General features: G+C 74.1%; 58 protein-coding genes, 1 tRNA gene and 2 pseudogenes (1 of these 61 only partly in view). 25 read left to right on the top strand and 36 right to left on the bottom strand.

The window, feature by feature from the left end:
- The 3 genes and pseudogenes from ACYVJ4_RS09290 to ACYVJ4_RS09300 all read left to right on the top strand — a co-directional run.
- Positions 1-330: pseudogene (locus ACYVJ4_RS09290) on the top strand (hypothetical protein); the annotation flags it as partial.
- A gap of 53 nt (positions 331-383) precedes the next feature.
- The gene (gene recR, locus ACYVJ4_RS09295) at positions 384-983 is read left to right on the top strand and encodes a recombination mediator RecR (RefSeq protein WP_460459844.1); all 600 of its coding nucleotides are present in this window, start codon (positions 384-386) and stop codon (positions 981-983) included.
- Positions 976-1569: a DUF5063 domain-containing protein gene (locus ACYVJ4_RS09300; RefSeq protein WP_460459845.1), complete on the top strand. Its 594-nt coding sequence runs from the start codon at positions 976-978 to the stop codon at positions 1567-1569. The genes recR and ACYVJ4_RS09300 overlap by 8 nt, the downstream gene beginning before the upstream one ends.
- Here the strand turns inward: ACYVJ4_RS09300 and ACYVJ4_RS09305 are convergent.
- From ACYVJ4_RS09305 to ACYVJ4_RS09315, 3 genes are read right to left on the bottom strand one after another with little or no spacing between them, the layout of a single operon-like run.
- Positions 1566-2003 (bottom strand): maltokinase N-terminal cap-like domain-containing protein, encoded by a 438-nt coding sequence (locus ACYVJ4_RS09305; protein ID WP_460459846.1) that lies wholly within the window; start codon positions 2001-2003, stop codon positions 1566-1568. The two genes, ACYVJ4_RS09300 and ACYVJ4_RS09305, sit on opposite strands and share 4 nt — an antisense overlap.
- Positions 1973-2200, bottom strand: coding sequence for a maltokinase N-terminal cap-like domain-containing protein (locus tag ACYVJ4_RS09310; RefSeq protein WP_460459847.1), 228 nt, complete (start codon positions 2198-2200; stop codon positions 1973-1975). Before ACYVJ4_RS09310 ends, ACYVJ4_RS09305 begins: the two co-directional genes overlap by 31 nt.
- 26 nt (positions 2201-2226) lie before the next feature.
- Positions 2227-2643, bottom strand: a complete 417-nt coding sequence (locus tag ACYVJ4_RS09315; protein ID WP_460459848.1) for a VOC family protein — start codon at positions 2641-2643, stop codon at positions 2227-2229.
- Between the two features lie 130 nt (positions 2644-2773).
- Between ACYVJ4_RS09315 and ACYVJ4_RS09320 the strand changes: the two genes are divergently transcribed.
- The 5 genes from ACYVJ4_RS09320 (at position 2774) to ACYVJ4_RS09340 (ending at position 6162) form a co-directional block, all read left to right on the top strand.
- Positions 2774-4060 carry an aspartate kinase gene (locus ACYVJ4_RS09320; RefSeq protein WP_460459907.1) on the top strand — a complete coding sequence of 429 codons (1287 nt, stop codon included), beginning with the start codon at positions 2774-2776 and terminating at the stop codon, positions 4058-4060.
- Between the two features lie 139 nt (positions 4061-4199).
- Positions 4200-4595, top strand: coding sequence for a hypothetical protein (locus tag ACYVJ4_RS09325; protein ID WP_460459849.1), 396 nt, complete (start codon positions 4200-4202; stop codon positions 4593-4595).
- A 13-nt stretch (positions 4596-4608) separates the two neighbouring features.
- Entirely contained in the window at positions 4609-5046 is a 438-nt protein-coding gene (locus tag ACYVJ4_RS09330) for a hypothetical protein (protein ID WP_460459850.1), read from the top strand.
- A gap of 2 nt (positions 5047-5048) precedes the next feature.
- On the top strand, positions 5049-5486 hold the full coding sequence (locus ACYVJ4_RS09335) for a DCC1-like thiol-disulfide oxidoreductase family protein (protein WP_460459851.1): 438 nt from the start codon (positions 5049-5051) through the stop codon (positions 5484-5486).
- Positions 5476-6162: a TetR family transcriptional regulator gene (locus ACYVJ4_RS09340; RefSeq protein ID WP_460459852.1), complete on the top strand. Its 687-nt coding sequence runs from the start codon at positions 5476-5478 to the stop codon at positions 6160-6162. Before ACYVJ4_RS09335 ends, ACYVJ4_RS09340 begins: the two co-directional genes overlap by 11 nt.
- 86 nt (positions 6163-6248) lie before the next feature.
- Here ACYVJ4_RS09340 and ACYVJ4_RS09345 read toward each other — a convergent pair whose 3' ends face one another.
- The 4 genes from ACYVJ4_RS09345 to ACYVJ4_RS09360 form a co-directional block, all read right to left on the bottom strand.
- Positions 6249-8057 (bottom strand): S9 family peptidase, encoded by a 1809-nt coding sequence (locus ACYVJ4_RS09345; RefSeq protein ID WP_460459853.1) that lies wholly within the window; start codon positions 8055-8057, stop codon positions 6249-6251.
- 42 nt (positions 8058-8099) lie between these two features.
- Positions 8100-8462: a UBP-type zinc finger domain-containing protein gene (locus ACYVJ4_RS09350; RefSeq protein WP_460459854.1), complete on the bottom strand. Its 363-nt coding sequence runs from the start codon at positions 8460-8462 to the stop codon at positions 8100-8102.
- Positions 8463-8536: 74 nt separating this feature from the next.
- A tRNA-Pro gene (locus ACYVJ4_RS09355) sits at positions 8537-8610 on the bottom strand.
- Between the two features lie 145 nt (positions 8611-8755).
- Positions 8756-9691: a metallophosphoesterase gene (locus ACYVJ4_RS09360; RefSeq protein ID WP_460459855.1), complete on the bottom strand. Its 936-nt coding sequence runs from the start codon at positions 9689-9691 to the stop codon at positions 8756-8758.
- A gap of 37 nt (positions 9692-9728) precedes the next feature.
- Here ACYVJ4_RS09360 and ACYVJ4_RS09365 point away from each other — a divergent pair, with 37 nt between their 5' ends.
- Positions 9729-10184, top strand: a complete 456-nt coding sequence (locus tag ACYVJ4_RS09365) for a GatB/YqeY domain-containing protein (RefSeq protein WP_460459856.1) — start codon at positions 9729-9731, stop codon at positions 10182-10184.
- Between the two features lie 47 nt (positions 10185-10231).
- Here ACYVJ4_RS09365 and ACYVJ4_RS09370 read toward each other — a convergent pair whose 3' ends face one another.
- A complete protein-coding gene (locus ACYVJ4_RS09370) occupies positions 10232-12655 on the bottom strand; it encodes a penicillin-binding protein (RefSeq protein WP_460459857.1) in 2424 nt (807 codons plus the stop codon).
- A 245-nt stretch (positions 12656-12900) separates the two neighbouring features.
- Here ACYVJ4_RS09370 and ACYVJ4_RS09375 point away from each other — a divergent pair, with 245 nt between their 5' ends.
- Complete coding sequence (locus ACYVJ4_RS09375) at positions 12901-13212, top strand: WhiB family transcriptional regulator (RefSeq protein ID WP_460459858.1); 312 nt, start codon at positions 12901-12903, stop codon at positions 13210-13212.
- A 7-nt stretch (positions 13213-13219) separates the two neighbouring features.
- On the opposite strand, the gene ACYVJ4_RS09380 is transcribed toward ACYVJ4_RS09375, so the two are convergent.
- The 5 genes from ACYVJ4_RS09380 to ACYVJ4_RS09400 are packed head-to-tail and all read right to left on the bottom strand — an operon-like array spanning position 13220 to position 18291.
- The gene (locus tag ACYVJ4_RS09380; RefSeq protein ID WP_460459859.1) at positions 13220-14401 is read right to left on the bottom strand and encodes an ArsA family ATPase; all 1182 of its coding nucleotides are present in this window, start codon (positions 14399-14401) and stop codon (positions 13220-13222) included.
- A complete protein-coding gene (locus ACYVJ4_RS09385; RefSeq protein ID WP_460459860.1) occupies positions 14398-15414 on the bottom strand; it encodes an ArsA-related P-loop ATPase in 1017 nt (338 codons plus the stop codon). Before ACYVJ4_RS09385 ends, ACYVJ4_RS09380 begins: the two co-directional genes overlap by 4 nt.
- Before the next feature lie 9 nt (positions 15415-15423).
- Complete coding sequence (locus tag ACYVJ4_RS09390) at positions 15424-16242, bottom strand: alpha/beta hydrolase family protein (protein ID WP_460459861.1); 819 nt, start codon at positions 16240-16242, stop codon at positions 15424-15426.
- Positions 16243-16249: 7 nt separating this feature from the next.
- Positions 16250-17683, bottom strand: a complete 1434-nt coding sequence (locus ACYVJ4_RS09395; RefSeq protein WP_460459862.1) for an alpha/beta-hydrolase family protein — start codon at positions 17681-17683, stop codon at positions 16250-16252.
- Positions 17680-18291: a phospholipase A2 gene (locus ACYVJ4_RS09400; protein WP_460459863.1), complete on the bottom strand. Its 612-nt coding sequence runs from the start codon at positions 18289-18291 to the stop codon at positions 17680-17682. Before ACYVJ4_RS09400 ends, ACYVJ4_RS09395 begins: the two co-directional genes overlap by 4 nt.
- Positions 18292-18497: 206 nt before the next feature.
- On the opposite strand from ACYVJ4_RS09400, the gene ACYVJ4_RS09405 reads away from it, so the two are divergent.
- From ACYVJ4_RS09405 to ACYVJ4_RS09420, 4 genes are read left to right on the top strand one after another with little or no spacing between them, the layout of a single operon-like run.
- Complete coding sequence (locus tag ACYVJ4_RS09405; protein ID WP_460459864.1) at positions 18498-19742, top strand: sensor histidine kinase; 1245 nt, start codon at positions 18498-18500, stop codon at positions 19740-19742.
- Positions 19739-20422 carry a response regulator transcription factor gene (locus ACYVJ4_RS09410; RefSeq protein WP_460459865.1) on the top strand — a complete coding sequence of 228 codons (684 nt, stop codon included), beginning with the start codon at positions 19739-19741 and terminating at the stop codon, positions 20420-20422. Before ACYVJ4_RS09405 ends, ACYVJ4_RS09410 begins: the two co-directional genes overlap by 4 nt.
- Before the next feature lie 19 nt (positions 20423-20441).
- Positions 20442-20591 (top strand): DUF4177 domain-containing protein, encoded by a 150-nt coding sequence (locus tag ACYVJ4_RS09415; RefSeq protein ID WP_460459866.1) that lies wholly within the window; start codon positions 20442-20444, stop codon positions 20589-20591.
- Complete coding sequence (locus tag ACYVJ4_RS09420) at positions 20591-21061, top strand: RidA family protein (protein WP_460459867.1); 471 nt, start codon at positions 20591-20593, stop codon at positions 21059-21061. The genes ACYVJ4_RS09415 and ACYVJ4_RS09420 overlap by 1 nt, the downstream gene beginning before the upstream one ends.
- On the opposite strand, the gene ACYVJ4_RS09425 is transcribed toward ACYVJ4_RS09420, so the two are convergent.
- Entirely contained in the window at positions 21042-21716 is a 675-nt protein-coding gene (locus ACYVJ4_RS09425; protein ID WP_460459868.1) for a MerR family transcriptional regulator, read from the bottom strand. The genes ACYVJ4_RS09420 and ACYVJ4_RS09425 overlap by 20 nt on opposite strands.
- Before the next feature lie 114 nt (positions 21717-21830).
- Between ACYVJ4_RS09425 and ACYVJ4_RS09430 the strand changes: the two genes are divergently transcribed.
- Both ACYVJ4_RS09430 and ACYVJ4_RS09435 read left to right on the top strand, forming a co-directional pair.
- On the top strand, positions 21831-22637 hold the full coding sequence (locus tag ACYVJ4_RS09430) for an NUDIX hydrolase (protein ID WP_460459869.1): 807 nt from the start codon (positions 21831-21833) through the stop codon (positions 22635-22637).
- Positions 22634-23425 carry an MBL fold metallo-hydrolase gene (locus ACYVJ4_RS09435; protein WP_460459870.1) on the top strand — a complete coding sequence of 264 codons (792 nt, stop codon included), beginning with the start codon at positions 22634-22636 and terminating at the stop codon, positions 23423-23425. Before ACYVJ4_RS09430 ends, ACYVJ4_RS09435 begins: the two co-directional genes overlap by 4 nt.
- Here ACYVJ4_RS09435 and ACYVJ4_RS09440 read toward each other — a convergent pair.
- The 4 genes from ACYVJ4_RS09440 to ACYVJ4_RS09455 form a co-directional block, all read right to left on the bottom strand.
- Positions 23409-24305 carry an ABC transporter substrate-binding protein gene (locus ACYVJ4_RS09440; RefSeq protein ID WP_460459871.1) on the bottom strand — a complete coding sequence of 299 codons (897 nt, stop codon included), beginning with the start codon at positions 24303-24305 and terminating at the stop codon, positions 23409-23411. The two genes, ACYVJ4_RS09435 and ACYVJ4_RS09440, sit on opposite strands and share 17 nt — an antisense overlap.
- Complete coding sequence (locus tag ACYVJ4_RS09445) at positions 24302-26290, bottom strand: putative bifunctional diguanylate cyclase/phosphodiesterase (RefSeq protein ID WP_460459872.1); 1989 nt, start codon at positions 26288-26290, stop codon at positions 24302-24304. Before ACYVJ4_RS09445 ends, ACYVJ4_RS09440 begins: the two co-directional genes overlap by 4 nt.
- Before the next feature lie 69 nt (positions 26291-26359).
- Positions 26360-27037, bottom strand: a complete 678-nt coding sequence (locus ACYVJ4_RS09450; protein WP_460459873.1) for a Crp/Fnr family transcriptional regulator — start codon at positions 27035-27037, stop codon at positions 26360-26362.
- Between the two features lie 81 nt (positions 27038-27118).
- The gene (locus tag ACYVJ4_RS09455) at positions 27119-27466 is read right to left on the bottom strand and encodes a hypothetical protein (RefSeq protein ID WP_460459874.1); all 348 of its coding nucleotides are present in this window, start codon (positions 27464-27466) and stop codon (positions 27119-27121) included.
- A gap of 108 nt (positions 27467-27574) precedes the next feature.
- On the opposite strand from ACYVJ4_RS09455, the gene nth reads away from it, so the two are divergent.
- From nth to ACYVJ4_RS09470, 3 genes are read left to right on the top strand one after another with little or no spacing between them, the layout of a single operon-like run.
- Positions 27575-28381 carry an endonuclease III gene (gene nth, locus ACYVJ4_RS09460; protein ID WP_460459875.1) on the top strand — a complete coding sequence of 269 codons (807 nt, stop codon included), beginning with the start codon at positions 27575-27577 and terminating at the stop codon, positions 28379-28381.
- Positions 28378-29037, top strand: a complete 660-nt coding sequence (locus tag ACYVJ4_RS09465; protein ID WP_460459876.1) for an NUDIX hydrolase — start codon at positions 28378-28380, stop codon at positions 29035-29037. The genes nth and ACYVJ4_RS09465 overlap by 4 nt, the downstream gene beginning before the upstream one ends.
- Entirely contained in the window at positions 29034-30227 is a 1194-nt protein-coding gene (locus tag ACYVJ4_RS09470; RefSeq protein ID WP_460459877.1) for a MarP family serine protease, read from the top strand. Before ACYVJ4_RS09465 ends, ACYVJ4_RS09470 begins: the two co-directional genes overlap by 4 nt.
- Before the next feature lie 406 nt (positions 30228-30633).
- Here the strand turns inward: ACYVJ4_RS09470 and ACYVJ4_RS09475 are convergent, their stop codons facing one another.
- From ACYVJ4_RS09475 to glpK, 4 genes are all read right to left on the bottom strand, one after another.
- On the bottom strand, positions 30634-31560 hold the full coding sequence (locus ACYVJ4_RS09475) for an alpha/beta fold hydrolase (RefSeq protein ID WP_460459878.1): 927 nt from the start codon (positions 31558-31560) through the stop codon (positions 30634-30636).
- On the bottom strand, positions 31557-31970 hold the full coding sequence (locus ACYVJ4_RS09480) for a phage holin family protein (RefSeq protein ID WP_460459879.1): 414 nt from the start codon (positions 31968-31970) through the stop codon (positions 31557-31559). The genes ACYVJ4_RS09475 and ACYVJ4_RS09480 overlap by 4 nt, the downstream gene beginning before the upstream one ends.
- Positions 31967-33286 carry a Na+/H+ antiporter NhaA gene (nhaA, locus tag ACYVJ4_RS09485; RefSeq protein WP_460459908.1) on the bottom strand — a complete coding sequence of 440 codons (1320 nt, stop codon included), beginning with the start codon at positions 33284-33286 and terminating at the stop codon, positions 31967-31969. The genes ACYVJ4_RS09480 and nhaA overlap by 4 nt, the downstream gene beginning before the upstream one ends.
- 122 nt (positions 33287-33408) lie before the next feature.
- Entirely contained in the window at positions 33409-34923 is a 1515-nt protein-coding gene (gene glpK / locus ACYVJ4_RS09490; protein WP_460459909.1) for a glycerol kinase GlpK, read from the bottom strand.
- Positions 34924-34937: 14 nt separating this feature from the next.
- On the opposite strand from glpK, the gene ACYVJ4_RS09495 reads away from it, so the two are divergent.
- From ACYVJ4_RS09495 to ACYVJ4_RS09510, 4 genes are all read left to right on the top strand, one after another.
- Positions 34938-36671: a glycerol-3-phosphate dehydrogenase/oxidase gene (locus ACYVJ4_RS09495; protein ID WP_460459880.1), complete on the top strand. Its 1734-nt coding sequence runs from the start codon at positions 34938-34940 to the stop codon at positions 36669-36671.
- 70 nt (positions 36672-36741) lie between these two features.
- Positions 36742-37026, top strand: a complete 285-nt coding sequence (locus ACYVJ4_RS09500; RefSeq protein WP_460459881.1) for a YtxH domain-containing protein — start codon at positions 36742-36744, stop codon at positions 37024-37026.
- Between the two features lie 135 nt (positions 37027-37161).
- On the top strand, positions 37162-37686 hold the full coding sequence (locus tag ACYVJ4_RS09505; protein WP_460459882.1) for a SigE family RNA polymerase sigma factor: 525 nt from the start codon (positions 37162-37164) through the stop codon (positions 37684-37686).
- Positions 37683-39050, top strand: coding sequence for a hypothetical protein (locus ACYVJ4_RS09510; protein WP_460459883.1), 1368 nt, complete (start codon positions 37683-37685; stop codon positions 39048-39050). Before ACYVJ4_RS09505 ends, ACYVJ4_RS09510 begins: the two co-directional genes overlap by 4 nt.
- Here the strand turns inward: ACYVJ4_RS09510 and ACYVJ4_RS09515 are convergent.
- The 8 genes from ACYVJ4_RS09515 to ACYVJ4_RS09550 form a co-directional block, all read right to left on the bottom strand.
- Positions 39047-39814 carry an endonuclease/exonuclease/phosphatase family protein gene (locus ACYVJ4_RS09515; protein ID WP_460459884.1) on the bottom strand — a complete coding sequence of 256 codons (768 nt, stop codon included), beginning with the start codon at positions 39812-39814 and terminating at the stop codon, positions 39047-39049. The two genes, ACYVJ4_RS09510 and ACYVJ4_RS09515, sit on opposite strands and share 4 nt — an antisense overlap.
- Positions 39815-39900: 86 nt before the next feature.
- Positions 39901-41871: an acetate--CoA ligase gene (gene acs / locus ACYVJ4_RS09520; RefSeq protein ID WP_460459885.1), complete on the bottom strand. Its 1971-nt coding sequence runs from the start codon at positions 41869-41871 to the stop codon at positions 39901-39903.
- A 170-nt stretch (positions 41872-42041) separates the two neighbouring features.
- Positions 42042-42884, bottom strand: coding sequence for an HAD family acid phosphatase (locus ACYVJ4_RS09525; protein ID WP_460459886.1), 843 nt, complete (start codon positions 42882-42884; stop codon positions 42042-42044).
- Between the two features lie 191 nt (positions 42885-43075).
- On the bottom strand, positions 43076-44719 hold the full coding sequence (locus tag ACYVJ4_RS09530; protein WP_460459887.1) for a solute symporter family protein: 1644 nt from the start codon (positions 44717-44719) through the stop codon (positions 43076-43078).
- Positions 44719-45084, bottom strand: a complete 366-nt coding sequence (locus ACYVJ4_RS09535; RefSeq protein ID WP_460459888.1) for a DUF485 domain-containing protein — start codon at positions 45082-45084, stop codon at positions 44719-44721. Before ACYVJ4_RS09535 ends, ACYVJ4_RS09530 begins: the two co-directional genes overlap by 1 nt.
- Positions 45085-45263: 179 nt before the next feature.
- Positions 45264-47021, bottom strand: a complete 1758-nt coding sequence (locus ACYVJ4_RS09540) for a sodium/solute symporter (protein ID WP_460459889.1) — start codon at positions 47019-47021, stop codon at positions 45264-45266.
- Positions 47022-47028: 7 nt separating this feature from the next.
- A complete protein-coding gene (locus ACYVJ4_RS09545; protein WP_460459890.1) occupies positions 47029-47364 on the bottom strand; it encodes a hypothetical protein in 336 nt (111 codons plus the stop codon).
- 59 nt (positions 47365-47423) lie between these two features.
- Positions 47424-48179 carry a LytR/AlgR family response regulator transcription factor gene (locus ACYVJ4_RS09550; RefSeq protein WP_460459891.1) on the bottom strand — a complete coding sequence of 252 codons (756 nt, stop codon included), beginning with the start codon at positions 48177-48179 and terminating at the stop codon, positions 47424-47426.
- Between the two features lie 59 nt (positions 48180-48238).
- Here ACYVJ4_RS09550 and ACYVJ4_RS09555 point away from each other — a divergent pair, with 59 nt between their 5' ends.
- Entirely contained in the window at positions 48239-49270 is a 1032-nt protein-coding gene (locus ACYVJ4_RS09555; protein ID WP_460459892.1) for an LLM class flavin-dependent oxidoreductase, read from the top strand.
- Positions 49271-49311: 41 nt separating this feature from the next.
- Complete coding sequence (locus ACYVJ4_RS09560) at positions 49312-50025, top strand: VOC family protein (protein WP_460459893.1); 714 nt, start codon at positions 49312-49314, stop codon at positions 50023-50025.
- A 16-nt stretch (positions 50026-50041) separates the two neighbouring features.
- Here ACYVJ4_RS09560 and ACYVJ4_RS09565 read toward each other — a convergent pair whose 3' ends face one another.
- The 6 genes and pseudogenes from ACYVJ4_RS09565 to ACYVJ4_RS09590 form a co-directional block, all read right to left on the bottom strand.
- On the bottom strand, positions 50042-50491 hold the full coding sequence (locus tag ACYVJ4_RS09565; protein WP_460459894.1) for an iron chaperone: 450 nt from the start codon (positions 50489-50491) through the stop codon (positions 50042-50044).
- Positions 50492-50920: 429 nt separating this feature from the next.
- Positions 50921-51166 (bottom strand): HNH endonuclease signature motif containing protein, encoded by a 246-nt coding sequence (locus tag ACYVJ4_RS09570; protein WP_460459910.1) that lies wholly within the window; start codon positions 51164-51166, stop codon positions 50921-50923.
- A 55-nt stretch (positions 51167-51221) separates the two neighbouring features.
- Positions 51222-52301, bottom strand: a pseudogene (locus tag ACYVJ4_RS09575) (DUF222 domain-containing protein); the annotation flags it as partial.
- A gap of 65 nt (positions 52302-52366) precedes the next feature.
- Positions 52367-52897 (bottom strand): GNAT family N-acetyltransferase, encoded by a 531-nt coding sequence (locus ACYVJ4_RS09580; RefSeq protein ID WP_460459895.1) that lies wholly within the window; start codon positions 52895-52897, stop codon positions 52367-52369.
- Positions 52894-53385: an FBP domain-containing protein gene (locus ACYVJ4_RS09585; protein ID WP_460459896.1), complete on the bottom strand. Its 492-nt coding sequence runs from the start codon at positions 53383-53385 to the stop codon at positions 52894-52896. Before ACYVJ4_RS09585 ends, ACYVJ4_RS09580 begins: the two co-directional genes overlap by 4 nt.
- 49 nt (positions 53386-53434) lie before the next feature.
- Positions 53435-53619 carry the 3' end of an amidohydrolase family protein gene (locus ACYVJ4_RS09590; protein WP_460459897.1) on the bottom strand. The gene runs 1030 nt beyond the window's last position, so only the last 185 of its 1215 coding nucleotides appear in the window; the start codon falls outside the window, past its right edge; the stop codon is at positions 53435-53437.

Raw genomic sequence — 53619 nt, forward strand, 5'->3', positions numbered from 1 at the left:
GCCCCGGCGCCGGCGTCGGCCGACCGCGGAACCCCGCCGGTGCCGGACGAGCCCGACGGTTGGGGTCCGCCGCCCCCGCGCGACGAGCCCGAGCCCGACCCGGAGCCCGAACCAGCCCCACCGCCGGTCGCCCAGCAGCCGCCGCCGTCACGAGCGCAGGCCGCGCGCGCCGCGGTCGAGCAGGCCCGTCGTCCGGTCTCGACGCGCGTGGCGCCGGTCGACGACGTCCCGAGCGTCGACGACGACGACGCCGACGACAGCGACCTGGTCGGCCGGCCGGTCGTCGAGCGGCTGCTCGGCGGCACCGTGATCGACGAGACCGACTCCTGACCACCCGCCCGGCGAGCGCGTGATCGTCGGCGGGAGCACGTAGGCTGCCGCGTGTGTACGAAGGTGTCGTGCAGGACCTCATCGACGAGCTCGGGCGGCTGCCCGGGGTCGGGCCCAAGAGCGCCCAGCGCATCGCGTTCCACCTGCTCGCGGCCGAGCCCGCCGACGTCCGCCGCCTGGTGCTGGCGCTGACCGAGGTCAAGGACAAGGTCCGCTTCTGCAGCACGTGCGGCAACGTGTCCGAGGACGAGCTGTGCCGCATCTGCCGCGACCCGCGCCGCGACGCCACGGTGCTGTGCGTCGTCGAGGAGCCCAAGGACGTCGTGGCGATCGAGAAGACCCGCGAGTTCCGCGGCCGTTACCACGTGCTCGGCGGCGCGATCAGCCCGATCGACGGCGTCGGGCCGGACGACCTGCGCACCCGCGAGCTGATGACGCGGCTCGCCGACGGGGCGGTCACCGAGGTCATCATCGCCACCGACCCGAACCTCGAGGGCGAGGCCACGGCCACGTACCTCGCCCGCCTGCTGCGGCCGATGGGGCTGCGGATCACCCGGATCGCGTCCGGTCTGCCGGTCGGGGGCGACCTCGAGTACGCCGACGAGATCACGCTCGGTCGAGCGTTCGAGGGAAGGAGACTGCTCGATGTCTGACGCACCCACCGGCTTCGAGCGCGCCGAGGACGAGCGGGGCGAGCTGGTCCGGCTGGCCGCCGACACCGCGCTCGACGTCCGCGCCTACCTCGAGGCGACCACCACCGTGGCCAGCGGCACCAGCCCGGACGTCGCGCTGCCGATCGTGCTGCTCGCCGTGAGCCAGGTGCTCGTGGCCGGCGCCCGCCTCGGGGCGATCGGCGACGTCGTCCCGTCCGAGCGGTTCGAGCCCGACGCCGGGCCCGAGCCGGACGTCGACCCGCTGCACGGCGCGCTGACCAACGTCCTCGAGGGGCTGGACGAGTACGTCGACGTCGTCGACCCCGTGGTCTCGGCCGAGGTCGTGCACGGCTCGCTCGCCGGCGACCTGGCCACCGTCGCCTCCGACCTCTCGCACGGCCTGCGGCACTTCGAGTCCGGCCGCGTCGACGAGGCGCTGTGGTGGTGGCAGTTCTCCTACCTGTCGAGCTGGGGCTCGCGCGCGGCCAGCGCGCTGCGCGTCGTCCAGTCGATCCTGGCCCACCTGCGGCTGGACGCCGACGACGACGTCGTGGCCGACGCCGAGTTCGACGCCCTGCACCCCTAGCCGGGTAGCTCGACCTCCGCGAGGAGCAACGGCGTGCTCTGACCCGGCCAGGTGCCGGTCAGCGTCGCCGCCGCTCCCGCGCGCACCGGCAGCGGCACGCGCTGCAGGGCGATGACGACGCCGGCGGCGACCGACGTCACGGTGCCGTCGTGGGTGACCTGCGGTGGCTGCAGCGCGGGCACCGTCCGGCCGGGCGACCGGCTGCCGCGCACGTGCGTGGTCATCGGCTCGGGCACGAGCCGGCCGTCGTCCGCGGCGAGGAACAGGTCGGCCTCGCGGCCGCCGGTGACGACCGCCGTCACCAGCGTCGCCACGTAGACCGGGTCGTGGCAGGCGTCGTAGACCCACCGGTCGCCGAGCGTCGTGTGCGTCATCGTGGTCGCGAGCGCGTCGTCCGCGCCGGTCAGGGGCGAGCCCCGGTAGGTGAGCGGCACCGCAGCACCTGGCCGCCGGCGGTGCCCACCAGGTGGGTCTCGACGCCGACCTCGCCGTCCGGGTCGTCGAACCGGTAGGCGCCGAGCCGGGTGAGCGTCGAGGTGTCGACGCCTGACGCCCACGGCTGGCGCGGCACCCAGTCCTCCAGCAGCTGCTGCTTGGTCGGGACGATCGTCGCGGGGTGGTGGACGGCCATGCGCGGGAGCATGCCACCCGACCGGCTCAGGCCGGGGTCACGCCCTCCTCCGCCGGGTTCGAGGCGGCGAAGAGGTCGACCGGCACGCCGTCCGGGTCGTGCACCACGGCGTACCGCTGCCCCCAGAACGCGTCGAAGGGTGCGAGGTGACCGGTGTGGCCGGCGGCGGTGATGCGCGCGTAGGTCGTGTCGACGTGCGCGGCGCTGTCGCACTCGAACGCGAGCGCCACCCGGTGCCCGCCGGTCGGCGGCGTCCAGCCGGCGTCGAAGCTGCGGATCGTGTCCTCGGTGTCGAACGCGAGCTTCATCGCCCCGAGGTCGAGCTCGACGTGCGGCTCGGTGTCCGCGTCGTCCGGCAGCTCGAGGCCCAGCAGGCGGTAGAAGGCGAGGGTCGCGGCCATGTCGGTGACGACCAGCTCGACGACGGCGGGGCGCAGGCTCATGGCGCAGACGGTAGTCCTGCCCGGGCTGCCCGTGCGCCGAGACGCGCGTCTCGGCATCCGGCCGGCCGGGGAGCCGTCGCGCCTGCTCGGTAGACTCGCCGCCGAGTCGTCGCAGCATCCGGAGGACACCGTGGGCCTGGTCGTGCAGAAGTACGGAGGCTCCTCCGTCGCCGACGCCGAGAGCATCAAGCGGGTCGCCCACCGCATCGTCGACACCGCCCAGGCCGGCAACCAGGTCGTCGTCGTGGTCTCGGCCATGGGCGACACCACGGATGACCTGCGCGACCTGGCCCAGCAGGTCTCGCCGCTGCCCGCCGCGCGCGAGCTCGACATGCTGCTCACCGCGGGCGAGCGCATCTCGATGGCGCTGCTGGCCATGGCCATCCAGGACCTCGGTCACCAGGCCCGCTCCTACACCGGCAGCCAGGCGGGCGTGATCACCGACTCGGTGCACGGCAAGGCGCGGATCATCGACATCACGCCGGGCCGGATCCGCCAGGCGCTGGACGACGGCGCCGTCGCGATCGTCGCCGGGTTCCAGGGCGTCAGCCAGGACACCAAGGAGATCACCACGCTCGGCCGCGGCGCCTCGGACACCACGGCCGTGGCGCTCGCCGCCGCGCTCGGAGCCGACGTCTGCGAGATCTACACCGACGTCGACGGCGTGTTCACCGCCGACCCGCGGATCGTGCCGACCGCGCGGCGGCTGGCGCGCATCACGAGCGAGGAGATGCTCGAGATGGCGGCCTGCGGCACCAAGGTGCTGCACCTGCGCTGCGTCGAGTACGCGCGGCGCTACCGGATGCCCGTGCACGTGCGCTCGTCGTTCAGCCGGCGCGAGGGCACCTGGGTCATCGACACCCCCATCGACGGATCTGACGAGGACGGGCAGGACATGGAGCAGGCGATCATCTCGGGTGTCTCGCACGACCGCGGCGAGGCCAAGATCACCGTGGTCGGCGTGCCCGACCTCCCCGGCAAGGCGGCCGCGATCTTCCAGGCCGTGGCCAAGGCCGAGATCAACATCGACATGATCGTGCAGAACGTCTCGGCCGCGGCGACGGGGCTGACCGACGTCTCGTTCACGCTGCCCAAGACCGACGGCGTCATCGGCATGCAGACGCTCGAGGCGATCCAGTCCGAGGTCGGCTTCGCCTCGCTGCAGTACGACGACCAGATCGGCAAGGTGTCGCTCGTCGGTGCCGGCATGCGCACCCACCCCGGGGTCTCGGCCACCTTCTTCGAGGCGCTCGCGGCGGCCGGCGTCAACATCGAGATGATCTCGACCTCCGAGATCCGCATCTCGGTCGTGACCCGCGCGGACGACGTCGACGCCGCCGTGCGCGCCGTGCACACCGCCTTCGGGCTGGACGCCACCGAGGTCGAGGCCGTCGTCTACGGCGGCACCGGGCGCTAGCTCCCCACCACCTCGCGAAGGGCACCGGCCGAGCGGCCGGTGCCCTTCGTCGTCCGGTCGCGTCCTGGCTCTTGAACGCGTTCAAGTTCTGCGCTACGGTCTGTCTTGAACACGTTCAACTCGACGTCAGGAGCACGCGATGAGGTCGTTGCGCCCCAGCCCGCTGGAAGCGGTGTACGTCCTGCTGGTCGGCGCGCTCGCCGTGGGCTGGCTGGTGACCGCAAGTCCCGGGTTCTACCTGGCGGCGGCAGCGCTCACGCTGCCCGCCAGCGTCGTGGCCGTGCCGGCGTTCTACGTCGGCTACGGGCTGCTGGCCCTCGTCCCCGGGGCGAGCCCGTCGTCCAGCTCGGGCAGCGGCTTCGGCGTCACCGGCGGCGGGGAGCAGGTCGTGATGAACCCCGAGGACGTGCCCGCGGTGTGGTTCCAGCCCACCGTCCTGGCGCTCGGTGTCGCCCTGCTGCTGCTCGCGGCGGTCGTGGACGTGCTGCTCGTCCGGCGGCTCCGCGCTCGGCGCCGTCCCCTTCCCACCGTCTAGCAAGGAGCTCCGCATGGACCCCGTCCTCGTCAGCTACGTCGCCTACTCGGCCGTCAGCATCGCGCTGACCGCCTGGGTGGCCCGCACGCTGTTCCGCAACGGCGCACTGTTCCTGGTCGACGTCTTCGACGGCGACGAGAAGATGGCCCGCGCGGTCAACCACCTGCTGGTCGTCGGCTTCTGGCTGATCAACCTCGGCTACGTCGCGTTCGCGCTGAAGATCGGCGACGCCGTGCCCGACGCCCGCTCGGCCGTCGAGGCGCTGTCGCGCAAGCTCGGCGGGGTGCTGCTGGTGCTGGGCGCCATGCACTTCGGCAACCTGTTCGTGCTGTCGCGGCTGCGTCGGCACAACCGCCTCGCCCACCAGCCCGTGCCGCCGGTGCCGCCGAGCGCTCAAGGTCCGGCGAACCCGTGGCAGCTGCCCGGCTCGGCCGCGCCCCAGCAGGCCTGACCGTGCGCGCGCCGTCCGCTCCCGCCGTCCGGCGGTTGACCGTGCTCTACGACGCCGGCTGCCCGCTGTGCCGGTGGGTGCGGGGCTGGCTCGAGGGCACGGCGCAGCTGGTGCCGCTCGAGTGGGTGCCGTGCGGCTCGGACGACGCGCGCCGGCGGTTCCCGTGGATCGACCACGACCGCACGCGCGAGGAGGTCACGGTCGTCGCCGACACCGGCGCGGTCTGGACCGCGGGCGACGCGTGGATCGCGTGCTTGTGGGCGACGGCGGCGCACCGCGGGCTGGCCGACCGGCTGGCGCAGCCGCGGTGGCGGCCGTACGCGCGGTCGACGGCGCTGGCGGTGGCGGCGCGGGTGCAGGGGTCCGCGCCGCCCCCGTCGTGCGCCACGGGCGGGTCGCCGCCTTACGGGGCTGGGTACCGTGCACCTCGTGCCGGCTGACGAGACCCCGGGGCCCGCGACGGCCCGCGGCGAGCAGACGCGTGCGCGCATCGTGGCCGCGGCGCTCGAGCTCTTCGACGAGCGCGGCTACGCCCGGACGACGATGCGCGCCGTGGCCGAGCGGGCCGGCGTGAGCCTCGGCAACGCGTACTACTACTTCGGGTCCAAAGAGCACCTGGTGCAGGGGTTCTACGACCAGATGCAGGCGCTGCACGCCGTCGAGGCCGAGCGGCGGATGGCGGGCGCGACGTCGCTGGCCGACCGGTGGCTGCGGTGCGAGGAGGCGTTCGTCGACGTCGCCGAGCGGTACCACGAGTTCGCCGGGCAGTTCTTCACCGTGGCGGCGTCGCCCGACAGCCCGCTCAGCCCGTTCAGCTCGCAGAGCACACCGGCGCGCGAGGCCTCGACGGCGATCATGCGCTCGGTGGTCGAGGGTGCCGAGACCAAGGCCGACGCGAGGCTGCGGGCCGAGCTGCCCGAGCTGATGTGGCTGGCGCACATGGGGGTGGTGCTGATGTGGGTGCACGACAAGACCCCCGGGCAGAAGCGCACCCGGATGTTGGTGCGCCGCACGGCTCCGCTGCTCGACAAGCTGGTCGGGCTGTCGCGGCTGCGGCCGCTGCGTCCCGCCGTCCACGAGCTGCTCGACCTCGCGCGCGACCTGCGCTCCGCCTGAGCCCGCCCCCGCCGTCCGGCCGGGTGCCTAGCGTCCGAAGGATCGGTCGCTACCGCGACCAGATCTTCGGACGCAACGGCTCGGGGTCAGCGGGGGAGGTGCTCGGCGACGAAGTCGAGCTCGACCCGCATCTGCCGCACCCGCTCGTCGTCGACCAGCGAGCCGTGGCCGGCGTCGTAGCGGTACACCTGGTGCGGCACCCCGAGGTCGGCCAGCCGGGCCAGGTAGTTGTCGATCTGCCGGATCGGGCAGCGCGGGTCGTTCTCGCCGGCCAGCACCAGCACCGGGACGTCGACCTGCTCGACGTAGGTGATCGGGCTCGAGTCACGGTACCGCTCGGGCACCTCGGTCGGGGAGCCGCCGAACAGCGAGCGGTCGAACGCCTTGAGCCCCTCCATCTCGTCCTCGTAGGCAGCGACGTAGTCCGCCACCGGCACTCCCGCCAGGCCGAGCGCCCACCGTCCGGGCTGGGTGCCGAGGCCGAGCAGCGTCAGGTAGCCGCCCCACGACGCCCCGGCCAGGACGACCCGCTCGCCGTCGACCATGCCGCTCTCGACCAGGTGGTCGCGGACGGCGAGCACGTCCTCGAGCTCGACGTGCCCGACCCGGTCCTCCAGCGCGTCGCGCCAGGCCGAGCCGTAGCCGGTCGAGCCGCGGTAGTTGACCTGCACGACGGCGAAGCCCTGGTCGACCCACGTGCTGGGGTAAGGAGCGAACGAGTCCACCTCGTGGTGGGTCGGGCCGCCGTGCACCTCGACGACGAGCGGCAGCTTCCCTTGCGCCGCAACGGCTCCGGTGGACGTCGGTCGCCGCAGCAGCGCGTGGATGCGGCCCCCGGGGCCGTCGACCCAGAGGTCCTCGACGGCCACGCTGGGCGGGGCGGCCGGGCCGGGCGGGCGCAGCAGCACCTCGCCGTCGTCCACCCGCTCGACGTCCAGCCGGCGCACCGACGTGGGCTGCGCGGCGGACGACCACGACGCCCAGACCTCGCCGTCGGAGTGCACGTCGAACGACGTCACGGTGCCGGACGACGGCCCGAACGGCTGTGCCGCAACGTTTTCCAGGTCGACGCTGAACAGGCGGGTGCGGGCCTCGTGCGAGACGGCGACGAGGACGCTGCGCGCGTCGGGCCACCAGTCGGCGTCCTCGACCTCGCCAGGCAGGTCGAGCGGCAGCGGCCGGTCGGTGCCGTCGACCGGGTCCCAGACGAGCAGGGCGGGCACGCCGTCCCGCTCGTGGCTGACGAGCACCCGCTGGTCGCCGGGCACCGGTGAGAACCCGAGCGGGTGCAGGCCCTTGCCCTCGCCGTCCCAGAGGTCGGCGACGGTGCTGCCGTCGGCGGTGCGCACGACCCGTACCGCGGGGTGGCGAGAGTCGCCGTGCTCGCTGTGCGCGAGGACGACGAGCGAGCCGTCGCGCGAGAGGTCGCCGACGTAGGCCTCCTCGACGTGCTCGTACAGCAGCCGGGCCGGCTCGCCGCGCGGCACCACGTGCACCCGCACGCCGTACTCCTCGTCGGTGCTGCCCACCACCGCGAGGCCGTCGTCACCCAGCGCGAGGCCCGCGCTGTAGGCGTGCGACAGGTCGGTGGCGGGCTCGTGCGAGCCGGGCTCGGAGCCGTAGGGCTGGCGCACCCAGACGCCGCGCTCGTCGCCCTTGCGGTCGTCGAACCACCACAGCTGCTCGCCGGCGGGGTCCAGGCCCCCGTGCGCCGTGCCCTCGGGCCGGTGCGTGGCCGGCGTGGGCTCGTCGTCCCCGACGGTCCACCAGTGCAGCTCGATCGTGCCGTCGGCGGTGGTGGCGACCGCGACCGTGCGGTGCTCGGCGTCGCGGGCGGCGTGCGGCAGGCCGAGCCGGCGGGCGCGGAACCGGGCTTCCCAGTCTGGCGTGCTCATGGCGCGAGCCTGCCACGCGACGTCCGCCGCGGTGGCGCGAGGTCAGTTGAGGTGGCTGCGCCAGTCCTCGGGCACGCGCTCGGTCGGGCCGGGCACGCCCTGGTCGTCGGGCCGGCTCTGCGGGTCGGCCAGCCGCGGACCCTCGACCGCCTCCTCGGTGCGGAAGTCCCAGAACCAGTCCTCGCCCGGCTCGAAGCTCTGCATCACTGGGTGGCCGGTGGCACGGAAGTGCGCGGTGGCGTGCTGGTTCGGCGAGGTGTCGCAGCAGCCGACGTGACCGCACGCGGCGCAGCGCCGCAGGTGGAACCACCAGCCGCCCGCGGCCTCGCACTCCTGGCACCCGGTGCCGGACGGCGGCACGCCCGGGTCGACCTCGACGGTGCCCTCGGGGCTCTCAGCGCTCATCGCCCGAGTATGCGCCTCTGCCCCCGGACGTGCAGGAGGCCGGAGCGGCTGCTGCCGTCCGGCCTCCACGTGCGTCGGGGTGACAGGATTTGAACCTGCGGCCTCGTCGTCCCGAACGACGCGCGCTACCAAGCTGCGCCACACCCCGTGGCTGAGCCGTGTCATCGTAGCCGAGCCCGGCCGCCGTCCTGAAATCGGTTCCCCCACCAGAGCCGCTTTCCCTCACCCGTGCCGCTGGAGGGCCTGCCGCAGCGGCATCTGGGAGGGAAACCGGCACCGGCGAGGGAAAGAGGTCAGGGGGCGGTGAGGGTGAGCAGGGTGGCCTCGGGGCGGCAGCAGAACCGCACCGGCGTGTACGGCGAGGTGCCCAGCCCGGCGCTCACGTGCAGCCACGCGGCGTCGGCGGGCGGCAGGTGGTCGGCGGCCACGCGGGCGGCGCCGGTCCACCAGCGCGACGCGCCGCGGGCGCGGCGGCGGTCGAGATCGCAGTTCGTCACGAGCGCCCCGACGCCCGGCACCCGCAGCTGCCCGCCGTGCGTGTGCCCGGCCAGCACCAGCCGCGCGCCGTCGGCGGCCATGGCGTCCAGCGTGCGGGTGTACGGCGCGTGCGTGACGCCGACGTGCAGGTCGGACGACGTCGCCGCCGCCCGCGCCGCGTCGTCGGCCGGCGGGAACCGGTCGTACCCCAGGTGCGGGTCGTCGACGCCGACGAACGACAGGCCCAGCCCGCCGACGTCCAGGCGGTCGCGCCGGTTGGTCAGCTCGACCCAGCCCCCGCCGCGCAGCCCGTCGACGAGCGCGGACGTCGGCAGCCGCCGCGCCGTGAACCGCCGGCGCCCGCCGTGCGGCAGCAGGTAGCGCGCCGGGTTCTTCGGCACCGGCGCGAAGTAGTCGTTGGATCCCAGCACGAACACCCCCGGCCGCTCGAGCAGCGGCTCGAGGGCCGCGAGCACGTTCGGCACGGCGTCGACGTGGGCCAGGTTGTCACCGGTGTCGACCACGAGGTCGGGCTCGAGCGCCGCCAGCCCGCGCACCCAGTCGCGCTCGAGCCGCTGGCCCGGCGTGAGGTGCAGGTCCGACAGGTGCAGCACGCGCAACGACCGCGCCCCCGGTGCCAGCACCGGCAGCTCGACCCGGCGCAGCACGTAGGCCCGGCTCTCGACGACGCAGCCGGCCACGAACGCCGCCCCGAGCCCCGCGACGCCCAGCGCTGCGGTGACCGGCCTCATGGGCGCCCATCCTGCCACCGGCTGGCAGACTCGCCGCATGAGCCGCCTCAAGGACACCCTGCGCGAGGACCTGACCGCCGCGATCCGGGCCCGTGACGAGGTGCGCACCGCCACGCTGCGCATGGTCCTCGCCGCCATCACCACCGAGGAGGTCGCCGGCGACGTCGCGCGCGAGCTCGGCGACGACGACGTCCAGGTGGTGCTGCGTCGCGAGGCCAAGAAGCGTCGCGAGGCGGCCACGGCGTTCGCCGAGGGCGGCCGGCCCGAGCGGGCCGAGCGCGAGCAGGCCGAGCTGGCCGTCGTCGAGGGCTACCTGCCCGCGCAGCTGGACGACGCCGGGCTGGCCGAGCTGGTCGCGTCGGCGGTCGCCGACACCGGCGCTCAGGGCATGGCGGCGATGGGGCAGGTCATGAAGGTCGTGCAGGCCGCCGTGGCCGGGCGCGCCGAGGGCGGCCGGGTGGCCGCCGAGGTGCGCCGCCAGCTCAGCAGCTGACAGCGCCACCGCGGCGGACCAGGGCGAGGCCCGCGACGCACCGCGGGCTAGCGCTTGCGGGGCTTGCGCGGCTTCTTGGTGGGCGGGTTGTTGCCCGGTCCGGTCGGCCCGACCGTCGGGCCGCCCGTGGGCGTGGGCGGCGGGGCGACGCCGGTGCTCGGGTACAGGGTGATCGTCGTCCCGGCGGTGACGCGCGAGCCGCCCGGCGGGTTCTGCTCGGCGACGTACCCGGCGGGCACGGCCGAGGCCTTGGGCGAGCCGACGGTGACGCTGAAGCCGGCGCCCTCGAGCGTGCGCGTCGCGTCCTCGATCTTCTGCCCCTGCACGCCCGGCACGGTGACGCGCTCGCCGAACACGATCTTGTCGTTCGGCTTGCCGAACTGCTCGACCGGCATCCCGCTCAGCGCCTTGGACATGAAGGCCGACCAGATCGGCGCCGCCACGGTGGCGCCGTAGATCTGGCTGCCGTAGTAGCCCTCGCCGGTGTCGATGTTCTTCATCGGCTTGCTGACGTCGGGGTTGCCGAACCACACCGAGGCCGCCATCTGCGGGGTGTAGCCGGTGAACCACGTCGCGCGCGAGGCGTTGGCGGTACCGGTCTTGCCGGCGGCCGGGCGCCCGATCTTGGGGGCGCGGGCCGCGGTGCCGGACTTGATGACGTCCTCGAGCGCGGCGGTGACGCCGCGGGCGACGTTGTCGTCGATGGCCTGGTCGCACGACGGCTTGGGCACGCTGATCGACTTGCCGGCCAGCGTGGTGGCCGAGGTGATCGAGATCGGCGAGCAGAACACGCCGTCGGCGGCGAACGTCGCGTAGGCGGCGGCCACGGTGAGCGGGGCGACCTCCTGCGCGCCCAGCGTCATCGACGGGCGCGGCCGGATCTCGTTGGTCGCCTTGTCGATCCCGCCGTCGGTGCTCGTCACCGCGCCGTGCATGCCGAGGTTCTCGGCCATGGCCTTGACCTTGCAGACGCCGACGTCCGACTCGAGCCGCACGAAGGCCGTGTTGACCGAGTCCTCGGTGATCTTGCGCAAGGTGTAGTTGCCGACCTCGCGACCCTCGGAGTTGAACGGGGAGTAGGGCGTGGTCGACAGGTCGAGCGGCCAGCAGCCCTCGTTGGGGAAGTCGCTCGCCGGGAACGGCGTGCCGCCGGGCGGGGCGTTGATCACGGTGCTGAGCGACTTGCCGTCGGCCAGGGCCGCCGCGAGCGTGAAGGCCTTGAACGTCGACCCCGGCTGGAACCCGCGGCTGCTGCCGTAGTCCGAGTCGGTGTTGTAGTTGACGGTCGTCTGGCCCTTCTTCTTGTTGCGGCCGAACGGGCGCGACTGGGCCATGGCGAGCACCTTGCCGGTGCCGGGCTCGACGACCGAGATGGCCGCGGCGACGTTGCTCTTGTTGCGGGGGGCGACCTTGTCGTGCACGGCCTTCTGCGCCGCCGCCTGCACCTTGGGCTCGAGCGTCGTCCGGATCGTCAGGCCGCCGCGGAAGACCAGCGAGCGCCGGGACTGCTCGGTGGCGCCGAACGCCTTGTTGGTGAGGATCTGGCGGTAGACGTAGTTGCAGAAGAAGGGGTAGGCCGAGCTGTCGCAGCCGTTGCCGGCCGGGCGCAGCTTCAGGCCGATCTTGGTCTTGGCGGCGCTGTCGTGCTGCTTCTGCGTGATGGCGCCGGTGGCGAGCATGCGGGCCAGCACGACGTTGCGCCGGGTGAGCGCGGCCTTGGGGTTCTTGCGCGGGTCGAACCGGCCGGGCTGCTGCACCAGGCCGGCGAGCAGCGCCGCCTGCGGCAGGGTGAGCTTGGCCGCGCTGGTCGAGAAGAAGTGCCGCGCCGCGGTCTCGACGCCGTAGGCGCCGTCGCCGAAGTAGGCGATGTTGAGGTAGCCCTCGAGGATCTGGTCCTTGGTCAGCTTCTTCTCGAGCGCGACCGCGTACTTCATCTCCTGGATCTTGCGACCCACGTTCTTGTCGACGGCGGCCGCGGCGGCCTCGTCGTCACCGGCGTAGATCGCGTTCTCCTGCAGCGTGAGCTTGACGTACTGCTGGGTCAGCGTGGAGGCGCCCTGGGTGTCGGCGCCGCTCGCGTTGTTGACCACCGCGCGCAGCAGGCCCTTGGGGTCGATGCCGCCGTGCTGGCGGAAGCGGGTGTCCTCGATCGCGACCTGGGCCTCGCGCATGACCGGCGCGATCTTCTTCAGCGGGACGACGACGCGGTTCTCGTTGTAGAAGGTGGCCAGGATGTGCCCGTCGGCGTCCAGGATGCGTGACTGCTGGGCGAGCGGGCTCTGCTCGAGCTCGGCGGGCAGCGCGTCGAACAGGTCGACCCCGGTGCGGGCCGTGGCGCCCGCGGCACCGACGGCCGGCATGAACAGCCCGGCCCCGATCAGGCCCGCGACGACCGACGTGCCGACCAGCGCCGCGAGGAGGGTCAGGATCCCGGCCAGACCGCTGCCGCGGTCGTCGGTTCGCAGCGACATCGTGCTCCTCACGCTCGGGTGCCGGCGCGCGCACGGCGCTCGGCAGACCGGTCCAGGGTAACCCGGCGCGCGGGAGGACCCCCTCGATGACTAGTCATCCGTGGCGCAGGAATGGCCGGAACGGGTCATAGCCGCCCAGCAGGGCCGATCCCTACCGTCGTCGGAGAGGGGACGGGGCATCGTCGCACAGCCAGCACGGTGCCGTCCGGCGAACGGCAAGGGGAGCACTGGGGATGAGCGAGATCATGAGCGAGCAGCCGTGGGACGGCGACTGGGCGATGCGCGGCGCGTGCAGCCGGGGCAACCCTGACGACCTCTTCGTGCAGGGCGCCGAGCAGAACCGCGCGAAGGCCGTCTGCATGGGCTGCGTCGTGCGCACCGAGTGCCTCGCCGACGCCCTGGACCACCGCACCGAGTTCGGCGTGTGGGGCGGCATGACCGAGCGCGAGCGCCGGGCCCTGCTCAAGAAGCGCCCGAACGTCGTCTCGTGGCGCCGCCTGCTCGAGACCGCCCGCGCCGAGCACCTGCAGGGCGGCTCCGCGGACGTCGCGGTCTGACCCCGCGCTAGCCCGCGCCGGCCAGGTCGGCGCCGATCTCGCGCAGCCCCGGCAGGTCGTGCACGTCCTGCGCGCGGGCCCGCACCCGTCGCACCGGCACCGCCCGGTGCGCCCCCTCGAACCGCGCCGTCACGGCGTCCTCGCGCTCGGCCACGCGCACCCGGTCCGCGTGCAGCCGCAGCAGCTGCTGGGTGAGCAGGTGCTGCTTGTCCTCGGCGAGCGTCTCGGCGGCGGCCAGCGCCCGCTCGGCGGACGGCGCCGGGTGCTCGAGCTCGTGCACGCGGTTGAGCACCAGTCCGGCGAGCGGCATGGCGTCGCGCTCGAGCCGCTCGACGAAGTACGCGGCCTCGCGCAGCGCGTCGCGCTCGGGGGCCGCGACGACGACGAAGGCCGTGCCGTCGTCCTGCAGGAGGCGGTAGGTGGCGTCAGCGCGCTCGCGGAACCCGCCGAACATCGTGTCGAGCGCGGCCACGAACGTCTGGACGTCGCGCAGCACCTGCGCGCCGAGCACCTTGGTCAGGGTGCCGGTGACCGCGTTGACGCCGGCCGAGAAGGCCTTGAGGTACGCGCGCCCGCCGGCCTTGGCAGGCGTGGCGAGCAGCCGGATGAAGCGTCCGTCGAGGAACGAGCCGAGCCGCTGCGGCGCGTCCAGGAAGTCCAGGGCCGAGCGCGAGGGCGGGGTGTCGACCACCACGAGGTCCCACGTGCCGTCGCGGTCGGCCTCGGCGCGCAGCTGGCCGAGCTTCTCCATCGCCATGTACTCCTGCGTGCCCGCGAACGAGCTGGAGAGCGCCTGGTAGAAGGGGTTGGCCAGGATCTGCGCGGCCTTGTCGGCGGTGGAGTGCTGCTCGACGATCTCGTCGAACGTGCGCTTCATGTCGAGCATCATCGCGTCGAGCCGGCCGCCGCTCGTGGTGTCGACGCCCTTGACCTCGCGCGGGGTGTTGTCGAGCGCGGTCAGGCCCATCGACTGGGCCAGCCGCTGCGCCGGGTCGATCGTCAGCACCACGACCTTGCGGCCCTGCTCGGCCGCCCGCAGGCCCAGGGCGGCCGCGGTCGTGGTCTTGCCGACACCGCCCGAGCCGCAGCAGACGACGATGCGGGTGGCGGGGTCGCGCAGCACCGGGTCGAGGTCGAGCGGCGCGGGCCGACTGCTGCGCCGCTCGCCGCGCTGGCGGGCCGGGCTCATGCCATCCCCTGCTCGCGCAGCAGCTCGGCGAGCGCGTAGAGGGCGCCGGCGTCGACGCCCCCGGTGACCGCGGGCAGCTCGTACACCGGCCGGCCCAGGCCGTCGATGTCGCCGCGCTCGCCCTTCTGCAGCGCCACCCGCTGGGCGTGCTCCTCGGCCTCGGCGAGCAGGGCGGCGACGTCGTCCGGCGCGTGCGGCAGACCGGCGGCGGCAAGGCCCTCGGCCACCTCCCCGCCGTCCAGCCGGCCCTTGGCCGCGGCGGCCAGCCGCCGCGCGGGGAGCACGGGGTCGCGCACCAGGTTGACGACCACGCCGCCCACCGGCAGGTCGGCCGCCCGCAGCGCGGCGACGCCGTCGACCGTCTCCTGCACCGGCATCTCCTCGAGCAGGGTCACGAGGTGGACGACGGTCTGCGGGGACTGCAGCAGCGTCGTGATCGAGTCGGCCTGGTGCCGGATCGGCCCCACCCGGGCCAGCCCGGCCACCTCGGTGTTGACCCCGAGGAAGCGCGTGATGCGGCCGGTCGGCGGGGCGTCGAGGACGACGGCGTCGTACACCGGGCGACCGCCGGCGCGCCGCCGCACGGCCTCGTAGACCTTGCCGGTGAGCAGGACGTCGCGGACGCCCGGCGCGATCGTCGTGGCGAAGTCGATGGCGCCGAACTTCTCGAGCAGCCCGCCGGCGCGGCCGAGCTTGTAGAACATCTGCAGGTACTCCAGCAGCGCCGCCTTGGCGTCGACGGCCAGGCCCACGACCTCGCCACCGGCCGCGGCGCCGGCGATGCGCTGCTCGGTGTACCCCAGCTGCGGGACGTCGAAGAGCTGGCTGATGCCCTGGCGGTCCTCGACCTCGACCAGCAGCACCCGTCGTCCGTCGGCAGCCAGGCCGAGCGCGAGCGCCGCCGCCACGGTGGTCTTGCCGGTGCCGCCCTTGCCGGTGACGACGTGCAGCCGGACGCCGTCCCAGTCGCGCTCGCGGGCAGCGGCGCCGCGGGTCGCGGTGCGGGTCGGCATGGCTCGACGTTACCCAGGGGTAGGCGCGGCCGCCGCGCGGACCTGCTCCAGCACGTGCGGCCAGGCCGCCGACGTCGGGTCGATCACCGCGAAGTGCTCCACGTCGGGCAGGACGACGAGCGCTTGGCCGGTGGCGCTCGCGTACGAGCGGCTGAGCGCGACCGGCACGGTGCGGTCGGCGTCGCCGTGCACCGCGACGACGGGGACCGCGGGCGTGCCCAGGCGGGTCGGGTCGGCCTCGGCGTAGCGCTCGGGGACGTCGTCCGGCGTCCCGCCGAGCAGCAGGTGCACCGCCGGGCCGCCGGGCTCGGGGTCGAGCGCCAGCTCGTGGGCCAGCCGCAGGTCGAGGACGCCGGCCAGGCTCACGGCGCCGTGCACGCCCGGGTAGCCGCGGGTGGCGGCCCACGCCGCGAGGTGGCCGCCCGCGCTGTGGCCCAGCAGCACGGTCCGGTCGAGGTCGAGGCGCACGCCGCCCGCGGCGGCCGCCGCCTCGACCACCAGGCGGGGCAGGCTGCGCAGGGCGGCGTCGACGTCCTCGAACGTGCCGGGCCAGCCCCCGCCCTCCTGGCCGGTGCGCCGGTACTCGACCGCCGCCACCGCGAAGCCGGCCGCGACGAGCCCGGCGCACTGGGCGCGGGTGTGGAGCCGGTCGAACTCCGAGCGCCAGAAGCCGCCGTGCACGACGACGACCAGGGACGCCGGGCGCTCGCGGTCGGCCGGCCACCACAGGTCGGCCACGTGCTCGGGCAGCGGGCCGTAGGTGACGGTCGCGTCGGGCGGCGTGCCGGGGTCGTCCAGGACGGCGCGGGGGTCGCTCACCCGCCCCATCCTGCCCTCACCCGACGGAGGCGAGGGCGCCGACCGCGTCGCGCACCGCCGGCACCCGCCTGGACGTCGGCGTGCCGGGTTCGTCGGGCTGCGCCGCCTGCCGCCACCCGTCGACGAGCTCGCGGCTGTACCGGTGGCCGAAGCCGTCCGGCGTCCAGTAGGCCGACACCAGGTCGGCGCCCGCCTGCCAGAAGGTGACGACCGGCATCCAGGTGCGGTGCCACTCCGGCGTGCGCTCGACCGCGAGCCGCGGCGACCAGGCCGCCACCGGGTCGTCGGCGTGCACCAGCACGGCTTGCCGCGGGTCGTCCGCCAGCTGCCGGGCCCGGTCGCGCGCCTGGGCCGGCACGCCCACCCACAGCCCGCCGTCGGTGCGCCGGCGCAGCGCGTCGACGTCCGGCTGCGACATCAGCCCGGCCAGGGCGCCGAGGCTCTCGCCGAACACCAGCACCTGCGGGCGCTCGGACGACGGCAGCGCAGTTACCCTGCGCTGCAACGACTCCAGCGTGGCGGCCGCGGTCTCGCGAGCGCCCTCGGTGCCGCGCAGGTACGCGACCCAGCTCGGCGTCCGTGCGTACTGCACGGCCAGCGTGGCGACGTCCCCGCCGTACAGGTACTCGGCCGACGCGACCGCCGCCGGGTCGACCCACCCCGAGCCCGTCGGGACGACGACCACGACCGCCGCGCGCCGCAGACCGCCCTCGCGGGCCAGCTCCTCGACGGCGAGGTCGGCGCGCCGCTCCGGCGACGTCGCGACGTCCAGGCCCGCGTAGACCCGCAGGGGCCGCGCCGCCGGGCGACCGGTCACCCGGCTCACCTGCGCGGCGGTCGGCGTGCCGTGCAGGAACTGCCGTCCCTTGCCGCCCCACGTCGAGGGGTCGGAGACCGCGCTGGTGCCCGCCGCCTGGGCGGGGAGCGCGGTCGGCAGGGCGGCGACGGTGGTGGCGAGCGCGAGGGCCGGGGCGAGCAGCGCCACCCGGGCGCGCCGCGACCGCAGGACGACCCCGGCCAGGGCGCGCACGCCCCGCACCAGCACCAGCACGGCCACGCCGATGCCGGTCGCCAGCAGCGCGGCGAGCAGCGTGCTGGTCAGGGGCAGCGGGGCCTCGCCCATGCGCTGCAGGAGCGCGCCGGTGCGCGCCGACCCGGCGAGCACTCCTGCCGCGACGACGCCGAACGCGGTGACGGCCAGCGGCACCTGCACCCGCCAGGTGCGCACCTGCGACCACCACGCCGGACGACGTCCGGCCGAGCCCGCCCGCACCACCGAGCGCACGAGCGTCCCGATCGCGTACGACTGCAGCAGGACGACGGCCGAGAAGATCCCTTGCACGAGAACGGGTCGGGGCAGCAGGGTCGGCACGAGCGACATCGCGAGCCCGACGGCGGCGGCGAGCACCGGCAGCCCGACCGGCGCGCGACCGGCGGCCCAGCGCCTCATGCCATCACCGCCGCGGTGCGAGCCCGGCGCAGGCCGAGCAGCAGCAGCGACGCGACCAGCCCGGCGAGCAGCGCGGCCAGCCAGTGGAACGGCGTCTCGACCGACGGCACCAGGTAGCGCTGCCGCACCGAGTTGAGGTCGACCGCGCCGGCGTAGACGTCGGCGAGCGCCGCGCACGCCCGGGTGTCGCAGCCCTGGTGCAGGTGCGTCGAGAAGGCCTGGTCGACCGCGTGCCGCGCCCAGCTGCCGAGCGGGTGGCCCTTGCGGTCGGCGTACCGCAGCACGTCGTACCCGAGGTCGTGCTGGCGGCAGGCGGGCGTGAAGTCGTAGGCCGTGGCACCGAGCGGCGACGAGCAGCCGCCGTCGGCGCGCAGCAGCACGTCCCGCCCGCCGACCTGCTGCACCTGCGGCGTGTAGCCCATCACCTGCGTGAAGTCGGCCGGCAGGTCGTCGGCGGTGGCGTCGTCCGTGCTGCTCGTCAGCGCGCGCACGGCCGAGGCCGCGCTGCGGTCGTCCCCCGTGCCCTGCGCGCTGGCTCGCTCCGGCGAGCCGCTCACGGCGACGAACACCAGCAGCCCCAGCACCAGCGCCCCGATCCGGCGTCCCATGTCCCGACCTCCCTCTCGACCGGCCCGGATGGCCGGCGGTGCGGGGAAGGTATGGACGAGGTGGGTGCCGGGTCGTCGGCCTGGGGTGCCAGATCCGTTGTGCCACCGAGGTTCTGGTCCGAGGCGGCGCGTACGCAGGCGGTAGGGGGTCGAAGTACCCCGCTGGTATGACGACCGAGGGCCGTGCCGGCGCCTACGGTGATCCGGTGCGAGTGCTGAGGTGGTGCGGACGTCGGTTGCGGGGCCTGCGGGTGCTGGGCTGGCCGATGCGTGCGCTGGGCCGCGGCGGGCTGCGCCTCGGACGGCTGGCGCACCGCCACGTGCCGCTCGGCGTCCTGGTCTGGGTCGTCGCGATCGGGTTGAGCGCCATCGGGTTCGGCACCAGCGCCGAGGTCTACGACGTCGACCGGCTGGGCTGGGGCCTGATGCCCTTCGTCGGCCTGCTGGTGGGCATGCCCTTCGCCCTGGTGCTGGCGCGGCCCGCCGTCGGCTGGCTGGTGTCGGCGGTCTCCGCGCTGCTGCTGTCGCTCGCCCTGCCGCTCACCGACACCGACCCGTGGATGTGGCTCACGCTGCACTCGCTGGTGATCTTCGCGCTGCTCTTCGCGGTGGCCGCGCGCGAGCCGCTGCGTCGCGTCGTCGGCGCGTGGGCGGGCACGGTGCTGCTCTTCGCCTACGGCACGCGAGAGGACCTGCGCACCGGCTGGATGGTCGGCGTCTCGATCATCGTCGTGATCGGCCTGCTGGTCGGCCGGCTCGCGGTCACCAACCGCGCGCTGTCGCGCCAGACCCAGGTGACGACGGCCGAGAAGGAGCGCCGGGTGGTGCTGGAGGAGCGGGCGCGGATCGCGCGCGACCTGCACGACATCGTGGCCCACCACATGTCGCTCGTCGTCGTGCAGGCCGAGACCGCCGGCTACCGCATCCCCGACCTGCCGGACGCCGCGCGCGAGGAGCTGGCGTCGATCAGCGGCTCGGCCCGGGCGGCCCTGCAGGAGACGCGGGCGCTGCTGGCCGTGCTGCGCAACGAGGACGACGAGGCCGAGCACGCGCCGCAGCCCGGGCTCGAGCAGCTCGACGACCTGGTCGAGGGCGCGCGTCGAGCCGGGCAGCGGGTGGACGCCGACGTGGCCGTGCCGTCGTCCGGCGACCTGCGTCCCGGCACCGCCCTCGCGGCGTACCGGATCGTGCAGGAGTCGCTGGCCAACGCCGCGCGGCACGCCCCCGGCGCGCCCGTGCGCGTGCGGCTGCACGAGGAGGACGGCGCGCTGCTGCTCGACGTCCGCAACGCCGGGCCGCTGCGCGAGCCCGCCGCGGGACAGGCCGAGCGCGGGCACGGCATCATCGGGATGCGCGAGCGCGCCGTCGCCGAGGGCGGCACGCTCCAGGCGGCCCCGGACGACGAGGGCGGGTTCGCCGTCCGAGCCGTCCTGCCGCTGGGGGACCCGTGAGCGAACGACCGACCGGCACCGTGCGGGTGCTGGTGGTGGACGACCAGGCGATGGTGCGTGCCGGGTTCGCCGCGCTGCTCGGTGCCCAGGAGGGCATCGAGGTCGTCGGCGACGCCGAGGACGGCGAGCAGGCGGTCACCGCGGTGCGCCGGCGCGAGCCCGACGTGGTCCTGATGGACATCCGGATGCCCGTGCTCGACGGCATCGAGGCCACCCGGCGGATCATGGCGCTGCCCGGCGACCGCCACCCCAAGGTGCTGGTGCTCACGACGTTCGACCTCGACGACTACGTGTTCGAGGCGCTGCGGGCCGGCGCCAGCGGGTTCCTGCTCAAGGACGCGCGGGCCGACGAGCTGGTGCAGGCGGTCCGCGTCGTGGCCGCCGGCGACGGCCTGCTCGCCCCCACCATCACCAAGCGGCTGATCGAGGAGTTCGCGCGACGTCCGGCGTCGTCGTCCGCGCGCCCGGCCCGGCTCAACGCGCTGACCCCGCGCGAGACCGAGGTGCTGCAGCTCGTGGCGGGCGGGCTGTCGAACGGCGAGATCGCCGCGCAGCTGGTGCTGGCCGAGCAGACGGTCAAGACGCACGTCGGGCGCATCCTCACCAAGCTCGACCTGCGCGACCGCGCCCAGGCCGTCGTGCTCGCCTACGAGACGGGTCTGGTGCGGCCGAGCACGTGAGGGTGGCAGGATGCCGCGCATGGCCAAGTGGGAGTACGCGACCGTGCCGCTGATCGTGCACGCGACCAAGCAGATCCTCGACCAGTGGGGCGAGGACGGCTGGGAGCTCGTGCAGGTCGTCACCGGTGACGGGGGCAACCTCGTCGCCTACCTGAAGCGGGAGAAGTGATGAGCGGCGTCGAGCAGCGGCTGGCCGACCTCGGGCTGAGCGTGCCGGACGTCGCCCCGCCGGTCGCCGTGTACGTGCCCGCGGTGCGCGACGGCGACCTGGTCTGGACGTCGGGCCAGCTCCCGATGGTGGGCGGCCAGCTCGCCGCCACCGGCAAGGTCGGCGACGGCGACGGCTCGGTGTCCCCCGACCAGGCCAAGGAGCTCGCACGCACGTGCGCCCTGAACGCCCTGGCCGCCGTGAAGTCGGTCGTGGGCGACCTCGACCAGGTCGCGCGCGTCGTCAAGGTCGTGGGCTTCGTCGCGAGCGAGCCGGGCTTCACCGGCCAGCCCGGCGTCGTCAACGGCGCCAGCGAGCTGCTGGGTCAGGCCTTCGGCGACGCCGGCATCCACGCGCGCAGCGCGGTGGGCGTCGCGGTGCTGCCGCTCGACGCGCCGGTCGAGGTCGAGATCACGGTGCGGGTGCGCTGAGCGTCCCGGCCTTCATCCGGGTGGTGAGGGCCAGCCGGAAGGCCGTGGTCGCCAGCTCGACCGCGCACTGCTGCAGGTCGGCCGGCGTCGGCGGGGCGTCGGCGCCGTCGAGCGGTGCGGTGCGGGCCTCGGGGTCGACCTCCAGCGAGGGCAGCCGGTCGGCCAGCTGCTGCGCGCACTCGGCGGAGTGCTGGCTGATCCGCGCGACGTCCAGCGGCGAGACGCCCTGGCTGACGAGCAGGTTCGACAGCGCGAAGAAGGTCGGGTCGCTGCGGTAGCCGGTGGCGGTGCGCGAGCCCAGCCCGAGGTCGGCCATGCGGTCGACCAGCCCGGGCTCGAGCCGCTCCAGCTCCTCGTAGGTCAGCGACGAGAGCTCGACCAGCTCGCCCGAGGCCAGCTCGTCGCGCAGGAGCCGCGCGAGCTCGGTGTGCGCCACGCCGCGCTCGACGAGCTGGGTGATGACCGCCAGGGAGAGCCCGCGCCCCAGCAGCGCCTGCACCAGCCGCAGCTGGGCGAGGTGCTCCTGCGCGTAGTAGCCGACGCGCCCGCGCATGCGCGGCGGCCGGATCAGCCCCCGCGACCGGTAGGCCCGCACGTTGCGCTCGGTCATGCCCACGGCCGAGGCGATCTCGGCCAGGGTGTACTCACGACGCATCCGATGCCCTCCCGATGCGATCCGTACGATCGCGACATGTTCCGAGACTTCCCGCTCCCCCCGCGGATCGCGGACCACGCTACGACGTTCGCGGCGTCCGGGGAGGCAGAACGCGTGACCCCTCGCTCGGCCGCCACGGTCGTGCTCGTGCGCGACGGCGAGGCCGGGCCGGAGGTGTTCATGATGCGGCGGGTCGCCTCCATGGCCTTCGCCGCGCGCATGCACGTGTTCCCCGGCGGCGGCGTCGACCCGCGCGACTGCGCGCCCGAGCGCTGGGCCGGACCCCCGTTGGCCGAGTGGGCGCGGCGGCTGGACGTCGACGAGCCCACCGCCGCCGGACTGGTGTGCGCGGCGGTGCGCGAGCTGTTCGAGGAGTGCGGCGTGCTGCTCGCCGGCGCGCCCGGCGAGGACGTCGTCGCCGACCTGGACGACGACTCCTGGGAGGCCGACCGGCTGGCCCTGCTCGACCGCACGATCGCGCTGACGGACCTGCTGCAGCGGCGCGGTCTCGAGCTGCGCACCGACCTGCTCGCCGTCTGGTCGCACTGGTGCACGCCGGTCTTCGAACCGCGGCGCTACGACACCTGGTTCTTCGTGGCCGAGCTGCCGAGCGGCCAGCGCGCGCGGCACGTCGGCGGCGAGGCCGACCACACGGCCTGGCTGCCCGCCCGCGAGGCCGCGGCGGGCGGTGCCGACGGCACGCTCGCGATGATGCCGCCGACGGTCGTGACGCTCGAGGACGTCGCGGCCGCTCCCGACGTGACCGCGCTGCGCACGAGCCCGCGGGAGGTGCGGCTGCTGATGCCGTGGGTCGTGCGGCGCCCGGACGAGCTGGTGATCCGGGTCGACCTCGACGGCGTGGGCGGCGGCGAGCCCGGCCCGGCGTCGGGTCTGCAGGACGAGCCCGGCGGCCCGGCGTGACGCCCTGGCGCGGCGGCACCGCGACCCCGCGGGCGCACTGCGTGCTCGCGCCCAACCCCTCGCCGATGACGCTCGACGGCACCAACGCCTGGGTGCTGCACGAACCGGGGTCGTCGTCCGCGCTGGTCGTCGACCCCGGCCCGGACGACGAGGGCCACCTCCGCGCGGTGCTGGCCGTCGTCGAGGGGCTGGGGGCGACGGTGGCGGGCACCCTGCTGACGCACGGCCACCTCGACCACAGCGAGGGCGCCCGGCGCTTCGCCGAGCTCAGCGGCTCGGCGGTGCGGGCGCTCGACCCGTTGCACCGCAGCGGTTCCGAGGGACTGGGAGAGGGGGACGTCGTCCGCGCGGGTGACCTGGAGGTGCAGGTCGTCGCGACGCCGGGGCACACGTCCGACTCGCTGTCGTTCGTCGTCCCGGCCGACGGCGCGGTGCTCACCGGCGACACCGTGCTCGGCCGCGGCACCACGGTCGTCGCCCATCCCGACGGCCGGCTCGACGCCTACCTCGAGTCGCTGCAGCGGCTCGGATCCCTTGCGGCACAGGGTGTCGTGCAGACGGTGCTGCCGGGTCACGGACCGGTGCTGGACGACGCCACCGCGGCCGTCGAGGGCTACCTGGCCCACCGCCGGGCCCGGCTCGACCAGGTGCGGGCCGCCCTCGAGGCCGGCGACCGCACCCCGCACGAGGTGGTCGAGCGGGTGTACGCCGACGTCGACCGCGCGCTGTGGCCCGCCGCCGAGCTCTCGGTGCGGGCCCAGCTCGACTACCTCAGCGACCGGAGTTGATCGTCACCTCGTCGACGCCGCCGGCCTGGACGTTCCACTGCTGCAGCACCGTGCGGTAGCCGCCGTCGCGCACCAGCTGCTCGAGCGCGCCCTCGACGGCGTCGCGCAGCCCGGTCTGCTCCTTGCTGACGGCCATGCCGTACAGACCCGGCTCGTACTGCGTGGTCGAGGCGAGCTGGTAGTGCGACTTGGTGCGGGCGTCGTTCGACAGGTAGCTCGCTGGCGGGAAGTCGTTGAGCACCGCCGCGGCCCGGCCGGTGCGCAGCTGCACCAGGGCGTCCGAGTTGGTCGGGAAGGTCTTGAGCTTGATGGGGGTCGTGCAGTTGGCCTGCGAGCGCTGCATGAGGTCGACCTGCGTCGTCCCCTCCTCGACCGCGACGACCTTGCCGCACAGGTCCTTCACGTCGGTGATGCCCGTGGGGTTGCCGCGCTGGACGACGATCGACGTCCCGGCGCTGAAGTAGTTCACGAAGTCGACCGCCTTCTCGCGCTCGGTCGTGTCCGTCATCGCCGAGACGCCGAGGTCGAGCGTGCCCTTCTCGACGCGGGGCAGGATCTCGGTGAAGTCGACGTTCTCGAACTTCAGCGGCACGCCCAGCACCGTGCCCACCGCGGCGGCGAGGTCCGGCTCCATGCCGACGATGGTGCGGCCGTCGGGGCCGAAGAACGACATCGGCGCGTACGACGCGTCGGTGCCGACGACGATGACGCCCTTGTCGCGCACCGACTGCGGCAGCAGGTCGTGCAGCGCGCGGTCGAAGCTCGCGCCGGCGGGCTTCTTGGCGGGGGCGGCCTCGGTGGTGCCGTCGCCGCACGCGGCGGGCAGCAGGGCGACGAGCGCGGCCGCGGCGGCGACCAGGGCGCGGGGGTGGCGGTTCATGGTGCGGTTCTCTCGTCCAGGGGGCCGGCCGCGACGGGCTCGCGGTCGGTCTCGGTGAAGGTGCGGGCCACCTCGGTCCAGGGCGCCGGACGCGCCCAGAGGAAGCCCTGGGCGTTGTCGCAGCCGGCGTCCACGAGCCAGTCGGCGACGTCCTCGGTCTCGACGCCCTCGGCGGTGACGACGAAGCCGAGGCTGTGGCCGAGGTCGATGACCGAGCCGACGATCGCGCGGTCCTGCTCGCTGCCGGACAGGCCGGCCACGAAGGTGCGGTCGATCTTGACCTCGTGCACGGCGAGCGAGCGCAGCTGCGACAGGCTCGTGTAGCCGATGCCGAAGTCGTCGACCGAGATCGAGATCCCCTGCGCCGCAAGGGCTTCGACGACGCGGGCCGCGGTCTCGGTGTCGAAGGCGAGCGCGGTCTCGGTGACCTCGAGGCGCAGCTGCTCGGCCGGCACGCCGCTCTCGGCGAGCAGGTCGGCCACCACGGTCGCGAAGTCGAGCGAGCCGAGGTTGCGGGCCGAGACGTTGACGGCGACGGTCCACTCGATGCCCTGCGCGGTCCACTGCACGTGGTCGGCGAGCGCCCGGCGCAGCACCCAGGTGGTGAGCGGCTCGATGAGCTCGGAACGCTCGGCCACCGGCAGGAACTCCCCGGGCGGCAGCAGGCCGCGCTCGGGGTGGTCCCAGCGCACGAGCGCCTCGACGCCGTGCACCTGACCGGTGCCGAGCTCGAGCTTGGGTTGGTAGTGCAGCACCAGCTCGTCGCGGTCGAGCGCGCGGCGCAGCTCCTGCTGCACCACGAGCGAGTGGGTGCCGTGCTGCTGGGCGCCGGCGGCGTAGACCACGACGCCGGTGGGGCCGTGCTTGCCCTGGTACATCGCGGCGTCCGCGTGCTGCAGCAGGCCCTCGACGTCGTCCGAGTCGTCGGGGTAGAAGGTGACGCCGAAGCTCGCCTCGACGCTGAGCGACACGTCGCCGAGCACGATCTCCTCGGCCAGCTCGCGGCGCACGCGCTGCAGCAGCGCGGTGGTCTTGTCGCGGTCGGTGGCGCGGGGCAGCACCAGGCCGAACTCGTCGCCGCCCAGCCGCGCGACGGTGTCGTCGGTGCGCAGCGAGCCGCTGAGTCGCTGGGCCACGACACGCAGCAGCTCGTCGCCGGCGTGGTGGCCGAGCGTGTCGTTGACCTCCTTGAAGTGGTCGAGGTCGACCAGCACGAGCGCGCCGCCGTCGCCGCGACGGCTGCGGGCCAGCTCGTCCTCGGCCGTGCGGCGGAACAGCTCGCGGTTGGGCAGGCCGGTCAGGCCGTCGTGCAGCGCCTGGTGCTCGTGCTGGTCGGCGTGCCGGCGCAGCGCGCGGGTGGTCCACCACGAGATGAGGGCCAGCACCGAGTAGAGCCCGAGCAGGCCGAGGCCGAGGCGCCAGATGGTGTGCCGGGTGTCGGCGGCGACCCGCTGCGCGATGGCCTCGTAGGGCAGGTAGACCTCGAGCACGCCGGTGGCCTGGCCGTTGGACGCTGCGACGACCGGCTGCAGCACCCGCACCGTGCGCCCCGGACCCTGAGCCGGGTCGGTGACGATGCGCACGGACGTGCCGCCGTTCGCGGCCCGCTGGAACGCCGGGTCGGACGACGGCACCGCCCCGAGCACGGTGCCGTCGTCCGAGAAGGCCACGGAGCCGGTGAAGCTGCGCAGCCGCAGCCGCGAGACGGACCCGCTGAAGATCGCCAGGTCGGTCGCGGAGCGCAGCCGCTCCCGCTCGGCGTCGTCCAGCCCGTGCGCGAGGTCGACCCCGCTGAGGGCCGGGGCGATGGCCATCTCCTCGATGACCGCCGCCTGCGCGCGTCCCTGGTCGCGGCCGCGCTGCAGCGCCTGGTCGTGGTACCCGGCCACGAGCAGGCCGCCCAGCGCCGTGACCGGCACCAGGCTGACCGCTGCGTACACCGCGAACAGGCGCGAGCCCGTGCGCTGCCGACGTCCCCAGACCATGACCGTCCTATCGGCAGGTCGGGGACCGCCATGAGCCCCTGACCTGGGGCGGTCACCCGTTCGCGCGCGTCAGCGGGCGCGGCGCCGCAGCCGCTCGACGTCCATCAGGACGACGGCGCGCGCCTCCAGGCGCAGCCAGCCGCGGGTGGCGAAGTCGGCCAGGGCCTTGTTGACCGTCTCGCGGGAGGCGCCGACGAGCTGGGCCAGCTCCTCCTGGGTCAGCTCGTGCGCGACGAGGATGCCGTCGTCCGCGGGCTTGCCGAAGCGGGTCGACAGGTCGAGCAGCGCCTTGGCCACGCGACCGGGGACGTCGGAGAAGACCAGGTCGGCCAGGGTCTCGTTGGTGCGCCGCAGCCGCCGGGCCAGCGCGTTGAGCAGCTTCTGGGCGACCTCGGGGTGGCGCATCAGCCAGGGCTCGAGGGCGTCGTGGCCCAGGCCGATCAGCCGGCTGTCACCGACCGAGGTGGCCGTCGCCGTGCGCGGCCCCGGGTCGAACAGGCTCAGCTCGCCGAACATCTCGCCCGGGCCGAGGATCGCGAGCAGGTTCTCGCGCCCGTCGCCGCTGGTGCGGCCGAGCTTGATCTTGCCCTCGACGATCACGTAGAGCCGGTCGCCCTGGTCGCCCTCGGCGAACAGCTCCTCGGAGCGGCCCAGCGACACCTCGACCATGGACTCGCGCAGCGAGGCCGCCGCGTCGTCGTCGAGGGCGGCGAACAGCGGGGCGCTGCGCACGATGTCGTCGTCCACGGTGGCTCCTTCGACGTCTGCTCGACCCGCTCGTGACGGGGAGGAGTCTGCCCTACTGCGCCGCCCGGCACGAACATCGGCTCAGCCGGCGAGGCAGCTGCCCGGGTCCTGGGCCAGGCGCTCGACCAGCTCGCCGGTCAGCGCGTCCAGGTGCTCCTGCGTGCGCGTGGACTCGTCGTCCAGCCGGCGCGAGGTCTCCGACAGCGCGTGCAGCAGCTCGGGACCACGGGGACCTTCGAGCGCCAGGGCGGCGCGCACGGCCGGCTCCAGGTCGTCGGCGGACGACGGCACGCCGGTCAGCCGGGCCACCTCGAGGTCGCTGCGGGCGGCCACCAGGCGGCGCAGCCACGACAGCCGGGCGACCCGCTCGCTGAGCCGGCGTCGCTCGGCACGCAGGTCGGACAGAGGCTGCTCGGTGGAGACGTTCACAGCAGGATCGTTCGCCGTGCGGGGGCCTTCGCTTGAGGATCGCCCGGCGCGTCTCACCCGACCGGATCATCGGCGTCCGCTGTCAGGACCGGCCCGTAGGCTGTGGCGGTGCCCCGAGCCACCCCCAGCACCCGTACGCGACCCGCACCCGAGGTGCCGGCGCCGCCCGTGGCGCTGGTCCGCCGGGCCCGCCGCACCTACCGCGAGCTGCACGAGCTCTACCCGTACGCGCACTGCGAGCTCGACTTCGAGACCTCCCTGCAGCTGCTGGTGGCCACGATCATCTCGGCCCAGACCACCGACGTCATGGTCAACAAGGTCACGCCGACGCTCTTCGCCCGCTGGCCCGACGCCGCGGCGCTCGCGGCCGCCGACCGCACCGAGATGGAGTCCGTCCTCGGGCCCACCGGGTTCTTCCGGGCCAAGACCGACAGCCTGCTGAAGCTCGGCGCCGCGCTCGTCGAGCGGTTCGACGGCGAGGTGCCGCCCCGGCTCGTCGACCTGGTCACGCTGCCGGGCGTCGGGCGCAAGACGGCCAACGTGGTGCTGGGCAACGCCTTCGGGGTGCCGGGCATCACCGTCGACACGCACTTCGGCCGGCTGGTCCGGCGCTTCGGGTGGACCGAGGAGACCGACCCGGTCAAGGTCGAGCACGCCGTCGGCGCCCTGTTCCCGAAGCGCGACTGGACGATGCTGTCGCACGTGCTGATCTTCCACGGCCGGCGCACCTGCTTCGCCCGACGTCCGGCCTGCGGCGCCTGCCCGGTGCAGCGGCTGTGCCCCGCCTACGGCGAGGGCGAGACCGACCCGGCGAAGGCCCGCAAGCTGCTGAAGTTCGAGCGGGCCGACGAGGCGGTCGAGCGCGCGGCGATCGAGGCGGCCCGCGCCGAGCAGGCCCAGCAGGCGCCCGCGTGACCGCGGACGTCGTCCCCGCGGACTGGCTCGACCGGCTGCGCCGCGTGCCCGGCTCGGTGCGTCCCGAGGACCTCTCGCGCTTCCTTCCCCCGGACGACGGCGGCCGGCCCTCCGCCGTCCTGATGCTCTTCGGCACGGACGACGACGGCGAGCCCGACGTCCTGCTGACCCAGCGGGCGGACTCGATGCGCTCGCACGCCGGCCAGGTCTCGTTCCCCGGCGGCTCGGTCGACGACGACGACGCCGGGCCGGTGGCCGCGGCCCTGCGCGAGGCGGTCGAGGAGACGGGCCTGCGGGCCGACGGCGTCGACGTGCTGGGCGAGCTGCCGTCGCTGTTCCTGCCGCCCAGCGGGTTCGTCGTCACGCCGGTGCTCGCCTGGTGGCGCTCGCCGTCGCCCGTGGCGGCCGTCGACCCGGCCGAGGTCGCACGCGTCGTCCGGGTGCCGCTGCGCGAGCTGCTCGACCCCGACCTGCGCGTGACCGCCCGCCACCCGAGCGGGTACCTCGGCCCGGCCTTCACGGTCCGCGGCCTGTTCGTGTGGGGCTTCACCGCCGGGCTGCTGTCGCGCGTGCTGGCGCTGGCGGGACTCGAGCAGCCGTGGCACCGTGACCGCGTGGTCGACCTGCCCGCCGACGTCCTGGCGCTGCTGCGGTGATCGACCTCCTGCTCGCGCTCGTCCTGATCGGGTACGCCGTCTCGGGCTTCCGGCAGGGCGCCGTCGTCGGCTTCTGCTCGCTCGCCGGGTTCCTCGGCGGCGGCGCGCTCGCGATGTGGGGCCTGCCGAAGCTGCTCGACCGCTCGTTCACCGCGAGCAACGGCGACCTGCGCCGCGTCGTCCTCATCGTCGTCGGCGTGCTGCTGGCCGCCGCCCTGGGGCAGGCGCTCGCGGTGGCGGTCGGCGTCCGGCTGCGCAGCCGGGTCACCGGCGGCCCGGCCCGGGCGGTCGACTCGGTGCTCGGCGCCGTCGCCAGCCTGCTGGCCGTCTCGCTGCTGGTCTCGCTCATCGCCGGCGCGGTGCGCGGCGGACCGTCACCCGCCCTGTCGAAGGCCGTCGGCCGGTCGCGGATCGTGGCCGCGATCGACGCCGTCGTGCCGTCGGCCACCGGTCGGGTGTTCGCCGGCTTCCGCTCGCTGCTCGACGCCGAGGGGTTCCCGCGGGTCTTCGAGGGCTTCGGCCCCGAGATCATCCGGCCGGTCGAGCCACCCGACCCGGACGTCGTGCAGACCGCCGGCGTGCGGCGCGCGGCCCGCAGCATCGTCAAGATCACCGGCGTGGCCGAGGCCTGCTCGCGCTCGCAGGAGGGCAGCGGCTGGGTGCTGGCCAGCGGCGTCGTCGTCACCAACGCGCACGTCGTGTCGGGCGTGCAGCGGCCGATGGTGCGGGTGGGCGGCGTCGGTCCGGCGTCCGAGGGGCGCGTCGTGGTGTTCGACCCGGTGCGCGACCTCGCGGTGATCGACGTCCCGGGGCTGACCGCCCCGCCGCTCGACCGCGCCGCCGACCTGCAGCGCAGCGACACCGCGGTGGTCGCCGGCTTCCCGCTCAACGGCCCCTACCGGCTGGACTCGGCGCGCGTGCGCGACGTCATCACCGCCCGCGGCGAGGACATCTACGGCTCCAAGCCCTCGGTGCGCGAGGTCTACTCGCTCTACGCCCGCGTGCAGCCGGGCAACTCCGGCGGGCCGCTGCTCGACCCGCAGGGCCGCGTCGTGGGCGTGGTGTTCGCCAAGAGCCTGGACGACGACCGCACCGGCTACGCGCTCACCATGGACGAGGCGAAGCCCGTGCTGGACGAGGGGATGACCGCCGACCAGCAGGTCTCGACCGGCGGCTGCTCGGCCGGCTGAGCCCAGCTCAGGGGCAGCGAGCCCGAGCCTCGTCGACCATGTCCGCCCGGCATGCTCTCTGGTGATCATGCACTCCCGCCCCGCAGGCGAGGGACGGCGACGTCCGACCATGCCGACAGGCGCCCTGCCACCGGACCCCGCCGTGATCATGCGATCCGGACCCGACCTGTCGCCCGCCGAACGTCCTCAACTGCCGAGTTGAGTGATTCAGCACAGGCAAGGTGCGGTTCTTGGATGAGTGCGGCCGTGGGTGCGGCGGTGACGTCGTGATCGCAGCATCTGCGCCGCACTCACGGCCGCACCCACCCCACCGCGAGGACCGTGCCGCGGTGGCGCCCCCTGGCCGACAACCGGATCTGCCGCAACGAGCCGGTCGATCAGAGTGGCCGCACCGGGGACGGCCGCCCTACGGCAGGCCGGCCAGCCAGTCCAGCAGCGCGGCCGTGACCTCGTCGGCCGCCTCCTCGGGCAGGAAGTGCCCGGCGTCCGGCAGCTCGGAGTAGCGGTACGGGCCGTCGACCCAGGGGCGCGACGCGCGGGCGGTCTCGGGCAGCACCGCCGGGTCGCGCACGCCCTGCAGCTGCAGCACCGGGACGACGACGGCGCGGTCGACCCGCTCGGCGAACGAGCGCCCGTCCGCGCGCAGGGTCGAGCGCACCGACCAGCGGTAGTACTCCATGGCCGAGTGGGCCACGAACGGCACCTGCATGGCCTCGGTGTAGACCCGCACGACTTCGCGGCCGGCCTCGTCGTCGCCCGGCCAGGACGGCGACCCCGACCCGGCGCGCAGCAGCTGACCGACCGCCGGGCCGCCGCGCGAGAGCTGGCGCTCGGGCCGGAACGGCAGCTGGAACCCCCACAGGTACCGGCTGGCGACGGCCTGGTGGCGCGAGCGGCGCACGGCCCGCTTGAAGGTCAGCGGGTGCGCCATCGACAGCGCGCCCACCGCGCGGGTGACCGCCGGTTCGAGGGCCGGCATCGACCACGCGACCCAGCCACCCCAGTCGTGCCCGACCACCACGGCGTCGTCGGAGCCGAGCGAGCGGACGACGGCGGCGACGTCCGCAGCGAGCGTGGGGGTGTCGTAGCCGCGCGGCGGCTTGTCGGAGGCGCCGTAGCCGCGCAGGTCCATGGCGGCGACCCGGTAGCCCGCGGCGGCGAGCGCGGGGATCTGCGCGCGCCAGCACCACCACATCTGCGGGAAGCCGTGCAGCAGCACCACCAGCGGTCCCTCGCCGGCCTCGGCGACGTGGAAGCGGGCGCCGTTGGCCGCGACGAACCGGTGCTGCCACGGCCCGTCGTGCAGGACGTGCGTGGCGTCGACGCTGGTCACCCGCTGTGCGGCTTGACGTTCTTGAGCGTGGCCACCGTCTCGCGCGAGGTGCGGATCGTGCGCTCGGGCGGCCCGGCCTTGCTCAGGCGCGACTTGCCCACGAGCGCCAGCACCACGGTGACGAGCAGCAGCACCCCCGCCACCACGAGGAACGCCAGCCAGGGCGACAGGCCCGCGGCGACCAGGCCGTAGGCGGCCGCGATGAGCAGCAGGATCAGCGCGAGGAACGCGACGACACCGGCCACCGCGAACATCGCGGCGCCGATCGCCGCGGCCTGCACGTCGGCCTTCAGCTCGGCCTTGGCCAGGGCGACCTCGGACCGCAAGATCGTCGACAGGTCGTGCGAGGCGTCGGCCACCAGCTGGCCGAGGGTGCGCTCGGTGGGCTCGTTCGTGGTCGGCTCGCTCATGGTTCGAGCGTAGGGGCAGAGCGGTGCGGGTGCTCGGGCTGGTAGCAGTCGGGCACCCCGTCGCCGTCGTCGTCGCGCGCTTCCTCCTGCGCGATCCGGCGGTAGTGCCGCTCGCGCCGGCGCAGCACGACGGCGGCCAGCAGCGCGGCCAGCGCCGACCCGGCGAGCACGGCGGCCTTGACGTGCTCGTCGCGCGGCGAGCCGCTGCCGAACGCCAGCTCGCCGACCAGCAGGCTGACCGTGAAGCCGATGCCCGCGAGCACCGAGACCCCCAGCACGTCGGCCCAGGCCAGGTCGTCGTCCAGCTCGGCGCGGGTGAAGCGGGCGGTCAGCCAGGTGCCGCCGAGCACGCCGACCGTCTTGCCGACCACCAGGGCCAGCACCACCGCCCAGGCGGCCCGGTCGCGGACGGCGTCACCCAGACCGCCCCCGACGAGCGTCACGCCGGCCGCCATGAGAGCGAAGACGGGCACCGCCAACCCGGCCGAGACCGGCCGCAGGACGTGCTCGAGGCGCTCCGCGGGCGCGGCCCGCTCGTCCGGACGTCGGCGGGTCGGCACCGTGAGGGCGAGCAGCACCCCGGCCACGGTCGCGTGCACGCCGCTCGCGTGCACCAGCGCCCAGGTCACCGCGGCCAGGGGCGCGAGCAGCCACCAGCGCCCGAGGCGGCGCTGGGCCAGCAGGCCGAAGGCGGCGAGGGGCACCAGCGCGGTCAGCAGCGGCAGGGGTCGCAGGTCTGCGGTGTAGAAGAAGGCGATGATCGTGATGGCCACCAGGTCGTCCACGACCGCGAGCGTCAGCAGGAACGTGCGCAGCGCCGAGGGCAGGTGCGACCCCATGACCGCGAGGGCCGCGAGCGCGAAGGCGATGTCGGTGGCGGTGGGGACGGCCCAGCCGCGGCTCGCGCCGCCGGCCCCGTGCGACACCGCCAGGTAGAGCAGGGCCGGCACGGCGACGCCGCTCAGCGCGGCGACGACGGGCAGCACCGCCTTGCGCGGGTCGCGGAGGTCGCCCACCACGAGCTCGCGCTTGAGCTCGAGCCCGGCCACGAAGAAGAACAGCGCCAGCAGCCCGTCCGCGGCCCAGGTCGCGAGGTCGAGGTCGAGGTGCAGGGCGCTCGGACCGAACGTGACGTGCCGCAGGTCGGCGTAGCCGTCGCGCCAGGGCGAGTTGGCCCAGACGAGGGCGACGACGGCCGCCCCGAGCAGCAGCAGGCCGCCGACGGTCTCGGTGCGCAGCGCGCGGGCGACGTAGCTCGCCTCGGGCCAGCTCGCGGTGCGGGCGAGCACCCGGCGGAGGGTGGAGGGAGTGCTGATGGCGCCGTCCTCGTCGTCGTGGGCAGGGCCCAGCGGGTGCGCGGCCCCGGCGGGACCACGGCCGACCAGACTTCCCGGCGCTCCGTCGTCCAGCCTACCGATCGCGGGGCCGGTCGGTAGGCTCAGTCCTCGGGCTCGGCCCAGTCGAGGGTGCGCTCGACGGCCATGCCCCACCGGCGCAGCAGCTCGGCCCGGCGGTCGTCGTCCATCGAGGGCGACCAGCGGCGGTCCTCGGCCCAGTTGGCCGCCAGCTCGTCGGTGCCCGACCAGAAGCCGACCGCGAGGCCGGCCGCGTAGGCCGCGCCGAGCGCCGTCGTCTCGGCCACCACCGGGCGCACGACGTCGACGCCCAGCAGGTCGGCCTGGAACTGCATCAGCAGCTCGTTGGCCACCATCCCGCCGTCCACCTTGAGCTCGCTCAGCGCGACCCCGGCGTCGGCGTCCATCGCCCGGATCACCTCGTACGACTGGAAAGCAGCCGCCTCGAGCGCGGCGCGCGCGATGTGCCCGCGGTTGACGTAGCGGGTCAGCCCGACGACCGCCCCGCGCGCGTCGGAGCGCCAGTGCGGGGCGAACAGGCCGGAGAACGCGGGGACGACGTAGGCGCCGCCGTTGTCGTCGACCGTGCGGGCGAGCGTCTCGATCTCGTCCGCGGACGAGATCAGGCCGAGGTTGTCGCGCAACCACTGCACCAGCGAGCCGGTGACGGCGATCGACCCCTCGAGCGCGTACACCGGAGGCTGGTCGCCGAGCTGGTAGCAGACGGTGGTGAGCAGCCCGTGCTCGCTGGTGACGCGCTCGGTGCCGGTGTTGAGCAGCACGAAGTTGCCGGTGCCGTAAGTGTTCTTGGCGGTTCCGGGCTCGAAGCAGGCCTGCCCGAACGTCGCCGCGTGCTGGTCGCCGAGGATGCCCGCGATCGGCACCCCGGCCAGGACGCCGCCCTCGCGCACGGTGCCGTACACCTCGGACGACGAGCGGATCTCGGGCAGCACCGACAGCGGGATGCGCATGTCGGCGGCGATGTCCTCGTCCCAGGCGAGGGCGTCGAGGTCCATGAGCATGGTGCGCGAGGCGTTGGTGACGTCGGTGACGTGCACGCCGCCGTCCGGGCCGCCGGTCATGTTCCACACCAGCCACGAGTCGATCGTCCCGAAGGCCAGCTCGCCCCGCTCGGCCCGCTCGCGCGCGCCGTCGACGTGGTCGAGCAGCCAGGCCAGCTTGGGCCCGGCGAAGTAGGTGGCGAGGGGGAGCCCGACCGTGGCGCGGTAGCGGTCGGCGCCGTTACCGAGGTCGCCCAGGCGGCGGCACAGGCCGTCGGTGCGGGTGTCCTGCCAGACGACCGCGGGAGCCACGGGCTCGCCGGTCGTGCGGTCCCAGAGCACGGTCGTCTCGCGCTGGTTGGTGATGCCGACGGCGGCGATGTCGGCCGGCTTCAGGTCGGCCTTGGCCAGGGCGCCGGCGCACACCTCGCGGGTGTTGGTCCAGATCTCGGCGGCGTCGTGCTCGACCCAGCCGGCGCGGGGGAACAGCTGTCGGTGCTCGAGCTGGTGGCCCGCCACGACCCGCCCGTCGTGGTCGACGACGAGGCAGCGGGTGCTGGTGGTGCCCTGGTCGATCGCCGCGACGTGCATGGGCAGACCATAATCGAGGCATGTCCCCCGCCCTCGCGACCACGACCATGCGCCTGGGACCTCGCGAGCGAGCCGACACCTGGACGGCGCTCGGCGAGCGCGAGCTCGACGTCCTCGTGATCGGTGGTGGGGTCACGGGTGCGGGCACGGCCCTGGACGCCGCCACCCGCGGCCTGCGCACCGGCTTGGTCGAGGCCCGCGACTTCGCGAGCGGGACGTCGTCGCGGTCGAGCAAGCTCTTCCACGGCGGGCTGCGCTACCTCGAGCAGCTGAACTTCCGGCTCGTGGCCGAGGCGCTGCGCGAGCGCGAGCTGATGCTCACCCGCATCGCACCGCACCTGGTGCGGCCGGTGCCGTTCCTGTACCCGTTGTCGCACAGGGGATGGGAGCGCCCGTACGTCGCGGCCGGGCTCACGCTGTACGACACCATGGGTCGCGGCCGGTCGGTGCCGGGGCAGAAGCACCTGTCGCGCAGCGGGGCGCTGCGGCGGTTCCCCGGGCTGCGGCGCGACGCGCTCGTCGGGGCGGTGCAGTACTACGACGCCCAGGCGGACGACGCCCGCCACACCCTGACCGTCGCGCGCACGGCGTTCCACTACGGGGCCCACGTGCGGTCGTCGACCGAGGTGGTCGAGATGGTGCGCGAGGCCGACCGGGTGGTCGGTGCCGTCGTCCGGGACGTCGAGACCGGTGCGACACAACGGGTCCGGGCCAAGGTGGTCGTCAACGCGACCGGTGTGTGGACGGACGACCTGCAGCAGATGTCCGGCGGGCGAGGGCGCTTCCGGGTGCGGGCGAGCAAGGGCGTGCACGTCGTCGTGCCGCGCGACCGGATCGCCGGCGAGGTCGGGCTGATCCTGCGCACCGAGCGCAGCGTGCTGTTCGTGATCCCGTGGGGCCAGCACTGGATCGTCGGCACCACCGACACCGACTGGCACTTCGACCTGGCGCACCCGGCGGCGACGTCGCGCGACCTCGAGTTCATCCTCGGCACGGTCAACGAGGTGCTCGCCGTGCCGCTGACGCGCGACGACGTGGTGGGCGTGTACGCCGGGCTGCGACCGCTGCTGGCCGGCGAGGACGAGGACTCCAGCCAGCTGTCGCGCGAGCACGCGGTGGCGCGGCCGCAGCCTGGACTGGTGTCGATCGCGGGCGGCAAGTACACGACGTACCGGGTGATGGCGGCCGACGCCATCGACGCGGCGGCGGTCGACCTCGGCCCGATCCGGCCCTCGGTCACCGAGCACGTGCCGCTCGTCGGGGCCGAGGGCTACGCGGCGATGGTCAACCTGGCCCCCGAGCTGGGGCGCGAGACCGGCCTGGCGCCGTGGCGGATCGAGCACCTGCTGGGACGGTACGGCTCGCTGCTCGGCGAGGTGCTCTCGCTCGCGGACGACGACCGCTCGCTGCTCGACCCGGTGCCGTCGGCGCAGGAGTACCTGCGGGCCGAGCTGCGCTACGCCGCGACGCACGAGGCCGCGCTGCACCTCGACGACCTGCTGGCTCGCCGCACGCGGATGTCGATCGAGACCAAGCACCGCGGGGTCGACGCGGCGCAGGAGGCCGCCGAGCTGGTGGCCGACGTCCTCGGCTGGTCGGACGACACGGTGCGCGCCGAGGTCGAGGCGTACACCGAGCGGGTCACGGCCGAGCGGCGGTCGCAGGACCTGCCGGACGACGCCGCCAGCGACACCGCCCGCCGCGAGGCCCACGAGTCCCGCCCCGGCCTGCGCCGCGTCACCGCCACCCGCTGACGTCGGGATGCGGGGGCGGACGACGGCTGGTTGGCTGGGGTGCAGGAAACCCCCATCGGAAGGAGCCGCCATGAAGGGCAAGCTCACGCTCCTGGCGGGTGTCGGCATCGGCTACCTGCTGGGCTCGAAGAAGAACCGCGAGCAGGCCGTGCGCCAGGCCAAGGCCGTGTGGAGCAACCCCAAGGTGCAGGAGCAGGTCTCGCACGCGCAGGACGTCGTGCGCGAGCAGGCTCCCGTCGTCCAGGACAAGCTCACCACCGCCGCCGCGCAGCTCAAGGACAAGGCGTCGGCCACGGTGGGCTCGGGTTCGGGCGAGCACAACGGGTCGACCCCGGGGTACACGCCCCGCCCCTGACCGCACCTTCTCAAGAACATGGCCCCATTCCTCGCGGATGGGGCCATGTTCTTGAGAAGGTGCGCTGCGGCATCCACCCGCGCGACGTCGTCCTGACGTGTAGGAAGTGAGACGTCGGGAAGCGAGGGGGTGGGCGTGCACGAGGCGGTGGGCTTCGAGCGGTTCGTGGCCGAGCGCGGCCCGGCGCTGCTGCGCCTGGCGTGGCTGCTGACCGCCGACGCGGACGCCGCGCAGGACCTCGTCCAGGACGCGCTCGCCAAGGTGCTCCCGCGCTGGGACCGCATCACGTCGCACGGCGAGCCCGAGCCCTACGTGCGCACCGTCATCCGCAGCACGCACGTCGACACGCTGCGGCGACGCCGCGTCGTCGAGATCGGCACCGACCTGCTGCCCGAGCAGGCGGTGGCGGACGACGACCTGCTGGCCGCCGAGGGGCGCGTCACCCTCGCCGACGCGCTCGGCCGGTTGACGGCGCGGCAGCGCGCCGTGCTCGTGCTGCGCTTCTACGAGGACCTCACCGAGACGGCGACCGCCTCGGTGCTCGGCTGCTCGGTCTCGACCGTCAAGTCGCAGACCCGGCACGCCATCTCGCGGCTGCGGGTGCTCGCGCCCGAGCTCGCCGACACCTTCGCGCCCGACCTGCAGCGGGAGACCCCATGAACGCCCACGAGCTGCTCGACCAGGTGGCGTCCGACGCCGTCGGCGGACGACGCGTGCACGTCGACGACGTCCGGGCGGTGCTGCGACGGCGTCGGCTGCGGCGCGTGCGTGTCGTGGCGGCGGTGGCGGCCTGCCTTCTGGTTGCCGTGCCGGTGGCGGCGATCGCGGTGGCGCAGTCGCGGCTGTCGGGGCTCGCGCAGCCGGCGTCACCGTCCGGGCGCACCGGGCCGGGCGTCGTCCCCGACCGGCTGCCCGTGCTGCACACCGCGCCGCCGGCGCTCGTCGACGCCGACGGGACGGTGCGGGCGCAACGTTTGTCGATGGCGTTCGTCGGCACGATGGCTGGCCAGGAGGGCGCGTACGGCATGGACGGCGACACCGGGCGGGTGCTGCGGCTGCCGGTGCTGGGGGAGTCGCTGCGCGGGTTGCCGCCGCTGCCCACCGACGGCTCGATCAGCTCGGTGGTGCTGGCCGCGGTGTCGCTCAGCCCCGACGGGAGGACGGTCGCGGTGGCCTACCGCGGGGCGAGAACGGCGTACAACCTGGTGCTCGACCTCGCCACGGGCCGGGCGACCTCGTACGTGCAGACCGTGCCGGACGGCGTCGACGGCAGCAAGGTCCTCGCCATCGCTGCCGCGGACGACGGCCGCTTCGTCGTCCCGAACGCCGACCTCACCGGGGTGCGTGTGCTGTCGGTCGACGGCTCGTCCACGCGAGAGGTGGCGATCGACGGCCTCGACGCTGAGCAGGGCGTCGTGCTCGACGCCCAGCCCGGAGGGGTTGTCGTCCTGTCGGCGACGCAGGGCAGTCTGTCTGCCCAGACGGTGCTACCGGGATACGTGCCGAACCCGTTGAGTCGCGGCAAGAGCCCGGAGGTCCAGTTCAGCCTGCCGGCGGGCACCTGGTCTGCGAGCCAACTTGACGCCAGCGGCTCTTTCGTCACCTACCTCGGTGCGAGTGGTCAGATCGTCGTGCGGGGGACGCTGGGCACCAACGCGGGGCAGACGGCCGCTCCAAAGCCGAGTCCCTCGTTGCGGGTGGTGTCGGCGATCGGAGGGCACGTGCTGGTGGTGGACGACGGGCGGCAGAAGGTGCCGCAGCTCGTCGACGTCGCCAAGGCGCGCACGCTCTCGGAGGTCATGCCGGACGGGACGCTGCGCCCGATCACCCGACTGACCGACGCGGACGGCAACGGCCGCAACGCGTTCGTGGTCGCGCAGCAGGTGGTGTCGGGGGCGCAGGTCGTGCCGGCGAAGGACGACCCCTGGTACGTGCGGCGCGACGTCCAGCTGTGGTTCGTCGGCCTGGCCGCGCTCGTCCTGCTCGGCGTCGCGATGATCCCCCGAGGCCACCGCCCCCGCTAGGCGAGGAGGGCGCGGACGGGGAGGTGGTCGCTGGGACGGCGGCCGTCGGGCGCGGACCACCGGTCGGCGCCGGCCTCGAGGACGTCAAGCCCGGCCGAGACCAGCACCGCGTCGATCCGGTCGCCCCCGACGACGGGCTCGCCGTAGTCCGGGAACGTGCCGACGTCCGGGCTGGTCCGCACCGCCGCCTCCTCGACCGCGTCGCGCAGCCCGGCCGCCGCCAACCGCTGCCACACCGCCGATCCGGCCGGCGCGTTGAGGTCCCCCATCACCAGCACCGGGACGTCGGACGACGCCGCCAGCGCGGCGACCTGGTCGGCCCCCAGCAGCCGGGCGTCCTCGGACTCGTGGTCCAGGTGCACGGCCACGGCGACCACCTCCGGCCCGTCGCCGACGGGCGCCAGCCGCGCCCAGGTGACCACCCGCGGGTACGTCGTCCCGTCGGCGATCGATCCCGGCACCGACGGCGTCGCCGACACCCACCACTGCCCGTGCTCGACGACCGTCACCACGGACGTGTCGACGAGCAGCACCGTGTGCTCGCCCCCGCCGTCCGCGTCGCGCCCTTCGCCCACCACCGCGAAGCCCGGCCCGAGCGCCGAGCGCACCACGTCGAGCTGGTGCGACAGCGCCTCCTGCACCGCCAGCACGTGCGGCATCGGCGCCGACCGCAGCAGCGACACCAGCAGCGGCGCGCGCGAGCCCCAGCGGTCGACGTCCGACGTGCGGGTCGAGCCGGTGTCGACCCGCACGTTGTACGTCATGACGCGCAGCACTTCTCAACCAAGATGCGCTCGAAACCCCCTGCGGGACAGCACGTATCGACCAAGGTGCGGTGAGGAGCGGCGGGTCAGTCCTCGGTGGAGGTCTTCATGCCGGACTTGATGAGGTCCATGACGGTGTTGTCGGCCAGTGTCGTCACGTCGCCGACCTCGCGGTTCTCGGCGACGTCGCGCAGCAGGCGGCGCATGATCTTGCCCGAGCGCGTCTTCGGCAGCTCGGCAACGACCATGATCTGGCGCGGCTTGGCGATCGGCCCGATCTGCTGCGCCACGTGGTCGCGCAGCTCCTTGACGATGTCGTCGCCCTCCTCGGCGCCGCCGCGCAGGATCACGAACGCGCACACCGCCTGGCCCGTCGTGTCGTCGGACGCCCCGACCACCGCGGCCTCGGCGACCTTCGGGTGCGACACCAGCGCCGACTCGATCTCGGTGGTCGAGAGCCGGTGGCCCGACACGTTCATCACGTCGTCGACCCGGCCGAGCAGCCAGATGTCGCCGTCGTCGTCCTTCTTCGCGCCGTCGCCGGCGAAGTACATGCCCTCGAAGCGCGACCAGTACGTCTCCTTGTAGCGCTCGTCGTCGCCCCAGATGCCGCGCAGCATCGAAGGCCACGGCTCGGTGAGCACCAGGTAGCCGCCCCCGCCGTCCGGCACCGAGTGCGCCTCGTCGTCCAGGACGTCGGCCGAGATGCCCGGCAGCGGCACCTGGGCCGACCCGGGCTTGGCCGTCGTGACGCCGGGCAGCGGGCTGATCATGATGGCGCCGGTCTCGGTCTGCCACCAGGTGTCGACCACCGGCGTGCGGTCGCCGCCGATCACCCGGCGGTACCAGACCCACGCCTCGGGATTGATCGGCTCGCCCACGCTGCCCAGCACCCGCAGCGACGACAGGTCGTGCTCGGCCGGGATCTGCTCGCCCCACTTCATGAACGTGCGGATCGCGGTGGGCGCGGTGTAGAGGATCGTCACGCCGTACTTCGCGACCAGCTCCCACCAACGGCCCTGGTGCGGGGTGTCGGGCGTGCCCTCGTACATCACCTGCGTCGCACCGTTCGCGAGCGGGCCGTAGACGATGTAGCTGTGGCCGGTGACCCAGCCGACGTCGGCCGTGCACCAGTACACGTCGGTCTCGGGGTGCAGGTCGAAGACGTTGCGGTGCGTGTACGCGGTCTGCGTCAGGTACCCGCCGCTGGTGTGCAGGATGCCCTTCGGCTTCCCGGTCGTGCCGGACGTGTAGAGGATGAAGAGCGGGTGCTCGGCGTCCATCGGCTGCGCCTCGTGCTCGGCGCTCGCGGAGCCGACGACGTCGTGCCACCACACGTCGCGCTCGTCGGTCCACTCGACGTCCTGACCGGTGCGCCGGACGACGAGCACGTGCTTCACGGACGGCGCGCCCTTGGCGAGCGCGGCGTCGACCGCGGGCTTGAGGGCGGCCGGCTTGCCGCGCCGGTACCCGCCGTCGGAGGTGATGACGAGCGCGGCCTCGGCGTCCTCGATGCGGCTGTGCAGGGCGTCGGCGCTGAACCCGCCGAACACCACGCTGTGCGGGGCGCCGATGCGCGCGCAGGCGAGCATCGCGATGGCGGCCTCGGGGATCATCGGCAGGTAGATCGCGACCCGGTCGCCCTTGCCGACGCCGAGGTCGGTGAGCGCGTTGGCCGCGCGCTTCACGGCCTCGGTGAGCTCGGCGTAGGTGAAGGTGCGCGTGTCGCCCGGCTCGCCCTCGAAGTGCAGCGCGACGCGGTCGCCGTGGCCGGCCTCGACGTGGCGGTCGGTGCAGTTGTAGGCGACGTTCAGCTCGCCGCCGACGAACCACCTCGCGAACGGTGCGCCCGACCAGTCGAGCGTCTGGTCGAAGTCCTTGCTCCAGGTGACGAGCTCGCGGGCCTGCTCGGCCCAGAACGCCTCGCGGTCGGCGCCGGCCCGCTCGTAGAGGTCGGCCTGGGCGACCGCCTGGGCCGAGAACTCCTCGCTCGGCGGGAAGCGGCGCTCCTCGCGGCTGAGGTTCTCCAGGCTCGTGGTGGGGGTGTCGCTCGACATGGGGTGTCCTCCGCGGCGTGGTCGTCGTCGTCCGCGTCCGACCCTAGCCACGCCCCTCGACGTCCGACAGCCCAGCCCGCGGCGAGCGCGGTCGAGCGGTCGGGCCTGCTCGCCCAGCGGTCCCGTTCGCAGCCGGGACCGCTGGGCGGCCTCATCAGGAGCCGATCAGGTCAGGGCAGGAAGTAGCTCGGGTTCGGCAGCTTGAACGTGCGGTCGGCGTAGCCGCCCTTGAGGTCGCTGTACTGGTCGCCGAAGTTCGCCACGATGTCGTACCCGAGGGACTCGATGTGCGCCCGCGTCGCGGACTTGTAGTGGATCGTCGTGCACTTGCCGCCCGGGTCGCCCGCGCAGGCCGCCTGCAGGTAGTCCGGGTAGGCCGCGACGTCCGGCTTGGTGAACAGGCCGTCCTCGCCGTCCGACAGCGTCGTCGGGGCGGGGTAGCCCGCGTCGACGCCGACGCCGTCCGAGGTCAGGTTGCCGAGGGTGGCGGCCTCCTGGCTGGTCGGGCGGCCGGTCAGGTAGAAGATCGCGTAGCCGTGCGCCTTGGCGTAGCTCGCCATCTGCACCATGCCCGGCACGGCCGGGAACTTCTGGCCGAGCACGTAGTCGGCGTTGGTGGCCGGGTTGTACGCCCAGTTGCTGAAGATCTCGTAGTTGTACGTCGCGAGCGTGGTGTCGTCGACGTCCATGAGGATCGCCTTCTGGCCGTGCGAGCCCTTGCGGTCGCCCTGGCCGTGCTTGCCGTACGACAGCCACCGCGTCCCCTGCAGCGCGACGTAGCCCGCCTCCTTGGCGTAGTTGCTGCGCGCGTCGAACGTGCCCGTCCCGAGCGGGTCGCCGTAGTAGTTGCGGATCTGCTGGCGGAGCACGTCGATGTTGGTGATCTGGTGCTCGGAGCGCGGGGTGAACGTCGAGATGGCGGGGGACTGGGTCGCGGCGACCGCGGCCCCTCCGCCCACCAGGCCGAGGGCGATCGCGCCGGCGATCGCCGCCGTCCGCAGACGTCGGGTCATGGGGGTTCCTCCAGGGAATCGCTAGTGGATAGCCGGACTATAGGACTGGCACCAGCGCGGCATAACCCCTGCGAGGCGGTCGATCGGCGGGCGGCGGCAGCGGTCCACAGCGTCCCCTCAGGAACGCCTCAGGGCCGCTCCCGGACGTCGGGAGCGGCCCTGGGCGGTCACGCGGGCCGGGCAGGGGTCGGCTAGTGCACGACCGCCTTCTCGGCACCGGCGCCGGTGAGGGAGCGCACCTCCATCTCGGCGTACTTCTCGCGGCTCGAGGACTCCTTGCTGGTCACGGTGCCCAGCCAGCCGAGCAGGAAGGCCAGCGGGATCGAGACCAGGCCGGGGTTGTCGAGCGGGAACCAGTGGAAGTCCACCGACGGGTCCGTGATCATCGACAGGCTCTTGCCGGTGGCGGGGTCGGCCGCCTTCCCGGAGACGACCGGCGAGAAGATGATCAGGGTCACGCAGATGATCAGGCCGCCGTACATGCTCCACAGCGCCCCGCGGGTGTTGAACCGCTTCCAGAACAGCGAGTACAGGATCGTCGGCAGGTTCGAGCTCGCCGCCACCGCGAACGCGAGCGCCACGAGGAACGCGACGTTCTGCCCGTTGGCGAAGATGCCGCCGACGATGGCGACCGCGCCGATCACCAGGGCCGCGCGGCGCGCGACCCTGACCTCGGCGTCGGCCGACACGTTGCCGTCCTTCATGACGTTGGCGTAGATGTCGTGCGCGAAGGACGCGCTCGCCGTGATCGTCAGGCCGGCCACCACCGCCAGGATCGTCGCGAAGGCGACCGCCGAGATGATGCCGAGCAGCACCGTGCCGCCGAGCTCGAAGGCCAGCAGCGGTGCGGCCGAGTTCACCTTGCCCGGTGCGGCCGCGATGGTCTTCGGCCCCACCAGCGCCGCGGCGCCGTACCCGAGCACCAGGGTGAACAGGTAGAAGATGCCGATGATCCAGATGGCCCACACGACGCTGCGCCGGGCCTCGCGCGACGACGGCACCGTGTAGAAGCGCATCAGCACGTGCGGCAGGCCGGCGGTGCCGAGCACCAGGGCCAGCGACAGCGAGACGAAGTCGAGCTTGGACGTGTCGGTCTTGCCGTACTGCAGGCCCGGGCCGAGGATCTTGTCGCCCTTGGCGCTGTTCTGCACGGCCTGGCCGAGCAGGTCGGACAGGTTGAACCCGTACTTGCCCAGCACCCAGACGGTCATGACGCCGGCGCCGATGACGAGCAGGATCGCCTTGACGATCTGCACCCAGGTGGTGCCCTTCATGCCGCCGATCAGCACGTACAGCACCATGATCACGCCGACGACGGCGATGACGACGCTCTGCCCGGCCTTGCCGCTGATGCCCAGCAGCAGGGCGACCAGACCGCCGGCGCCGGCCATCTGCGCCAGCAGGTAGAAGAAGCTGACGACCAAGGTGGTGATCGCGGCCGCCGTCCGCACCGGCTTCTGCTTGAGCCGGAACGACAGCACGTCGGCGAGCGTGAACCGGCCGGTGTTGCGCAGCAGCTCGGCGACGAGCAGCAGCGCCACGAGCCAGGCCACCAGGAAGCCGATCGAGTACAGGAACCCGTCGTAGCCGTTGACGGCGATGGCGCCCGCGATGCCGAGGAAGCTCGCGGCCGACAGGTAGTCGCCCGAGATCGCGATGCCGTTCTGCGGGCCGGTGAACGAGCGCCCGCCCGCGTAGTAGTCAGCGGCCGTGCGGTTGTTGCGCGAGGCGCGGAAGACGATGCCGAGCGTCACGACGACGAACGCCGCGAAGATCGCGATGTTGGCGCCGGGGCTGCCGACGGTGTCGGCGGCGAGCAGGGTCGAGGCGGCCATCAGTGCCCTCCCTCGCGGTGGTTGGGGTGGGACAGGACGCGCTCGGCCAGCTCGGCCGCGGCGGGGTCGAAGCTGCGGTCGGCCCAGCGCGCGTACGCCATCGTGATGACGAACGTCGAGACGAACTGCAGCAGGCCGAAGACCAGGCCGGTGGTGATGTTGCCGAACAGCTTGTGGGACATGAAGTCCGACGCGTACGTCGAGAGCAGCACGTAGAGGAAGTACCAGACGAGGAACAGCCCGGTCATCGGGAAGACGAAGCTGCGGAACCGGCGCCGCAGCTGGGCGAACTCGGGGGAGTCCTGGACGTGGATGTAGCCGGTCTCGCCGGACGCTCCAGGTCCCCGGGGGTCTGTGGTGCTCACGCGGTCCTCCGCAGCGGTCGATCGCTCGGTCCGGACGCCGCGGGGGCAGCGTCGCCCGGTGTGACGGCCGTCACTGTGGTGCCGCGAGGTGGTGCGCAGGAAGCACCGCCGGGCCGGACGTCGCCAGGTGGGCCTCGCGCTGGGGTCGGCGGTGGGCGCGGTCGCGCCGAGCGGTCGGTCTAGCGCGCCGAGCGGTCGACGTCCACGTCCTCCGGCGCGTGCAGCCGCACCATCGTCCGCGCGACGTGCGGGGGCGTCGTCCGGGGGGTGGCGAGCGAGACGCCGACCATGACCGCGAACGCGATCGGCACCGTCCAGGCCGCCGGCTGCGCGAGCAGCGCCCCCGCCCACCCGGCCCGGGTGCCGCCGACCATCGTCACGAGCACCGCGGCGCTCGCGAGCACCCCGCCCGCTGCGAGCCCGGCGAGCGTGCCGGCGCGGGTGAGCCGCCGCCACCAGATGCCGAGCACCAGCAGGGGGCAGAACGTCGAGGCCGCGACGGCGAAGGCCAGCCCCACCGTGTCAGCCAGGCTGAGCGACCCGGCGAAGAGCGACAGGCCGAACGGCACGAGCACCGCCACGACGGTCGAGAGGCGGAAGCCGCGCAGCGAGTCGGGCCCGCGGTCGCGGCGCCGGCGCCGGGCCAGCAGGTCCTGGTGCAGCACGCCGGACACCGACATCACCAGCCCGGACGACGTCGACAGGAACGCGGCGAAGGCACCCGCCGTGGTGAGCGCGCTGAGCAGGTCGCCGCCCAGCCCCGGGAGCGCCCGGCTGGGCAGCAGCAGCACCACGGTGTCGGTGCGGGCGGTGAGCAGCAGGTCGTTGGCATACACGCGGCCGAGCGCGCCGTACAGGGGCGGGAACAGGTAGAAGGCCCCGAGCAGCGCCACGACGGCCAGCGTCGTGCGCCGGGCCGCGCGACCGTCGGGGTTGGTGTAGAAGCGCACCAGCACGTGCGGCAGGCCCATGGTGCCGAAGAACAGCGCCAGGATCACCGAGTAGGTGCTGTAGAGCGGGTGCTCGCGGCTGGCCGACGCGCTGAGCGGCCGGGCCCAGCTCTCGCCGTCCACCTCGGGCGTGGACGTCGCGTGCGGCACGACGCTGCCCTCGTGCACGGTGACGACTGCACCGCGGTCCAGCCGGACCTGGCCGCCGGCCGGGACGACGACCGTGCCGTCGGTGGCCCGCCCGTCGACGGCGCCTCGCACGTCGACCCGGGTCTCGACGTCCGAGGTGATGACGAGGTCGCGCTGCACGGTGGTGGTCACGGTGTCGCGGGCGACCGGCGGTCCGGGTGCGGCGGGCGAAGGGGCGTCGTGGTGCTGCCAGACCAGCAGCACGAAGAACATGGGCAACGCGATGGCGGTGAGCTTGAGCCAGTACTGGAACGCCTGCACGAACGTGATCGAGCGCATGCCGCCCGCGACGACGTTGAGGACGACGACGAGCGCCACGAGCGCGCTGCCCATCCACGGCGGCGCGCCGGTGACGGCGCGCAGCGCGATCCCCGCGCCCTGCAGCTGCGGCACCAGGTAGAGCCAGCCGATGCCGACGACCAGCAACGACGCGGCGAGGCGCACCTGCGACGACTCGAGCCGGCCCTCGGCGAAGTCGGGCAGCGTGTAGGCGCCCGAGCGCCGCAGCGGTGCGGCCACGAGCACCAGCAGCACGAGGTAGCCCGCGGTGTAGCCGACGGGGAACCAGAGCATGTCGGTGCCGGACGCCATCACCAGCCCGGCGACCCCGAGAAAGCTTGCGGCAGAGAGGTACTCGCCGCCGATGGCGCTGGCGTTCCAGCGGGGTGAGACGGCGCGGCTGGCCACGTAGAAGTCGCTCGTGGTGCGCGACAGGCGCAGGCCGAACGCGCCGACCACGACGGTCGAGACCGTCACCAGGACGACGGCCACGACCGATGCCACGTGCGGGTCGTCCACGGCCGCCTCAGTGCCGCTCGAGGACGTCGGCGAACTCGGCCTCGTTCCGCTCGGCCTGCCGCACGTAGTACCGGCACGCGAGCCACAGCAACGGGTAGGCCAAGACGGCGAGCAACAGCCACGGCAGCGGGATCCCGAGCACGTGGGCGTCGGCCACCGCCGGCACGGCCGCGAACAGCAGCGGCAGCCCGCCGAGCAGCACCCCGGTGGCGGCGAGGACGCTCAGCGCGAGCCGCAGCTGGCTGCGCAGCAGCGAGCGCATGTAGACCTCGCCGATGCCGGTCTGCTCGTCGATCTCGCGCGTCGCCGGGCGCCGCACGGGGCTGCGCCGGGTGGCTCCCATGAGCGGGCTGGTGACGCGCACCCGCCGGGGCCGTTCGGCGGGCGGACCGGTGCGCTGGGTCACGGCCGGCCCGGGCGGGCCGAGCGGATCAGCCGGTCGCGCAGCTCGCGCGTGTGGCGCCGGCTCACCACGAGCTCGTCGTCGCCGAGCCGCACGCTGAACCGGCCGCCGTCCGAGCGCACCTCGTCGACGTGCGGGAGAGCGACGAGCGTGCTGCGGTGGATGCGGACGAAACCCGCTGCGCCCCACCGCTCTTCGAGGGTGGCGAGGGAGATCCGCACCAGATGGCTGTCGGTCGCGGTGTGCAGCCGGGCGTAGTCGCCCTGCGCCTCGACGTACCGCACCTGCGAGCGCTGCACGAAACGCGTGACGCCGCCGAGCTCGACGGCGATGGTCTCGTCGTCCGGTGCCGGGTCGGCCGACCCGCCCTCTCGCGTCTCCACGACCCGGCGCACGGCCTCGGCCAGCCGTTCGGCGCGCACCGGCTTCATGACGTAGTCGGTGGCCTGCAGGTCGAAGGCGTCGACGGCGTGCTGGTCGTAGGCGGTGACGAAGACGACCTGGGGGCGGCGGGAGAAGCGGGCCAGCACGCGGGCGAGGTCGAGACCGTCCAGACCGGGCATCGCGATGTCGCAGAACACGACGTCGACCGCGTCGTCCTCGAGCACCCTGAGGGCTTGCGGGCCGCCGCCGGCCGTGCGCACCTCGCCGACGCGCTCGTCCTGGGCCAGCAGGTAGGCCAGCTCGGCGAGCGCGGGCTCCTCGTCGTCCACGACGAGCACGGAGAGCGCGGGGAGCGCGGTCGGCTCGGCCATGCGCGGGAGCCTACGGCGTCGGCGGGAATCACCGCAGGGCATCGGGCGCTGCCACGAGGGTGAACGATGCGCCCACCTCGCTGCCGTTGTCCGTGCTCGACCTGTCGCCCGTGCCGTCGGGCAGCCGGCCCTCGCAGGCGCTGCACCGCACCGTCGACCTCGCCCAGCACGCCGAGCGCCTGGGGTACTCGCGGTACTGGTTGGCCGAGCACCACTCGCTGCCGAGCGTCACCAGCTCGAGCCCCGCGGTGCTCATGGCGACCGTGGCCGCGCGGACGTCGACGATCCGGGTGGGGTCGGGCGGGGTGATGCTGCCGAACCACTCGCCGCTGGTGGTGGCCGAGACGTTCCGGGTGCTCGAGGGGCTGCACCCCGGCCGGATCGACCTCGGGATCGGCCGCGCGCCGGGCACCGACCAGCTCACGGCCTTCGCGCTGCGCCGCAGCCGGGAGGCGCTCACGGCGGACGACTTCCCGCAGCAGTACGCCGAGCTGCGCGCGTACGTCGAGGGGTTCGACGCGTCGCACCCGTTCGCCGCGATCCGCGCGATGCCGGACGACGTCCCGCTGCCGCCGGTGTGGATCCTCGGCTCGAGCCTGTACGGCGGTCAGGCGGCGGCCGCGTTCGGCACGGGCTTCGCGTTCGCCGGGCACTTCGGCAGCGTCGACCCGGCCGAGGCGACGGACGGCTACCGCGAGGGGTTCCGGGTCAGCGACCGGCCGGGTGCGCCGTCCGAGCCACGGGTGGTGCTGGCGGTGTCGGCGATCGTCGCCGACACCGAGGCGCGCGCGGCCGAGCTGCAGCGCGCCAACGACCTGTCGATCGCGATGCTGCGCAGCAACCGTCCGGGTCCGCTGCCGAGCCCCGAGGAGGCCGCCGCGCACACCTGGACGGCGACGGAGGAGGAGATCGCGGCCTCGACGCGTCGCTTCGTCACGGTGGGCACGCCGGACGCCGTCCGCGAAGGGCTGCTGGCGCGAGCCCGGCACGCGGGGGCCGACGAGCTGGTCGTGACGACCAACGTGCACGACCACGAGGAGCGCAAGCAGTCGTTCGAGCTGCTGGCGCAGGCCTTCTCGCTCGGCGGCTAATCCCGTGGCGTCGGGAGCAGGGCTCGGCCTAGCGTGCCGGGATGACGTCGCAGCTGCTCGCCCTGACCTTCGACGCGAACGACCCCGAGGCGTTGGCCCGCTTCTGGTCCGGCGTCCTGCGGTGGCAGCCGGCTGACGCCACCACGCTGCTGCCCGACGCGGACGCCGTGTTCCAGCTGCGCTTCCTGCCGACCGACGAGCCGAAGCGCTGGCCGAACCAGACGCACTTCGACATCGCCAGCCGCACGGACGACGAGCAGCGCGAGACCGTGGAGCGCGCGCTGTCGCTGGGGGCCCGGCACCTCGACGTCGGCCAGAAGCCTGACGAGGACCACGTGGTGCTGGCCGACCCCGAGGGCAACGAGTTCTGCGTGATCGAGGCGGGCAACAACTTCCTGGCCGGGTGCGGCTTCATCGGGTGCCTGTCGTCCGACGGCACGCACGCGTGCGGCACCTTCTGGTCGCGCGCCCTGGACTGGCCGCTCGTCTGGGACCAGGACGAGGAGACCGCGGTGCAGGCCTCGACCGGCGGCACGAAGATCAGCTGGGGCGGGACGCCGCTCGCCCACCGCGAGGGGCGCAACCGCACCCACCTCGACCTCGTCGTCCCGTCGGGTGCCGGGTCGGTGGACGACGAGGTCGAGCGGTTGCTGGCGCTGGGTGCGACGCGGGTCGACGGCGCCGGTGACGACGTGCCGTGGACCGTGCTCGCCGACCCTGACGGCAACGAGTTCTGGCTGCACCCGTCGCGGTAGCGGAGTCGTTGCGGCGCTAGGAGATCGCCTGCTCCACGAGCGCCACGACCTGCTTCTCGACCTTCGGGCTCCACCCCTGCAGCGCGTACGCGACCGGCCACATGTCGCCGTCGTCGAGGTTCGCCGGGTCCTGGAACCCGAGGGTGCAGTAGCGGTACTTGAACTTGCCGGCGTTCTGGAAGAACAGCACGACCTTGCCGTCCTCGTCCGCGTAGGCGGGCATGCCGTACCAGGTCTTGGGCGCGAGGTCGGGCGCCGTCGCGGTCACCGTGACGTGCACCCGCTCGGCGAGCGCCCGGTCCTCGGGGTCGAATCCCTCGATGGCGTCGAGCAGCTGCTGCAGCCCGTCGGCCTTCTTGGCGCCCTTCTTGCCCTCGGCGCGCAGCTCGGCCGCGCGCTCCTTCATCGCAGCGCGCTCCTCGGCGCTGAAACCGTCGGAGGTGGTCGTGGCCTTCTTCGTGGGCATGGCGCTGGCCCCTTCTCGAGTCGGTGGCGCCGACGCGGTGCCGGCCCCTCGACGACGAGGCTAGGCGGGCCGGGACCGCCGGTGCTTCTCGATTCCTGACGGGCTGCTACTCGCGCTGCTGCAGGTCCCACGCGGCCACGACCGCCCGCTCGACGGCGGCGTCGGTCGCGCGGTCGAGGTCGACGACCACCTTCTGGTGCTTCGCGAACCGCGTGGGGACGTCGAACGCCTCCGCGTCCTCGTGCACCAGTGAATCGCGCACGTCGAACGGCACCCGGACGACGACGTGCGTGGCGTCGAGCGCGCGCGCCACGAGCCGACCGCGGTACGACCAGCGCGCGGCGCCGCCCGACGTCCCGCGCCGGATGCCGTCCAGGCTCTGCGCCAGCTGGTCGAACGCCTCGAGGTCCACGCCGCGAGTCTGCCGGTCTACTCGCGCTGCCGCACGCCCCAGCGCCGCGCCAGCCGCTCGACCGCGACCGTGGCGCGGGTGCGCGCAGGTGCCCCCGGCGGTCGTGGGTACTTCGTCGTCCAGACCACCTGGCCGCGGACCAGCGAGCTGACCATGCCGGTGGCGTGGACGTGCCGGTGGTGCCGCCCGCAGAGCATCGTGCCGTTCTCGACCGACGTGCGGCCGCCCTGGCTGAACGGCGTGCGGTGGTGCACGCACGTCACACCACGCCGGGGGTGCGCCGCAGCCGGGGTAGGTGCAGTGCCGGTCGCGCAGTGCGATGGCGGTGCGCTGCTTGGCGGTGAACGAGTATTGGGTGTCGCCGACGTCCAGGGGGTTGCCGTGCCCGTCGACGAGCACGGGGACGAGGTCGGCCCCGCAGGCGATCTGCGCGAGCGCGGCGCTGCTGAGCGGAGTGCCGTCCGGAAGGGTCGCGGGCAGGACGCCCTGCGCCGGCTGGCCCGAGAGGGCAGCCGCCAGTGCCTCCACGCCCACGACGGTGACGACGCGGTACGGGGAGCCATGGCTGGACGGCAGCAGCCCAGGCCGCGCCAGGGCCTCCTGGGCGAGCCGGTGCAGCCCGTCGTGGCGTCGCTGGGCGGCCGTGCGCAGGTCCGCGCTCCCGTCGAACGACGGCTGCGGGGCCGACCACGCGTCGACCGCGGCCCGGACGGCGGCGCCGCAGTCCGGGGTGAGCGTGCCCTCGACGTGCACCAGTCCCGAGCGCAGGGTGGCCAGGGTCAGACCGCGTGCGTGCTCGCGGGCGGCCTCGTCCTTCATCAGCCGGTCGTCCGCGTCCGGGTCGAGCACCGCGACGAGGCGCTGGCCTACGACGGCCAGCCCGTCCGCGTCGTCGAGGTCCGCGCGCCCCAGCAAGAGGTCCTGGGCCTGCGCCACCGCCTGCGCCGGCACCGCGCCGGCGGGGACCGACGGCGGCACCAGCCGCGCCAGCGCGGCGCTGATCGCATCGGCCTGGCTGCCGGACACCTGGCCCGCCAGCGCGGCGTCGCGGGTCGGGCCGAGCTCGGCCGCGACGGGCGCGGCGTAGAGGGCCTCGGCACGTCGTGACAGGCGGCGCGCCTCGCCACCGGTGGACGTCGGCAGCACCTCGCCGATCCATCCGGCGAGGCGGCGGTGACCGCCCTGGCCGGGCAGCCCGCGCTGCTGCGCCTCGGCCGCGAGCCGGACGACCTGCGCCTCGGCGAGGCGCCCCACCAAGGCCAGCTGCTGGACGCCGGCCCGCACGTCGGCCTCGGCGAGAGGCCAGGTGGGCCGGTCGGCCGCGGACCGCAGGGCGTGCAGCGCCTGTGCGAGGTCGGCCCCGAGGGGCGTCTCCTCGTCCAGCGGCGTGATCGACATGTGACAACCGTAGTGACAGCCACCGACAGCGCTGTTGCACGGCAACGGATCTGTGGACAGCCCGGTCAGGCGAGGTCGACCCAGTAACGGCGGGTGCGGCCGAGCTCGGTGTCGCGCACGTCCTCCAGCACGCCACCGTTCCCCTCGATCACGCGCCGCGACCCGACGTTGTCGTCGTCGCACGTGACCAGCACCCGCTCGAGCCCGATTGCGCGGGCCCGCACCAGCACCTCGCCGAGCGCCCAGCGCGCCAGCCCGCGCCGCCGGGACGACGGCCGGATGCCGTACCCGACGTGGCCGCCGGCCCGCAGCAGGAAGTCGTTTAGGCTGTGCCGCAACGTGATCGCGCCCAGGACCTCGCCGTCCTCGACCAGCCACCAGTGATCCGCGTGCACGCGACCGGAGCCAGGCGCCACCGACCTGTCAGCCGTGCGAGCCAGCCGCGCGACGAACTGCGCGAACCCGTCCGCGGAGTCGACGTCGTCGTCCAGGTGCAGCCCCGACCCGGCCTGCTCGACGCCCCGACCCCAGTCATCCCGCGAGCGCAGCCACGCCGCGTGCAGCGCGACGGTCGGGACGACGAGCTCGACGCTCACGCCGCGACGGCGCGGTCGACGAACGCCTCGAGCCGCTGCTGCAGCCGCTCGACCCGCTGCGGCACCGGCAAGGTCTCGCCCTGCGGCAGCTCGAGCTTGCGCAGGCCGCGGACGTTGGCCGAGCAGGCCAGGTCGGCGCACACGTACGTGCCGACCGTGTTCCCCGCGCGGCCCGCCGCCCCGGCGCGCGGGGCGACGAGCAGGTCGACCTCGGACGACGTCCGCACCGCCCAGCAGAGCGCGCAGATGGACGAGCGCTTGCGCCCTCCGGCGCTGCCGGGTGCGCGCAGGGCCAGACCGACGACGTCCCCGCGGTGCGGCGCGACGAGGTACGCGCGTCCCGGCGAGCGCGGGTCGCGCCAGCCGAGGTAGTCGAGCTGGTGCCACGGCGTGCTCGCGAGATCGGCCGGCAGCGGCAGGGCCTTGCGCTGGCTCTTCGAGGTGTTGACGAACGACGCCTTGAGCTCGTCCGGGGTCAGCGGGTCCACCCCAGCAGGGCATCACGGGCGCCGCCGCCCGGGCAACCGGGTTACCTCGTCAGCGAGGGAGGGGTCGCCCGGCGAGGTAGACCCCCACGGGCCGGTGCAGCGCCGCGACGTCGTGCGCCAGGTCGCCGTCGACCACGAGCAGGTCGGCCCGCTGGCCCGGAGCGAGCCGGCCCTGCTCGGCGTCCAGCCCCAGGACCCGGGCGGCGCCGGAGGTCGCGGTCGCCAGCGCCTGCG

The sequence above is a fragment of the Angustibacter peucedani genome (genome assembly GCF_054779595.1).

Coding starts and splice junctions, on each gene's coding strand:
- ACYVJ4_RS09300 (WP_460459845.1), top strand. CDS start 976: ATGTCTGACGCACCCACCGGCTTCGAGCGCGCCGAGGACGAGCGGGGC.
- ACYVJ4_RS09310 (WP_460459847.1), bottom strand. CDS start 2,200: ATGGCCGTCCACCACCCCGCGACGATCGTCCCGACCAAGCAGCAGCTG.
- ACYVJ4_RS09315 (WP_460459848.1), bottom strand. CDS start 2,643: ATGAGCCTGCGCCCCGCCGTCGTCGAGCTGGTCGTCACCGACATGGCC.
- ACYVJ4_RS09325 (WP_460459849.1), top strand. CDS start 4,200: ATGAGGTCGTTGCGCCCCAGCCCGCTGGAAGCGGTGTACGTCCTGCTG.
- ACYVJ4_RS09330 (WP_460459850.1), top strand. CDS start 4,609: ATGGACCCCGTCCTCGTCAGCTACGTCGCCTACTCGGCCGTCAGCATC.
- ACYVJ4_RS09345 (WP_460459853.1), bottom strand. CDS start 8,057: ATGAGCACGCCAGACTGGGAAGCCCGGTTCCGCGCCCGCCGGCTCGGC.
- ACYVJ4_RS09350 (WP_460459854.1), bottom strand. CDS start 8,462: ATGAGCGCTGAGAGCCCCGAGGGCACCGTCGAGGTCGACCCGGGCGTG.
- ACYVJ4_RS09360 (WP_460459855.1), bottom strand. CDS start 9,691: ATGAGGCCGGTCACCGCAGCGCTGGGCGTCGCGGGGCTCGGGGCGGCG.
- ACYVJ4_RS09365 (WP_460459856.1), top strand. CDS start 9,729: ATGAGCCGCCTCAAGGACACCCTGCGCGAGGACCTGACCGCCGCGATC.
- ACYVJ4_RS09370 (WP_460459857.1), bottom strand. CDS start 12,655: ATGTCGCTGCGAACCGACGACCGCGGCAGCGGTCTGGCCGGGATCCTG.
- ACYVJ4_RS09375 (WP_460459858.1), top strand. CDS start 12,901: ATGAGCGAGCAGCCGTGGGACGGCGACTGGGCGATGCGCGGCGCGTGC.
- ACYVJ4_RS09380 (WP_460459859.1), bottom strand. CDS start 14,401: ATGAGCCCGGCCCGCCAGCGCGGCGAGCGGCGCAGCAGTCGGCCCGCG.
- ACYVJ4_RS09385 (WP_460459860.1), bottom strand. CDS start 15,414: ATGCCGACCCGCACCGCGACCCGCGGCGCCGCTGCCCGCGAGCGCGAC.
- ACYVJ4_RS09390 (WP_460459861.1), bottom strand. CDS start 16,242: ATGGGGCGGGTGAGCGACCCCCGCGCCGTCCTGGACGACCCCGGCACG.
- ACYVJ4_RS09395 (WP_460459862.1), bottom strand. CDS start 17,683: ATGAGGCGCTGGGCCGCCGGTCGCGCGCCGGTCGGGCTGCCGGTGCTC.
- ACYVJ4_RS09400 (WP_460459863.1), bottom strand. CDS start 18,291: ATGGGACGCCGGATCGGGGCGCTGGTGCTGGGGCTGCTGGTGTTCGTC.
- ACYVJ4_RS09415 (WP_460459866.1), top strand. CDS start 20,442: ATGGCCAAGTGGGAGTACGCGACCGTGCCGCTGATCGTGCACGCGACC.
- ACYVJ4_RS09420 (WP_460459867.1), top strand. CDS start 20,591: ATGAGCGGCGTCGAGCAGCGGCTGGCCGACCTCGGGCTGAGCGTGCCG.
- ACYVJ4_RS09425 (WP_460459868.1), bottom strand. CDS start 21,716: ATGCGTCGTGAGTACACCCTGGCCGAGATCGCCTCGGCCGTGGGCATG.
- ACYVJ4_RS09440 (WP_460459871.1), bottom strand. CDS start 24,305: ATGAACCGCCACCCCCGCGCCCTGGTCGCCGCCGCGGCCGCGCTCGTC.
- ACYVJ4_RS09445 (WP_460459872.1), bottom strand. CDS start 26,290: ATGGTCTGGGGACGTCGGCAGCGCACGGGCTCGCGCCTGTTCGCGGTG.
- ACYVJ4_RS09480 (WP_460459879.1), bottom strand. CDS start 31,970: ATGAGCGAGCCGACCACGAACGAGCCCACCGAGCGCACCCTCGGCCAG.
- ACYVJ4_RS09495 (WP_460459880.1), top strand. CDS start 34,938: ATGTCCCCCGCCCTCGCGACCACGACCATGCGCCTGGGACCTCGCGAG.
- ACYVJ4_RS09500 (WP_460459881.1), top strand. CDS start 36,742: ATGAAGGGCAAGCTCACGCTCCTGGCGGGTGTCGGCATCGGCTACCTG.
- ACYVJ4_RS09510 (WP_460459883.1), top strand. CDS start 37,683: ATGAACGCCCACGAGCTGCTCGACCAGGTGGCGTCCGACGCCGTCGGC.
- ACYVJ4_RS09515 (WP_460459884.1), bottom strand. CDS start 39,814: ATGACGTACAACGTGCGGGTCGACACCGGCTCGACCCGCACGTCGGAC.
- acs (WP_460459885.1), bottom strand. CDS start 41,871: ATGTCGAGCGACACCCCCACCACGAGCCTGGAGAACCTCAGCCGCGAG.
- ACYVJ4_RS09525 (WP_460459886.1), bottom strand. CDS start 42,884: ATGACCCGACGTCTGCGGACGGCGGCGATCGCCGGCGCGATCGCCCTC.
- ACYVJ4_RS09530 (WP_460459887.1), bottom strand. CDS start 44,719: ATGGCCGCCTCGACCCTGCTCGCCGCCGACACCGTCGGCAGCCCCGGC.
- ACYVJ4_RS09545 (WP_460459890.1), bottom strand. CDS start 47,364: ATGGGAGCCACCCGGCGCAGCCCCGTGCGGCGCCCGGCGACGCGCGAG.
- ACYVJ4_RS09550 (WP_460459891.1), bottom strand. CDS start 48,179: ATGGCCGAGCCGACCGCGCTCCCCGCGCTCTCCGTGCTCGTCGTGGAC.
- ACYVJ4_RS09560 (WP_460459893.1), top strand. CDS start 49,312: ATGACGTCGCAGCTGCTCGCCCTGACCTTCGACGCGAACGACCCCGAG.
- ACYVJ4_RS09565 (WP_460459894.1), bottom strand. CDS start 50,491: ATGCCCACGAAGAAGGCCACGACCACCTCCGACGGTTTCAGCGCCGAG.